The organism is Pseudoalteromonas sp. APC 3355, assembly GCF_030407615.1.
Taxonomy (GTDB): domain Bacteria; phylum Pseudomonadota; class Gammaproteobacteria; order Enterobacterales; family Alteromonadaceae; genus Pseudoalteromonas; species Pseudoalteromonas distincta.
Genome location: NZ_JASDDB010000005.1, coordinates 1 through 57,671 on the forward strand (window position 1 = coordinate 1; position 57,671 = coordinate 57,671).

Here is a 57,671-nt window from a genome sequence, read left to right on the forward strand (position 1 = left end):
ACTACATAGGCTCTGCCTTGCCTAAATACCAAACAGACTGCTGCAAATTTAACCTTGAAAGATCAACAGACCCTAGATAAAAAAATTTTTGCCTCGTTCTAGCGTAATTTTCTTAACGTTAAATAGACCCCATATATAAGCAGATTGGTATTAAATACTTGCAGGCATTTTATTACAACTGGCGTAGTAACTTACCGTAGCCGGCCAATCTGAAAAAATACCCATTACCCCCACGTCCTTTGCGAGTACGTCGACTACTGTCATCATGTCGCCATCGTTATCTATAACATCAGCAATTGATTGATAGTAATAACCTCCACCTTCATTAAGCGGGCCCGAGCGCTCAAGGCTCCATGCAATAAGCTTTAAACCTGCTGCTTTTGCGTCAATAGCGTATTGCGATGGCACAATATTACTTTCGTTATCTATTGTTAGCATCATCCAAATTGGAGGAGCTAAAATCTTCACCCCGTCAGCCACTAACTCATCCATACCCGGTTGCCATGTTTGTGGGTTACTTGGATCAAATCCGGCTTCACTGTCGCGACCATCTAGGTAAACGCTTTTATCTGCAAAGTCAGGGTTATTGTTAATCCAGTATTTTACGTCTTCAAGGTTAAATGATTGCGGATAAACTTTTGAGGCTGGCACACCCATTTGCGTGTACTCGTCTAGCATTTTTTGCGCATATTGTTCTTGTGTCATTCCATCAAATGGCATACTTACTTGTGGCGATTTTAGCTCTGGTGTCATTTTTACACCTAGCTCATTAAACAGTGCAATGCTTTGTTTATGGGTCATCAATGTGCCATTGGTGGCATATAAATCAGTGCGCCAACTTGGTGTGCCATCCATGTAATCGGCAACGGTCGTTGCATTAGTGTTTGCACCATCCATTTTACCTTCAAGGGTTAAAAACTCCGCTAAGCTTATATCGCTGGTACAACATTTTGCAGAAGCGGTAATACCATTAGCAGGGTCGGCTGGTGTAAATGGCACACTGCATTTAGCTGCAAGTTCAGGAATGGCTAAAATATTAGTTGTGGTATGTAAATCGCATTGAGAGTGGCGACAAACAAGCTCTTTGTCGTTTGTAAATGTAACATCGCATTCAACAATGCCAGCGCCCATTCTTGCTGCCGCAATGTAGGCTTCTTTAGTGTGTTCTGGGTATTGCATTGATGCACCGCGATGACCAATTGAAAAATCGGTGCGGTAAAAAGGACCTTCGCTGCATGACTCTAATTTTGTTTTTAGTGTGCTTTGCGCCATATCGTTAATTAAATAGTCAGGGCGAGTCCCTAGCTGAATATTTACTCCTTCAGCAACCTCTACAACAATGGGTGTAGGTACTTCAACAATTTCCACTTCGGTGTTGGTAACAACCACTTCTTTTTCTACTATTTCTACATCGTCGTCGCAGCCAGCAAGTGTGGCTAACAATATACAGCTTGTAAGTAAGGTAATACGTTTCATTGTTTATCCTTAAAAAGTAAAATTTGTACTACCTTAATGATTATTAATGACGATTTTGCTACAAGCTTATTAATTTACTTTTTTATTAAGCATTTGATTGACCAATAATGCACCTAACATTATAGCAGCCCCAATACTTAACCGAACTATATCGGCATCTCGGTTCCAGATCAGCACGTTAATTATAATCCCAGCTGGGATAAGCAAGTTATTCATAACTGCCAAAGCACCTACGTTGACAAGGGTTGCGCCTTTATTCCACATAAAGTAACCAAGTCCTGATGCAACCAACCCTAAATAAATTAGTATGCCCCACTGTGTGAAAGTGGTTGGTAATTTGTTTGAGTTACCAAATAATGCATAGCAAATTGTGGCAATAATAAGTGCGCCTATAAAAAACCATCCAAATACGGCTTTGTCATCAAGCTGATTGTTATTCATTAAGCGTTTGTAGGTAACTTGGCCTACAGCAAAACTTATATTCGCCCCTTGAACGATTAATAAGCCGATTATGAAATCGCTATTTAGGTTTTCGTAACGAATAGTAATTGCACCGATTACAGCAATAAGTGCGACTATAAAAAAGCGTGGGTTAAAGCGTCTGTTCAATCCATCATTTAGCAGGGTAATGTACAAAGGAGTCATTACAGTAAATAGCAGCACTTCGGGAACGGTTAAAAATAAAAATGAGTGGTAGTAAAAGCTATACATAACACCAAGTTGTATAGCGCCAATCAGCATAAGCTTTAAGGCTAAAGGTTTAGGCGTTTGTTTGAGCTTTAAAAAAGGTAAAAAAATCAGTGTTGCCAGTGCTATGCGTATTAATACGCTAAACCAAGCGTCAACTTGGCCTGCTAAATACACACCAATTAAACTAAACGAAAACGCCCAAAGCAAAGTGACTGCAAATAAGTACTGCATAACCATCATCTTTTAATAAATATTGAGCTAAGTTTATCTGTTATATGTGAGGGTATAAACAATAAAAGCCCGCAAGCGGGCTTTTATAAAAGTGAGCTTAATAAATTAAGTTATTTACTCAACTAAACCACGGCGCTTAAGTAATGCGTCGGTAGTTGGTTTTTGACCTCTAAACTCAATGTAGCTTTGCATTAAGTCGCGGCTGTTACCTTTAGATAGGATTTCTTTACGGAACTTATCACCATTTTTACGTGTTAAGCCGCCGTTGTTTTCCATGTGTGCAAAGGCATCGGCTGCAAATACTTCAGTCCAAAGGTATGCGTAGTAACCCGCAGAGTAACCACCGGCAAATGTATGGCTAAAGTAGTTTGATTTATAACGCGGTGGTACAGGGTAGTAATCAATACCGTGTGCTTTAAGCGCATCGCTTTCAAACTTTTGAACATCAGTAATTTTTTTATCTGAGCCAAACGAGTGCCATTCCATATCAAGTAAAGCAGCTGCTAAATATTCAGTGGTACCAAAACCTTGGTTGAATTTTTGCGATGCAAGTACTTTATCAAGTAAAGCTTGTGGAATTGGCTCACCTGTTTTGTAGTGTTTGGCGTAGTTAGCAAGTACCGTAGGTTCAATCATCCAATCTTCATTCGCTTGCGACGGAAACTCAACAAAGTCACGCGCTGTAGCAGTACCCGCTAAGCTTGGGTATTTAACGTCAGAGAATAAACCGTGCGCCGCATGACCAAACTCATGGAACATAGTTGACACTTCGTCGAAGGTCATTAACGTTGGCTCGCCTGCAGCAGGTTTTGGAATGTTCTGCGCATTATAAATAACTGGTTTAGTGCCTTTTAAGCCGCTTTGACTTACGTAAGCGCTCATCCATGCACCGCCACGCTTACCTTCACGTGCGTATGGGTCTAGGTAAAATAAACCGATGGCGCTGCCGTCAGCGTTAAATACTTCGTAGGCTGTAACATCTTCATGATAAACCGGTAAATCTTTACGCTCTTTAAATGTAATACCGTAAAGCTTATTCATCGCAAAGAATAAACCATCGTGAATTACAGAATCCATTTCAAAGTAAGGCTTAACAAGGGCAGGATCTAAGTCGTACTTCTCAGCACGTACTTTTTCCGCGTAAAAAGCCCAATCCCATGGTTTAAGCTCAAAGCTTTCACCTGAATCGTTAATTACTTTTTGAATAGCAGCTGCTTCAATTTTAGCTTTTTCAACTGCTTTTGGTGCTAAGTCATCTAAAATGCCATACACGTTGTCAGTTGTTTGTGCCATACGCGAAGTCATTACATACGATGCCCAATCTTTAAACCCTAGTAGCTCTGCTTTTTGAGCGCGTAGGTTTGTTTCTTCAATAATAATTGGGCCATTAGTTTTTGCTGCACGGTTAGCAGAGGCTTTAAAAATTTGCTCACGTAGGTCGCGGTTTTCAAGGCTTGATAAAATTGGCTGTTGAGTCGTATTTACTAGCGTGATCATGTAGCCGTCTTTACCTGCTTTTTTAGCAGCGGCCGCAAGACCTGCAATTTCACCTTCAGAAAGGCCAGCAAGTTTAGATTTATCGGTAACTACAATGACATCTTCTTTAAACGATTTTAAAATGTTTTGAGAAAACGCAGTAGAAAGCTCTGCAAGTTGTGAGTTGATTTCACGCATTTTTGCTTTTTCAGCGTCATTTAATTTAGCGCCTGCTTTTACAAATTGCTTATAGTAAAAATCCACCAGGCGTTGATCTTCAGCATTAAGCGAGTCTTTGTTGTCGTAAATAGTTTGTACGCGCTTGAATAATGCACCATTTAAGTAAATGTCGTCAGAGTGAGCAGATAATACCGGCGCCATTTTTTTACTTATACGTTGGTATTCGTCATCAGAAATCAAACCTGAAAGGTTATAAAAAGCAGCTGATACACGGTTTAGTAGCTCGCCAGACATTTCCATTTCAACTAATGTATTTTTAAAAGTTGCAGGAGCTGGGTTGTTAGCAATAGCTTGTATTTGCGCAGTATGCTGAGCAATACCAGCATCAAAGCCGGCTTCGTAGTCTTTTGTACCAAACTTATCAAACTCAGGTGCCATGTATTGTAATGGGCTTGGTTTGAATAAAACATTGTTTGCGTTCATGTCTTGCACTTGTGCTGCGCTCTCTTTTGCCATGTCTTGAGGTTCGTTAGAAGAACAAGCCGATAGGATTAGGGCACTAGCAATAGTAGTGGCGATCAGGGTTTTACGCATAATAACTCCATAAAAAGATTAGCCGAAATAGGCTTTGCGAGTCGAAAAACCTAGTTAACTTATCAAATTTGTGGGTTTATACAATAAAGTTTATCGGTATTAAGGGGGATTTGAACGCAAATTAGCTAATAATAAGTATTAAGGTGGGTAAAAGTAGCTCTAAAATTAAACGTTAAAGCTACTTAATTATACGATTGTGTGCTTGAGAGGGGGTTAGTTATAACCTAAAACAAATTTTTTCTCTGAGCCAAAGCTATTAGATTGCTGCCCAAACTCTTTATTAATAGTTGCTAGAGTTTGCTCTTGTTCGGCGAGCAAGCACAAAACTTTATTTCGGTAATCTAGGCTGCTTTCAAACAATTTTAAATCTACCTGCGGCTGCAAAGTAGCGAGTCTTTGATTTAGAGTAAGTTGTGTCATATGTGATCTCCAGTGCTTGTACACTATTTATATAGCACTCGGTGCAATAAAGAGTTAATAAATTGTTTATAAAATTCATATTGAACTTATTAACTTGGCGTTTTAGTTATATTATGACGTACTAAGCTTAGCGAAAACTGAACCACACTTTTTTTTAGTGAACAAATAACAATCAAAAAAGATATTGGGAACACTTATGACCCTCGAACAAATTAATCAATACTTAGCCTTTGTAATATTCACTTATAACGATGTGAATATTACGGTAGCAAAAGTAATTCAAGTGCCACTTATATTGTTTGCTATGTGGTTTGTAGTCACACGTATTGGCAAGCTTATTAAAAAAACATTACTCGCTAAAAAAATAAGCCAAGACGCAGTGCATTTGTTTACTCGAATTTACTTTATTTTAAGTATCGCAATTTTAATTTTTACATCGCTTGAAGTGCTCAGCATCCCGCTTACGGCATTTGCTTTTGTATCCGGTGCGATTGCTATTGGTGTAGGTTTTGGTGCACAAAACATTATTAATAACTTTATCAGCGGTTGGATATTGATGTGGGAGCGCCCAATTCGCATTGGTGACTTTTTAGAGGTAGGTAACGCAAAGGGCGTAGTTGAAACTATTAATACGCGTTCTACACGTATTCGCCGAAATGACGGCGTACATATGCTTATACCTAATTCTCAATTGCTCGAAAATACAGTAACAAACTGGACGCTGATAGATGGTAATGCACGCTCATCGGTCAGTGTCGGCGTTGCGTATGGTTCAGACGTTATACTGGTTAAAAAGCTTATCCAGCAAGTACTTGATGATCATGATGCAATATTGGTTAATCCAAAGTCATCAGTGTTATTTGATGACTTTGCAGATAGCTCGCTTGTATTTAATGCTATTTTTTGGGTATGCGCCGAGTCTGAAACCATGCTTAGAAAAGTGCGCAGTGATATTCGTTTTAGTATTTATGCTGTATTTGAAGAGCATGATGTAGTGATTGCGTTTCCACAGCGCGATATTCATATAGATGGTGAAATTGCTTTTAAAAGGTCGTAGTTCTAATAAAAAAAGTCGCTTGCGGGTGACTTTTTTTATGAGTAACCATAACGTTTCTATTTTGGGTTAATATGTAAAGCAATCCATTTTTCCTACTTTACTTCGCGATCTTCAATAAAGGACATATGTCCTCATTATTAGGTTTTCGCATCTAAATATTGATAAAAACACGTAATCTTGTAGTTAAATGTTGCAAAAAAGTTTCCATTTATGTTCATATTTATGCAGTAAAATTATTACACAATGGTATAATCTTAATCGTTCGTTCAGCCTTGTTACTCCGTTTTGTACTCTCGGTGATGAGGTCCGCGCGCCATATAGCAAGTCGCGAAAAATTGTACGAGCCCGCAATGAATACATTGCGCAACACAAAAAACCGTTGAACAAGAGTGCATACTAAAGGTTAATACCCGACATGAAATCATTAAAGAAATCTGCAATAGCGACAATTATTAACGCTGCACTACTATCTGCTGCTGGCACATCTATTTCAGCATTCGCCGCTGAAGAAGAAACGGCTAAAAAAAGCAATCAACTAGAAGTTATTCAAGTTACCGCCCGTAAACGCGTAGAAAATGCACAAGAAGTACCTGTAGCTGTATCTGCATTACAAGGTGATAACCTTGATGCATATAGCTCTGCAGGTATGGATATTCGCTTTTTAAATGCGAAAATTCCAAGTTTATCTATTGAGTCTTCATTTGGTCGTTCATTCCCACGCTTTTACGTTCGTGGTTTAGGTAATACCGATTTCGATTTGAATGCATCACAGCCAGTATCACTTGTTGTTGATGAAGTAGTTCAAGAAAATGCAATTTTAAAAGGTTTCCCAGTATTTGATGTTGAACGCGTAGAAGTATTACGTGGTCCTCAAGGAACGCTATTTGGCCGTAACACGCCAGCTGGCCTTGTTAAGTTTGATACTGTTAAACCAAGTCAAGAATTTGATGGTTATGGCTCTGTTTCATACGGTAGCCGTGGTGCTGTAGATACAAGTGGTGCTGTAGGTGGTGCTTTAACTGACCGTTTATCTGCTCGTGTTTCATTATTATGGCAAGACAAAGACGATTACATTGATAACCAAGCTCCAGGCTTTGAAGCTAAAGATGAGCAAGGTGGTTATACTGAAAAAGCGGCACGCGTTCAGTTTTTATATGAAGGCGATGATTTTACTGCTTTATTAAACTATCACACACGTGACTTAGATGGCTCACCAATTGCCTTTCGTGCAAATGTAATTAAAGCGGGTACTAATGAGCTAGTAGATAACTACGAAAGTGATGTTGTTTATCAAGATGCGGCATCTCGCTCTACTCAACAAGTAGAATCTGAAGGTGCAAGCTTAAAGCTTGAGTGGGAACTTAAAAACCACACAATTACTTCAATTTCTGCATGGGAAAGTGCTGAAATATATTCGCGCGCTGATATTGACGGCGGTTACGGCGGCTTCTCAATCGATGACGTTCCAGTTGCTATGGGACCTGGTTTTATTCCTTTCTCTTCAGAAAGTGCTGATGGCATTCCAGATCACGACCAGTTGACGCAAGAACTACGTTTATCTAGTAACTTTGATGGTGACTTAAATTATCAAGTAGGTGTATTTTACTTTGATGAAGAACTAACGATTGAAAACTTTAGTTATGACACTTCAAATAATGGTGTTTTAAATGGTTATGTTCGCCAACAACAAGACACAACTGCATGGGCTGTATTTGGTTCTGTAGATTATACTTTTTCAGATGATTTAAAAGTAACAGCGGGTCTTCGTTACTCTGATGATGATAAGGATTTTGTAGCTGATCGTACACTTAGCCCAATTGGCGGCGGTGCATTACTTGTAGAGCGTGATGTTAGTGACGACCATGTTAGCTGGGATTTATCTGCAAATTACAAAGTAAACGATGATGTTAACTGGTACGGCCGTGTAGCAAATAGCTTCCGCGCACCTAGTTTACAAGGTCGTATTTTATTTGGTGATGATGTAACAACAGCTGAATCAGAAACGGTAACATCGTACGAGACAGGTATTAAATCAGACGTGCTAGACGGCCAAGGTCGTGTAAATGCAACTGTGTTTTATTATACGATGGACGACCAACAGCTTACTGCTGTAGGCGGTGGTGCTAACTTTAACCGTTTAGTTAATGCTGATAAAACAACTGGCTATGGTTTTGAGTTAGATACGCAGTGGGTATTAAGCGATGAGTTTAATGCAACGTTTAACTTAAGCTACAATAAAACAGAAATTAAAGATAACGATTTAGCTGTGGCTGTTTGTGCACAATGTACGGTAACAGACCCGACTTTCCAAGTAGCAGGTGCGTTTGGTCCTGAAGATCGTGCAATACTTGATGGTAACAGCTTACCGCATGCTCCTGAGTGGATCTCTAACTTTACGCTTCGCTACACTAAAGAACTTGCCGATGGTAACTTCTTCGCAAGCGGTGATATTTCTTATCGTAGTAAAATCAATATGTTCCTTTACGAATCAGTAGAGTTTGAAGGTAAAGAGCTTATTGAAACAGGTCTTCGTACAGGTTACACATGGTCTGAAGGCGATTACGAATACGAAGTTGCTGCGTTTGTTCGTAACTTATTTGACGAGCAACAAGTTATTGGCGCTGTAGATTTCAATAACAATACAGGTATTGTTAACGAAGAGCGTTATGTTGGTGCTGAATTTAAAGTTAACTTCTTCTAAAGATAACCTTAAATTATATTAATTTTTAAAAGCCTGCCTTGTGCAGGCTTTTATGTTTTTATAAAGCTGGTAAAGTAGCGTTAATTAATTTAAAGAGATAAAAAGATGGCTGGATTTTGGAATTACCGTGTAATTTTTTGTGAAGCAACGAAAGACGAAGCAGCGCAATATCAAATACATGAAGTAGAATATAACCTAAATGGTAAAGTAACTAACTGGTCAGAAACTGGCGCAGCCCCTTTTGGAACAACCTTAGATGAGTTAAAAGATGACTCTGAGCGTTTAAAAACAGCATTTGATAAGCCAGTACTTAAAGTTGTACGTAAAACGCGTGGCTACGAGCTTGTTGATGTTGATACGGGTGAAGAAGCAACGGGTGAGCCGCCAGCAGGCTTAACGCAATAACTGTATTTATATAAAAGGTGCTTAAGGCGCCTTTTTTTATTGTCAAAATTTAGCTCAAGTTAAATAAGGAATGAGGATGACATTAGAAGCAGTATTATTTGATATGGATGGCACATTAGTTGATTCAGAAAGCATGCACTTTGTATGTTGGAGTAAACTACTTAAGCCTTATGGTGTAAGTTATTTAGAAAATGATTTTTGTCAGCGCTTTTCAGGACGACCCACTTTAGAAGCTGCAATAGAGATTAAGCAAGAGCATAACTTATCGGTAAGTGCACAGTTTTTAGCAGATGAAAAATACCGTTTATTTGGCGAATATGTATTAACACATTTACCACCACTGATGCCGTTTACTGAGCAAACGTTGAAAGCTGTAAAAGCGAGTGGCTTAAAAATGGCGCTAGTAACGGGCAGTGCTAAAAGTGAAGCCATGCCAATACTGAAAGGTTTAGGGTTTTATGAGCTGTTTGACACGGTGGTAACAAAAGACGATGTAACTAATCCTAAACCTGCAGGGGATGCATATTTACTGGCACTTAAGCAGATAAATATACAGGCAGGCAATGCAATAGCCGTTGAGGATACATTTACCGGCGTTACGGCGGCCAACAACGCGTTGTTACGTGTTGTTGCCATTGCTAATAGCCACACTAAAGATCACGATTTCAGCCAAGCTACCTATAAAATGAGTAACTTAGATGAGTTTTGGCAATGGGTGCAATCTCAACTATAGTTTAAGCCAACTTTTACGTGCTTGGATGCGCCAATGTTTACTATTAAACACCTGCTTTTAATTGTTATTGTACTTTTTACGCAATGCATAAGTGCAGCACAACCGTCTGTTTTACTGGCTAAAGTATATGACGAAACTAAGCATTATGATGTAAGTAAATATTTAGTCAGTGAAAAATATGATGGCGTAAGAGCTATCTGGACCGGCACGGAGTTTGTAACTCGTAAGGGTAATATTATCAATGCGCCAAGTTGGTTTACAGCGCCATTGCCAAATGTATGGCTTGATGGTGAGCTGTGGACTAAACGTGAGCACTTTTCTGCGCTTAGTGGCATAGTCAGAACTAAAAAACCTAATAATCATGATTGGCAAACTATTACTTATAAAGTATTTGATATGCCAAATGAAAATCTGCCTTTTAGCACTCGCTATAAAAACTATAATGAGCTTATTACTAGCCTAAACTCGCCGCACATTAGTGCTGTAGTTCAATATAGCTTTACAAATAATGAGCAACTTACAGAGTATTTTGACAACATAACTAAGCAGGGCGGCGAGGGCGTAATGCTTCATTTGGCCAGCGCTAAGCACAGCAATGGAAGAAGTAATGCATTACTAAAATTAAAACCTTATTTAGATGCAGAAGCGGTTGTAATTGCGCACTTACCAGGCAAAGGTAAATATCAAGGTATGTTAGGGGCATTAAGGGTAAAAACAGCGCAGGGGCAGGTATTTTCTATTGGTACTGGGTTTAATGATGCACAGCGCTCCATCCCACCGGAGATTGGTAGTACTGTAACGTACCGATTTCATGGCTTAACAAAAAATGGGTTACCGCGTTTTGCTAGTTTTTTACGGGTCAGAGATAGTTTATAACATTTATAAATTTTACAAAGTGTGCTAAATTGCGCGGCCTTTTTGGTAATGTGTGGTGAAGTATGTTTGTAGGTTTTGATTACGGTAGTTCTAATTGTGCTATGGGTGTAATGAGCGAGGGTAATGTTCAATTAGTACCGCTAGAGCAAGGAAAACATTACTTACCGTCTACACTTTACACTCATCACAGTGCGTTGGTTGTGGATTTTGTTGCTAAGCATTTACATGGCACAGCCCATGAGCATGACTTTTTAACGCAGCGCCAAGCATTATTAAATACCTTACCTCGTATTAAGTCAGACCTTGATTTACAACCTTCAGATGAAACCCTATTTATTGGTCGTGAAGCGATTAGCGAGTACGTGCAGTTCCCTGAAGAAGGCTATTTTGTTAAGTCCCCTAAATCATTTTTTGGTGCAACAGGTTTAAAGCAAGGTCAAATTAACTTTTTTGAAGATATCGCAACCGCGATGATCTTAAAAATTAAGCAACGCGCTGAGCTCTCTTTAGGTAAAACACTTACACAAACAGTGATTGGTCGCCCAGTAAACTTTCAAGCTGTGGGTGGTGAGCAATCAAATCAACAAGCGGTCGGTATTTTAGAGCGTGCTGCTAAACGCGCTGGTTTTAAAGACGTAGAGTTTTTATATGAGCCACTTGCTGCGGGTATCGATTACGAGAGTGATTTAACTCAGGATCAAAAAGTACTCGTTATTGATATTGGTGGTGGTACAAGTGACTGCTCATTTGTACAAATGGGCCCAAGCTTTAGAGGAAATAGTCAGCGCGATAGCGATTTTTTATCTCACAGTGGTAAACGTGTTGGCGGAAATGATTTAGATATTGCTTTGAGCTTTCATGGTTTAATGCCGTTATTGGGTTTAGGTAGTACGTTTAAATCGGGTTTGCCTTTGCCTAATCAAGCGTTTTGGCAAGCGTGTAAAATTAACGATGTAAACTTACAAAGCCAATTTTATAGTGAAAGCCATACCCGAGAGCTAAACGCACAATTACGTGATGTAAGTGCACCTGAGCTTTATAAGCGTTTAATACATTTACAGCAAAACAAGCAAGGCCATCAGTTAGTGCAACAAGGTGAAGCGGCTAAAATAGCACTTTCGTCTGCTAGTGTGTTTGATTGTGATTTAAGCTTTTTAGATAGTGGGCTGAATAAAAATGTATCTGTAAGAGATTTAGCTGTTGCCGTTGAGAGTAGTATTAGCCAAATAGTTACTTTAGCAAAACAAGCAATCAGCGACGCTGCGACCACGCCAGACATTATCTATTTAACAGGCGGTAGTGCACAATCACCATTGATTAAAGCGGCTTTAAGTGAGCACTTAGGCGATATAAAAATGGTTAACGGGGATCACTTTGGTAGTGTAACTGCTGGCCTGACTAAATGGGCCAGCATGCTTTATAAATAACCTAGATTACAATTGAGGTTTAAAGATCTATTTGTCGGGTTGCGAGATATTTTTCGTAATCTGGCAATGTACGTTCAAGCTCTATGTCCATAAGCGGTGAGCTTAATAACATATCTGCACTCACTTCATTACACGCCACCGGAATATTCCAAACAGCTGCTAAACGTAGTAGTGCTTTAACATCAGGGTCATGAGGCTGTGATGCTAATGGGTCCCAAAAAAATATTAAAACATGTATCTCATGTTCTGCTATTTTAGCGCCAAGTTGTTGATCGCCGCCCATAGGACCACTTAAAAGCTGAACTACATCAAGCCCCGTGGTTTTTTGGATTAAATGCCCCGTAGTACCTGTGCCATATAAAGTGTGCTTACTTAGTATTTCTTTGTGTTTTTCACACCATAATTTTAGTGCTGCTTTTTTACCATCGTGTGCCACTAAAGCAATATTTTTTTGTGCGGGAAGAGATTGTGTTTTTTGTTCCATGCTAATTCTTTTTATTGGTGAACCTAAACTCGGAAGAATAAACCTCTTAACCAAAGTGCAGGTTAGTTAAAATAATAGATTGATAGCAAGGGCAATAAATACAATGCCAGTGATCCTATCAATCCAAAGTTGGCTATTTGGGTTACGTCTAAAAAACTGTGCAATTTTGTCGCCAAAATAAATATACGTGCAGTCAATCGGAAAAGCAAAAAGAGGGTAAAGTAAGCCAAAAAAAGCGAGCTGAAAAGTAGCCGATGAAAGCGTTGGATCTACAAATTGCGGAATAAATGCAATAAAGAATAATGCTACTTTAGGGTTTAGTACTTCAGTCATCATGGCCTGAAACATGACATTACTTTTTTTACTGGTACTTATATGCGGTTTATCGGTTTGCTTGTCATCAGATGTCGGCTCTGGCTGATTTAGCGTGCCTTTAATCATCATAAACCCTAAATAGCATAAGTATGCTGCGCCTGCGTATTGCACTGCTGCATAGGCACTAGGGGAAGCTTTTAGGACTGCGCTTAGGCCTACAACAGCAAATAGCGTATGAACAACCCCACCTAATGCAAAACCAAAAGCACTTTGCATACCAGCGCTTCGACCATTAGCAAATGTTTGCGCCATCAAAAATGCATTTGATGGCCCAGGCGCTACTGCCATTAAAAAGCTGGCTAATAAAAATGAGACTAGAAAGTCAGGATTGATCATTGAGTACTTTTAGCAGGGTGTAAAGTATGTGCTTTTTTACTCATTAAAATAAGCCAAAGCGGAACTAGTAATAACAAGTGAAAAGCAATCAACCACGGTGTGCTTAGCCCTAAATATTGGGTTAAAACGACAAGTATACTTGCGCCACTCATTTGCATAGCACCAAGTAATGCAGAGGCTGTGCCTGCTTGTTTAGGAAAGCTAGACAGAGACATTCCTGCAGCAGAGCCTAAACTTAAAGCAAACCCTAATGCAGCAATTAAGATAGGTAGCATAAGTGCAAATGCTGTTTCTATACCGCTAAGGGCTAACATTAAAATGCCTGAGGAAACCAGTACACTCACACCGACACGCAAAGCACGTTGGCTATTTCGTTTAATGTAGGTTGGTAAAATAAAACTAGCGACAATACTTATTACGGCATTTAACGTAAACCAAAAAGTAAAGTCGGCTACGGTGCCCCCTAAATGTGTAATAAGCCAGCCTGGTGCGAGCGTTACATACACTAATATGGCTGACATTGAGACCATACAAATTAGGCTATTAAACAAAAATACCGGTGTTTTAATAATCGGAGTAAAGCGACGTAAATCTAAAATATGCCCCTGATAATGACTATCAGCAGGGCGCGTTTCTCTAAAAAAGAATAGGGTAACAATAAGGCCCAAAATGGCAAACGCGGTTAAAAACATAAAGTTCATACGCCAGCCAAACTGTACGGTAAGCCAAGCCCCTAAAATAGGTGCCATTGCCGGAATAAAGCACACAATCCCGTTAAGGTAGGTGATCATTTGTCCGCTTCGTTCACTGCCATATTTATCACGCACTATCGCAAATGCGACAACAAATGTGGCACACGCTCCAAATCCCTGAAAAGCACGTGCTATTAGTAATATCTCAAAAGAAGGCGAGTAGTATGCGAGTAATGCAGAGCTTGCATACAAACTAATGCCCACTACTGCCACTGGTTTTCGGCCAAATCGATCAGCTAAAGGGCCCGCAATTAATTGGCCTAAACCCACTGTTAGCATAAAAATAGCAACGGTTTGCTGTACTTGTTGTTCAGTAACTGCAAATTGTTCTGCAATAGTTGGAAAAGCAGGTAGGTAAATATCGATTGCCATAGGGCAAAATATAACGAGTAACGCTAAGATAAGTAACAAAGTCATATTAGGTTTAGCGGGCTGTGTTTGCATTGAGTCTCCTTTTGTCGAGTATTTTAGGTGGGCACTCATAAAAAAGAAAGGGCTTATGACCCCTGCATAGGTCGTCATTCTTACTTTTTGATTGGATTAAGCGAAAAAGCCAGCATAAATGCACTTTTTAAAACTGGTCTGATGTGTTAATTTTAAAAAAGTAACTGTTGATGGAAAATAATAATGAGTAATAAATCTGCACTTGTACAAACATGGCATAAATTTAAGCGCCTACCTTTTGGGAATTGGCTTTTTACTAAAGCTGTTTGCTTTAAAGCGCCATATTTTGGTTCGATGAAACCTTACGTACTCGATTTGAGAGAGGGCCATTGTAGTGCGGTGGTTAAAAATCGTCGCAGCGTTCATAATCATATTGGTACCATTCATGCTATTGCGCAGTGTAACTTAGCTGAATTGTGTGCAGGTGTAATGGTTGATGCAACAGTGCCAGTTAAAACGCATCGTTGGATCCCAAAAGGGATGACAGTTAGGTATTTGGCTAAAGTAGATACAGATGTACGAGCAGTCGCTGAAATTGATTTACCACACAAGTGGATTGATAAAGAAGACTTAGTAGTACCTGTTAAACTGTATAATACCCGCAATGAGCTTGTTTTCACTGCAGATATTACTATGTACATTACTGAGAAAAAGTAACTTACGTAAAGCTGATTTGACTTAGCTTTTATCCGCGGCTTGTTTATTTACAAATGATAAGTCGCTGCCATCTTCTTTCAATAATGCTTTAACTTCTTTTGCGGGTTTTAGTTCTTTCGAAATTAGTTCCGGCTCTTCTTTTTCAAAGCGTTGCTTTAAACTGCCTTCAATTACTGCGCCTGCATCAATACTCAATGTATCGTGAAATACATCGCCATGAACATGAGCGCCACTTTGTACTTTTACTTCACTGGCATTAATAGACCCAATAACTTTACCTTTAACAATAACGCTTTTAGCTTCAACAATACCTTCAACAACTCCCGCTGAGCCAATAACTAAATGCTCCACTTTTATGTCACCATCAATACGGCCATCAAGCTGTACTTCACCTTGGCTAACTAAAGTGCCTGTAAGACGTACGTCTTCAGAAATAATAGACGGTGTGTGATTCACTCTTTTTAAATTAGAGCTAACTGTTTTTTGTTTTTTTCTACCAAACACGAGAAAGCGCCTTTGTTATTTTTAGAGGATTGACTTGTTTACCATTAAGTAATACTTCGTAGTGTAAATGTGTGCCTGTGCTTCGGCCAGTGCTGCCCATTAGGCCGATTACATCATGTTTAGTGATTGATTGACCTTTCTTTACTTTAATTTTATTTAAGTGTCCAAATCGAGTCACTAAGCCATTTTTATGTTCAAGCTCAATAAAGTTACCATAACCACCATTACGACCGGCACGAAGCACTACAGCGTCTGCTGGAGCGAATATTTCGGTTTTATGCCAACCGGCTAAATCAATTCCTTTATGAAAGGCATGATTACTATTCATAGGATCTTTTCTAAGGCCAAAATTACTCGAAATATAGTATTTAGCTTTAGCTAAAGGCAGGGTGTTTGGTAGCTCAGTTAAAAAGTTTTCTAAATTATTTAATATTAATAACTTATCAACGATGGCTAAAAAGTGGCTCGGAATTTTTGTTTCGTTAAATATATCAAGTGGCCCACCTTGTGCAGTTGTCTGGGCGCTTAATATTAGGTGTTGCTCAAGCGCAGACTCAATTCCTGCGCCTTTGACCATAGCTAAAATGGCTTGGTGACGTTCACTAATTTGGTTATCTAAATAGGTAAAGCTTTGCTCATACTGATTATTTAAGTTGGCCACTCTTGTTGCGAATGTGATTGGAGCGATTAACTGTGCTTGTTTACCTTTTTGATTTTCATCGACTAATGGTTCATGAAATTCATTGCCATTTTCATTAATAGGTACATCAAGTTCTGTATCAAGCTTAATGACATCTTTGCTAATTGAAGCAGGAAGGGATTCTATCATGCTTTGCAGTAGCGCCTGCTTTTGCTCAAGTATTGCAAGCTGCTCTAACTGCGTTGCTTGAAGGGCTTGTTGCTCACTGACTTTTTGTTGCCACAGCGTTTGCTCGGTTATTTGATTTTGTTTTATGTCAGAGATTTTATTTGTTTGTGTATAAACACGAAAGCTTGAAATACTCAGCCAAGTAAAAGTGACTAAAATAAGCAACGCTACAAGAAGTTGAAACCAAGAGGCTAAAACAACATGCTTAACTTCGCCATTTTGACGAATAAGTAGCTGACGAGCAGGGAAAAATTTATGATAAAAAGACTTTATAAATACTGACATGGCATATAAACACTGGCTATTAACCGAATTAAGATAGCAATTTGAGTTAAAAAAGCTAGAAAAAAATTGTAACTGTTCAAAAATTAATAAAAAAGGGCTGCTTTTAGTAAGCAGCCCTTTTAATAAATTTTTTAATATGCGTATTATTTTGCCGGCAGTACAGTACTCTCTACAGAGCCAAAACCTATACGTGCATAGCCTTCTTTTTCACACCAGCCACGCATAATAACGTTATCGCCATCTTCTAAAAAGCTACGTTGTTCGCCATTACTTAGCGTGATTTTTTCTTTACCGCCACGAGAAAGCTCAAGTAATGAACCTGCTTCTTCGTGTGTTGGACCAGACTGAGTGCCCGAACCTAGCATGTCACCTGGCATAAAGTTACAGCCATTTACTGTGTGATGAGTAACCATTTGTGCCACAGTCCAGTAAGAGTGCTTAAAGCTAGATGTTGATACGCGCGTTGGGTTATGGCCTTCGCTACGCATTTTTTGCGTTTGAATTTTAACATCCATTTGAATATCAAAAGCACCTTGGTCGCGATTCGCTTTTGATTCTAAATAGTCCATAGGCTGTGGATCGTTTTCATCACGTGTCCAGCTTGTTCTGTAAGGCGCTAATGCTTCGGTTGTTACAATCCAAGGCGATACAGTTGAGGCAAAGTTCTTAGCTAAAAATGGACCAAGCGGTTGGTATTCCCACGCTTGCAAGTCACGTGCTGACCAATCGTTAAATACACAAAAGCCAAATACATGGTTTTCAGCATTTTCGATAGCGATTGCATCGCCCAGTGCATTGCCTTTACCTAAGTAAATACCCAGCTCTAGTTCGTAATCAAGGCGTTTACAAGGACCGAATGATGGCACTTCTGCGTCTGGCGCTTTGGTTTGACCTTTAGGGCGATGAAATGTTTGACCCGATACGTCAATAGATGAGGAGCGACCATGATAACCAATAGGTACCCATTTATAGTTAGGTAATAATGGGTTATCAGGGCGAAATAAACTACCCACAGCTGTAGCATGATAAATAGAAGTGTAAAAGTCAGTGTAATCACCGATGCGACAAGGCAAAGAAAACTCTATATCAGACTGTGCAACCAATGTATCGCTAAGCGCTTGTTGGTGCTCAGAGCCTGCTCTTAGTGCTTTTGAAAGGGCTAAACGAAGGGCTGACCAATACTGCTTCCCTAAACCCATAAATGTATTTAAGGTTGCTTCACTTGCTGCATCTGCGGCTGTTTTAGCGTCACCTGTTAAAACGTTTAATTTACTTAGTTTTGCTAAATCGATTACTTGGTCACCAATTGCAACACCACCACGAAAGGCCTCATCAGACCCTTTACGACGAAATTCTGCAAACGGTAAGTTTTGAATCGGGAAGTCGCAATTATCAACATTAGCTGATTCTACCCAGCTGGTTAAATTAATATCGTGGGTTTCGTTAATTAGGCTCATTACATTTCCTTTGGATTTTACTGTATGGCGACAAGGTATAGTTTATTTAATCATACTTGTACTTGGCGCCATACTTTTTAAATATTAAAACGACAAAAAGCAGCGAAGTTCGCTGCTTTTAATTTACTCAAATATTTTATAAAACGCCGCGACGCTCTTGGTCACGTTCGATTGATTCAAATAATGCTTGGAAGTTACCTTCACCAAAGCCACCATCATCAACGCGTTGGATCATTTCTATAAAGATTGGACCAAATAAGTTTTTAGAGAAAATTTGTAATAAATAACAATTTTCACTTTGGCTATCTACGAGTATCTGATGCTCACGAATTTTTTCTTTATCTTCAGCAACCCAAGGTACACGGTCAAAAATAGTATCGTAGTACTCTGGGATAATATCTAAAGTGGCAATTGTTGATTTATCCAGCTTATCAAGAGAGCTTACTAAGTCATCTGTTAAAAACGCTAAATGTTGAACGCCTGGGCCGTTGTACTCACCAAGGTATTCATCAATTTGGTTGTTATCGTTACCTTTACCTTCGTTTATTGGAATAGAGAAGGTGCCGCATGGCGATTTAAGTGCATACGAAATAAGCGCTGTTTTTTGACCTTTAATGTCAAAGTAGCGTACTTCAGTAAAACCAAATACGTCTTTATAAAAGTTAGCCCATTTTTCCATGGTGCCTTTATAAACGTTATTGGTTAAATGATCGATTCGGATAAAGCCTTTATCTTCTACAACATTTTGCGTTTCTAAGTCTTCAAAATCACTTTCGTAAATAGTGCCTTTGTCGCCAAATTGTTCAATAAAGTAAATTAGGCTGTCGCCAATACCATAGATTGCAGGGTAAGGCATATTTTTATGCGTTGAGTCGGTCGCTGGTTTTGCACCACGCTCTACTGCAGTTTCAAATGCTTTTTGTGCATTCTCAACACGCCAACCCATTGAACAAATAGCAGGGCCATGGCTTTTAGCAAATTCTGCAGAAAAACCTTCACGCTCGTTATTCAGTAAAAAGTGAATATCGTTTTGGTTGTAATAAACAATGTCTTTACCTTTGAATTTTTTAAGCTTAGAGAAGCCAAAATCAGTAAATACTTTATCCATATAATCAGCATCAGGTGTTGCGTACTCGGTAAATTCAATACCGACTAAACCCAAATAGTTATTTACTTCACTCATTATTATTACTCCCGCAATTAAGCACTGCGATTATGTGTTGTTGTCATATTGCAGTAGATAATCAACCAGATTTTTAATTTGGGGAAGAGGAGGGCGCTATTTAGTATGTAGCGCATGTGTAAATTTTATAGGACGGTTATTATAAAGTTACGTGTTTGTAATACAGTTAAGTAAAATGAAGTTATATGGTATAAATTCAAGTGGGAGTGCTTGTTTTTAAGTTATTGTATTTAAATACTAAAAAGGAGGTTTAACCTGCGCTAAACCTCCTTTTACAATTAATAAGCAAAAGTCTTTTTGTATGTAATTGTTTACACTTTAAGAGCCGTTACCAAAGAACTTGTTCCGTTGCTCTATCCACACGTTAGTTTTAATTGCTGGAGCTGCTTGGTAATGGCGTTCAATGGTTTGATTTAGCACTCGCGTCGGTTGCTCAAAAGACAGCTTTTGTTGTGCGCTACCCATACTTTTAATTTCATCTCTGGTCATAGCACGTCCTGCATAAAGCAGCGAATTTAAGTACCCTGGTACTGTTTCATAATTGTTATCTGTAAAAAGCAATACAGATTGATTGAGTGCCCAGCGACTATCGATTTCGCCATCCTCTTTTACGCCAGCAAGTTCTCCATCTATATAGACTTCAAATACCCCGTTGGTTGGTGCTGTATAAAATACAAAAGCTATACGATGCCAAGAGTCAGGTTGTGTATTGCCAAAATAGCCGCTATCGCTAGTTGCTTGTCCATAGCCGCCGCTTGGGTCAATAAACATATCGGCATCATCATTAAGATAATCAGTTGTATTGGCTTGCATAATTGCACGGTAAATATCTTTACCTTCTGCGGGCCAGTATAAATCCATTACCAAGGTGTAGTCAGACACCATTCCTTCATTTGCAAAGTCACCATTTGCAGGTGTGTTTAAATCAATAAGTAAGCCTTCTGTTGGAGCGTGGCGAGAAAACGCCATAACACCTGAAGGGCCATCACTTAAATCATCAATATTTAATTGAGTAGTGGTGCTATATTGTGTCTCTGCAGTGCCCCAATTTGTTTCATCTGGATCAAAGTAGCTAAGTACCGAAGGTCCAAAATCAGCTGCTAACGGGTTGTTAGTATCGTCAAAATTCCATACGGTTACATTTGCTAAGTTGTTGCATGAATAAAGTTCGGTGTCAGTGTCAAGGTGAAGGCACTGACTTGTTCTTGCACGTGCATATTTATCAAGTAGCCACCAAGCTTCAGCTATCGGTTCTACGTTTGAGAATGTAACACTATTAAAAAATAAATCAGGATTCAAAGCTGCTCCTTTAAATAGTGCAACTTCGTAATTATTAGTGGGTTGTATATCTTCAGGTTTAAGTAAAAACCAATCTGGTTGACTTGCAAACATCGTTGTTAAGTCGCTTCCCGATACTGTTACTTTATATATAGAGTTAAACCCTGGCGTATTTGATGGCTGCCTTTCTACGTAAAAAGCTTTATGGAAGTCTTCTTGAGTCAGTGTGCCGGGTGTCCAGCGCTTTTGTACTAGTTCAGGGTTAAGTAATGCTGCGTTAATTGTGCTTGAATGTTTTGCGGCTAAGGCGGTGATTTCGGCTAGCTGCGCATCAGTTGGATAGTTTTCAGAAATAGCGATTTCCGTTTCTGCATCGGGAGCATAACGCCCCATTATCTCATCTATAGCTAGTTTAGTTGTCTCATCGCGCTCATCAATTGTATCGGTTTCAATCGTTTTGTAATCAACAACTGGGGATGATTTATCAGCTAAATTAAAATTAAGCGTTAAGTCAGTAATACCCTTAGCGTAAAAGTCCGGTTGTAAAACAATAGCGCCGTTATCAAGGGTTGTGTAGCTTTCCCCACCGTGTGTATGGCCGCCAAGTACTAAGTCTATACCGGGTACGTTTGTTGCCATATCAGTATCTTGGCCGACACCTAAATGGCTCAACATAATCATGTAATCTACATCATCACTGTATTGGTTTACGATGCTTTGTGCGATTTGTTGCCATTGCCAGCTCATTTTAAATTGTTTAATAAAATCAGGGATCGGATCATCTTGAATTGGTTCATCTAACTCATTCCATGGCACTGAGGTCATGCCAAACACACCAAGTGTAATACATCCTACTTGAACTTTTGCAAATCCTACGCCTGCAAAATCTTGTCGTTGCTCTGCTTCATAACGAGTATTACTAGCAAGTACAATTGCATTCTCGTCTTGGGAATAACTTAGTAATTTTTCAGGGCCCCAAGCATAATCATGATTTCCAACGACTCGTAGGTCAAACTGCATTGCTTTTATAGCTTCTTCTGTTGCGGTACCTTGTGATAATTGCTCAGCAACGGTGCCTTTTTCATAGTCGTCACCACCGTTTGTAAATAAGGTGTGCGGGGTTTGGCTTGCTACTTGGTTGTAGTAGGCTTTGATCCGGCTGAAATATTGCTCTTCATAGCCAAAGCGAGCATGTAAATCTGCAACGTGAACAAACCTTACCGATTGCTCTGTTGCATTAGCGTCGCAAGTTGGGCCGATATTTGCGAAAGCTTCATTGCGCTGCATTTGTATTGCATATGTGCCCAGTGTTGTTACTTGAGCGCTAACAAATCTATCTAAAACTATTGAATTTGTAACAGTATCCCAGTTAGCGCCTGATAGTTTTGCGATAAACAGTTGTCCGCCTAATGCATAGTCATCAGGGATTTTTATTGTGATGGTAATAGGTTTTTCAAGAGTAAGCGTGGAGGGCGTAAGCGCATGTAAATCAGAAATTATATTTTGTTGTATATTCGTCTCATCTAATAATGTTTTCTCGTAGGTAAGCTCTACATCACTAGAAATAGCACTGGAAGGTGCATTAAATATAAAATTGCCTTCGTCTAAAGTAGCGTCTAAACCATTAGCGCTTGATAGCGTTAATTTGCTAGGTTCAGGCTCAACAGGATCGTTTGGATTAACCGTCACTTCATCACCGCTACCACAGGCAGTTAGAATAAAGCTAAGAAATATAAATATAATAACACGTGATATCGTTAACGATTGCATCTACGGATGTCCCTGAGTCTATTCAATAACCAATCAGGATATAATATCAGTTAACGGGGGCAGGGCAAAGTTGAATAAAAAATTCCCCCATAGAAGCTATGGAGGAATTGTCTTAGGTTATATTGCTACATTTGAAATAAACAATAATTAAGAGACTTTCTCTTCTAAACCTTGTTTTTCCCATACTTTAGCTTTAAAAGTCATTAGTACTAAAACAACACCAACACCAATGCTAAATAATGCAATTTGTAAGTATAAGTTAGGAATTTCATCAACATTATTCGGATCGAAATTACCAGCAAGTAAACCTGCGATGATGTTACCGATTGAGTAAGTTAATACAAACACACCCATCATTTGGCCAGTGTAACGTTTAGGCGATAACTTACTTACAGCACTTAATGCTACAGGGCTTAAACAAAGCTCACCCACTGTATGTAAAAAGTACGTAGTAACAAGCCAGTAAGGCGCAACTTTTAAGCCTTCAGCTGCGTAATGAGCCGCCATAAACATAACTAAAAAGCCTGATGCCATGATAATTAAGCCAATTGCACATTTAACGCTGTAGCTAGGTGATACTAAGCTTTTAGATAAGTTAATCCAAAGCGCTGCAAAAAATGGCGATAAAGCAATAATAAACAGTGAGTTTAATGATTGAAACCACGTTGTAGGGATTTCAAAAGTACCAATAAGACGGTCAGTATAGTCGCGAGCAAATAAGTTTAATGATGAACCAGCTTGTTCAAAGCCAGACCAAAAACATGCAGATGCAATACATACTAAAAATAGTGCCCACATTCTTTGTTTTTCGGCATCTGTTAAATTACCTGTAAAGTAAATAACTCCAAAATAAACAAAAAAGATAATAGTAAATACAATCGCTGTGTAACCTGCAACCACTGTTGGATTTATTACAATTGCGCCGGTCATTGCAGCCGTAGTAACTGCAGCAGCTGCAATTACAAATGCAGCAATACCGCCCCATGCACGTGAAGTACCTTTAGAGCCTAATGGATTAGCAGGTAAAGCACTGTGCTTTGGTAGGTTATTAAGTGTGAGTTTGTACTGCACTAAACCAATGGCCATACCTACAGCTGCCGCACCAAATGCCCAGTGCCAGCCTACGTTCTCCATAAAGTAACCACATACGTAGTAACCTATTAAAGAACCCATGTTAATACCCATGTAATAAATAGCGTAACCGCCATCACGACGCTCATCAGCATCGCTATATAATTGGCCTACCATTGCACTGATATTTGGTTTTAGTAAACCAGTACCTGTTGCTACAAATATTAAGCCAATAAAGAAAGAATAATCATGTGGAATAGCCAAAATAATATGGCCAATCATAATAATTATGCCGCCATACCAAACTGCTTTTTGACCACCAAACAATCTATCAGCTAGCCAGCCACCCGGTAAGCCTAAAAAGTATACTGCGCCTGTGTACAAACCATAGATTGCAGCAGCTGATGCAACAGTAAAGGCAAGGCCTTCTTCTTGTAAGCTTGCTGTCATGAATAATACGAGCATAGCTCGCATACCGTAATAACTCATTCGTTCCCACATTTCAGTGAAGAACAATGTCGAAAGTCCTTTAGGGTGGCCAAACCAACCACTATCTGGAGCTGAACTCATATTTACTTCCTAACTTTAAGAATTGTTGTAATGGCCTTATAATTTTTTGCTTTAGCTATCTTAGTATTTAGTCATACTAAAATGCTCGACCATCAGTTTATTATTTGTAGCTAAGATAATGATTTGCTATATGGTAGTAACACCAGAAGGTAAGAGACACACCCTTATCCTAGTTACAATTGGGCACAAGTATACATATACCTTAGTGCTAGGGGAAGTATTGCGCGGTGTATCACCTTATGCCAAGTTAGAACTCAGCATAAGGAACAATAGGGGTACCTGGGAACTCAAGCGTTCCATAAACAGGGTTAAAATAGTAACGTATGTAAAGTTGACCAAAGTTTGGTTCGTAAAAGTCAGAACGATCGATGGCTAAGTAGCCACCAAAAAACCAATTCGGCGTTATTCTATACTCAAAACTACCTTCAAGATTATATGAAACCCCAGAACTTGTTTCACCTTCAAATACAGGGTCAACACCTGTTATTGATTCTCTATCATACGCAGCTATTTGCAAATCGCTATCGTTAGGGAAGAAATCAATAGATTGAGTTTTTGTTTGCGAGTACGAAACACCGGTCTTTAATCTATAAACAAAATCATCACCCCAACGTGCGTCATAAGTGAGTGGCACGGATAGACCTACATAGTTTTGCGGACTGTAATAACCACCATGGCCCCATGTTTCTTCACTTAAATTATACTTGTATGCCCAATGTAATAAGCTAGCGCCTACGATAAATTCACGCTTTTGATTGCTTATTACACGGTAATAAGTACCGCCCATCATACGATAGCGTTGGTTGTCTTTTACATTTTGGCCTTTATAGAGGGTAAAGTCGGCGCTTGACCAAAAACCCCATTTTCCGCCTAAGTCGTGTGATACATTAGCTGTTAGGCCTGTAGAGCGTACGCCCCCCCAAACTTCACCTGTATTTACATCTTTTAAGCCTGCATAAGAAAGCACTGAATTTGTAACTGGGCGCTTTTCAAGTTCTAGGCTGTATCCAAAGTCGCCAAAACTGTCTGCGTAATTTACACCCCACACAAAGTCTTCAATTAAAAAACCAAGTGGGGTAGTGCCTACATCTACACGCCAGTTTTCGTTTTGCCAACCAATACCTATATCTACACCACTTTCCTCTGGTGTCACTTCATCGACTGAACAAGTGAAAATACATAAAGCACCTTGTCCGTAGCGACTACCAGCGAACTGCTCATCAAAGCGCGTTGTTTGTGCGCTAATAGTAGTCGGGTCTACTTTAATAAAACCTTGGCCTTGCCAAAGTGGAAAATAAGCTTCAATCGGTACTAAGCCCGCACCAAGTGTTGCTTCACTTTCGGTGCTTGTTTGTCCACTAAAGTTAACACCAATGGCAATGTATGCTTGGTTTTTGTTTTGCTCGTTTATTAGCTCACGTTTAGCACCGTTTACATACCATTGATCGTTTTCATCTATTTTTAAAAGCGCTCCGTAAAGCTCTTTTTCGTTTAAAGTACGATTAGGTGACAGGGTTTGTGCGTACCAAGATTGTGCTTGTTCGGTTTCATTAAACTTACTGGCTACTTGAGCACCTAAATAGCGTAACTCTTGATCGTTTGGTGACTTTTCAATAAGTTGCTTAGCTAAATAAAGTGCATCCCCTGAGTAATTAAACTCATTAAGAGATGACATGATTTGGCGTTGTAAATAACCCTCTTGCGATGTGGTTTGCGCTATCGCTTTTTGCGTAACTTCTTTTGCTTGAAAGTCGTCTCCAAGTTCTATGTATGCATTAGCAATAGCGAGAAGCGCTTGAGGTTCAATAGTTTGACTACTTTGTACTTTTCGCTGATATAAGATAACGGCTGCTTCATATTGTTCTAGCGCTAAGTTTGCATTAATAAGGGCAGTTGTTGTTGCTGGAATATCTTTATATTTTTGATCAAGCTGATTGAGCTTAGCAATTAAGTCACTGCCTGTATAAAACTGGTTTAGGTAGTTATTTTGTAACTGCACATATTGAGCCGTTTCGTTTTCAGAAGCGCTCTCTGGTAACACGTAATCCTCAAACCAGCGTTTTATTTCAACTTGGTTATCTTGCTCTAGTATCCACTGGCCTTGTAAAAGGTGCCAATAAGGCGACAAAGATGAGTCAGATGAAAGGGCACTTGAAAGCAATTTAAGAGCATGTCGTTTTTCATCAATTTTGTACCAACTATTAGAAAGCTCAGCTTGCATTTCAGGTGTTAGCTCTCTCGCTTCTAAGTTACTTAAATGGTAGATGGCGACAGATTTGTTTTTTAAATCAAGATATTGCTGGCTTTGTGTAAGAGACTCGTTAAGCAACAATTGCTGCTCTAAAGCAATAATATCGGTATCTCGATTTTTAAAAGGAATATATTTAAGTGTATCCAAAGCTCCTTCATAATCATTTATAGAGCGCAAAAATAAAGCATGGCTATATCTAATTTGGGGGTTTAGCGGGAACTGCCACAATACATTATTAAACAAATCACGTGCTTGTTGAGTCAGGCCTTTTTGTTGGTATATAAAAGCTAAATCGTAATATAACCAAGGTTGTTCAGGTGAAAGCTCAATAGCTTGCTTAAGTAATTCTTCTGCTTTTTCTAGCTCTCCACCATTAGTATACTGGCTTGCTTTATCCCTTAGAGTATTACTGGTAGCTAGTGCATATGAGGGGTAGATTAAATCTCGTTGCTTTGCGTTTAATGAATTATAAAAGTTGCGAATTGATTTTTGGTTTTGATCTAGTTGCGCGATATTTAATAAGCCAAGTAAGGCATTTTCATACAAAGGATTGGTTTTTAGGGCTGCTTGATAGGCGGTAGCTGCTTGTGTGTAATTTCCTTGAGCTACTAATAATAGGCCTTTGTTATAAAGAAAAGCTTCTTGGTCATGATTTAATTGCTCAGCTAGATTTAGTTTTAATTGTGCTGTTTTAAAATCAGATTGCTCTATAGCATCTTCCATTTCAGACATATACAGCCAAAACTTCGCAACTGTCGCGAGTTCTTTAAGTCCTTCACGCTCATCAAAGTTAGGTGTATATTTTTGCGCGGTAAAAAAATAGTAATATGATTTTTTGTAGTCGCTTTTCGCTAAATACAAATACCCTAAGCTGCGCATAATTTCTTTATCGGTTGGCCGCCCTTTTAAAGCATTTAATAGTAGGGGCTCAGCTTCTTTTAATTTTTTATTATTAAGTAAACGATCGCCTTTGAGCCAAAGCTGATACGCGGGATCGGCAAGTAATGCTTGTCTTACTTTAAAATCTCGTTGGAAATCTTCGTATTGTAACTTACCTTTACTACTAAATGGATACACAGAGAAGTAACGTTGGTATTGCTCAACTGTATTTTGAGTAAGATCCATACTCTTAAGAGCTGCAAGCCAAATAAACTCAACTTCATTAATAAAAGAAGGGCTAGTACCGTAATTACTTAAAATATCTATAGCTTTATTATTTGCTGGGTTTTTCCTCAGTAAATGGCGAGCATAAGGTATTTCTACTTGAGCGATATTAGAATAGCTTTTTAATAACTTTTCATAACCTTTTTTAACACTTTCCCATTGGTCGCTGTCTTGTCCATACCAGCTTAAATGCTCAAGCTCGTAATTAAGTGTAGGGTAGGTGTTTTTAAATATTTTATTGTATATTTCACGGGCTTGTTCATAACGTCCAGCTCGAGAAAGTAGCCTAGCTTCATGAATTAAAGACTTATCTTTGCCCTCAATACGAGAAAGGACTTTTAGCTTTTCAACGCACGGAGCCTGTTTGGTAAGCCCGTTATCTATTTTGCTTAATAACTGGTTGGCTTTCACTGATTCGCCATTGGCAAAATCATAACGCGCTACTGCGCACTGCGTTTCTATTCGGGCAGGGGCAATGGCGACTAGCTTTCGTAAGCTATCTTCAACTAGTTTTTTATTTTGCTGTGCTTCACCAATACCTATTTGGCTTAGTAACCAATCAACAGATTGCGTATCAATATCGTTGACTGTGTTAGCGCTTAATCCAGAGCTAAGTGCTAATGTGCAAGCGAGGGCAAACCTTAACGGCATTCAGTGCTCCATACCGGTTGTAGCGTCCCATCTGCTGTAATTGAAAAACGCTTATTTAAAGCACTTGTACCAAACAAGTTAAGCACGCTGTCGTAATAACGAGTCTGGGTAAATGATTTATCAATCATTAGTTTTTGCTGAATCGCCATTACCGTAGAATTATCGCTATTAGTCGACAGTAAAGGTAATAAAGCTGAATTAAAGCCCAAAGGGCCTCTTTTTTCAGATTTTCCAGATTTAGCAAAGGTATTTAAAGGCACGTAACCACGTTTATTAATTGTTTCTATAAAAGGGTTGAATTGCGCTAACAGCTCTTGTTTATAAGGCGCGTCGTCTGCCATCATGCTTGCCCATAAATATACTCTGATGGCGTTATAACTGCCCAAGTCGCTCGTTTTTTTATCGTAGTAAAAGCCGTTATTCGCATCAAACATTACCCAGTCAGGGCTAACACCTTGCTTTGCTGTATCTAAAATTAGCTTTGCTGAGCCTTCGTGTAATTGATGCCAAGGCGAGTGTGGGTAGAGCTTTTTAAACTGCTGGTAAATAAATAATGGTGAGTAGCTCGGGTTTAACTTAAAACGTTCATTATCAAATTCAAAACCTGTAGGAGCGGGTAGTAATGATAAACCTAGGCCCGAGATATAAGCGGTTTCTTCACGCATTATTCGCTGTGCAAGTACAGCTGCTAATATGCTGTAGCGGCGCTCATCCCAAAGAATAGCAGCTTGCGATAAGCTGTATGCTATCCATAAGTCTGAATCAGACGCAGGGTTTGAATCTAAAATTCCGCCAACATTTTGATTATTAACACCCCATTGCCATGCCGGTAAACGAGTGCTTAAATCACCTTCTGATAAATGTTCTTGCGTCCAATCAAGCACTAAGTCAAACATTGCTTTGTCATTTGCTACAACAGCAAAAAATAAGGCATAAGATTGGCCTTCAGAGGTTGTGACTTTTTGCTCACTCCCCAAATCAATAACGCGACCATCTTGGCTTATAAAGTTACTTTTAAACGTTTGCCATGCATCCCATGGTTGGCATTGTTCTATTTGTGCACTGGCATTAAAGGTAAATAATGCAATCACGGTAAAAAATACATTAATGAGTGACTTCATTACTTATCTCCTTCAGCTAAGCGCTTGTATGTTAATGCTTGCAGTAATCGCCATATAATAAATGAGATCAGCAGTAGTGTTAAAATAGACAACAGTGCCAGTACAAATGGGTGATCCGATAAATGGAACCAAATTAGGGTATGTACAGGAATGTGACCAACAAAATATTGCTCATCAGTTTTAATTGTTTTAATGCCTTGAGAGTTTATGACCGCAGCACTGCCTTTAATTTGCGCAAGCGCTTGTGAACTCATTAACGCATCATCTAGTAGAGTAAAGGCTTTTTGTGATGTTGCACTGAGCGATACTATTGATCGCTCTGAATCAAACGGTGATTGAAAGCCTGTAATAACGGCCATATCACCACTACTTTTTATACTTACTTGAACTTTATCTGTTGTTTGCTCATCGTAAGCACCATTGTATATAGCTTGTTTAATAGCGCGCTGATTGTTATCAAGCAAGATATTAGTTTGCGCATCTTCATCTAAGTTGTTAGCAATGCTATTAGGTTTGGCGATTACTAAGATGTCTTTATCATCTAAGTTGGCATCTTCATTTAAGTGAGCAACGCTTATTCTATGAGCGGGGTAACCTGTGATAGCACCAAAGTGGCCTGTTAAATTAAACAATACAGATAGCGCTTTAGGTGATGGAACTTCATCTATCAATACTAAAGTTTGTTGTAAGTCTGCGTATTTTGTAAATGGGAATCCGCTGTTTGCAAATACATTTAAATCAGGCAAAGCTATGTAATGGTCAAACCCACTTACATCAATGTTGGAGTTCCCATCAATTACGCCGTATTCGCCACCAGGTGGAGCAATGGCACACTCGCCTTTTTTAAGTACTGCAAATCTAAAGTCAAAATTTAACTCATTTCGGCTGGCAAGATTAATACCATCTAATGAAAAGTCTTCAGCGCTTTGCGTTGTGTCTGTATTAGCGATTAAAGGCAGCAAGGTTTTTGCGGTAGTTAACGATGTGTCTTTTTTATCAAGTAAAAAACCACTTATAAACTCTTGGTTTATTAACATGTTTAAACGTGAATTTAAGGTTTCGCTCTCTGGCGTATTACGGTATTGCAAAGTAATAGGAATGCCTTTTTCACGCCAAGTAAATAAATCAGGTGCAAAACGAACATTTAGTTTTATAGGACCATTGTTAAGACCCTCAGCCTGTAACTGAGTTGGATAGTCAATAAGCTCGTCAAAGTGCACGGGACGATCGTTTCTAAGCCATCTTGGCGCATCATAAGCTTTACGCAGTGGGAGTTTGTTAATTGCTTCGATACTTGCACTTCGGCCAGTCATAATCTTATGACCAAACACAAGACCAGTAACCGCTGTTTTTAAGTCTTTTTCGTCACGCCCCAAAATTAGCAGCATTTTATTGTATCTGTGAATAGGGCTTGAAATTAGCTCGACGGTTGGCTTTTCAACATCTGGATAATCTTTTAAAAAATCAGGTTTTGAGTCATTAGTAATAAACACCACACTGTGCTGCTCTGGTGCTTTATTTAAAACTACTGGAAAGTTAGCGCCACGCCAGTCTGCTTGTGCGCCAAACCAACTAGATAAAGTGGCTGCCGCTTCTATAGCTTGTGTATTAGGTGTGCTTGCAAATACAAAAGGTAAGTTTAATTTGTTGTAATCTTTAGCATCAAAAAATGGTTCTGGTAAATATTCAAGGCGGCTATCAATTGCTAACTGTTTTTGATCAAGCGTTATGTGGCTTGATTTGTTTATTTCAGTCCAAATTGAGCGGCTAAAGTAATCTTGGCATCGTAAATCATAGTAACCAACTAGTTCAAAGCGAATTTGGTTGTAGTCTTGAATGTATTTAGCATTTAGGTCAAGGCTATGACTTACCGTATTTTTTACAACACTTAGCTGTTCATTAATAGGTAATACTGTTACTAAGTTATCGTTAAAATAAACTTTTAAGTGCGATACATTAGCCAGCAATGAAGGTGAGTTAGTGTACGAAAAGTTAAGCTTTAAATTAGTGCTTAATTTATCAATTCTATTTGTGAAATCGACACGAGAATTATTATTCACGCCGTCGAGTTTATAGTCATTGAATCCTAATTTTTCAAAGCTAAGGCGTAAACTAGAAACCTGGGCACTCTCAGGGTAGCCATTTACAAACAGGGTTTTGTCGTGCATAGGCTCGATAGCGAGCACTTTATATGCGCTACTAATAAGTAACAATGTTAGAAATGTATTAAGTAACTTTTTAATCATAATTATTATGCACTATCGGTTTTTTTGGAGTAAATGAATTTATGTAAATGACAATATTAGTCATTAACTTAATAACTGGTTGTAACGCTCTTGGAGCATGAAATAATAAATTACTAAAGCCCCGTAAACTGGTTTTTTGTACTTCTTTGAAGCTATACGATGGACGGTCATGTCTAAAGTTATTTTGCCAATCTAGCCAAGCATCTGCTCTTGAGAAGGTACATTGTATAAAAGCTCTCTGTTTTTCGAGAGATAAGTCTTTAAGTGTAAGGCCAATTTGTTTTTTGCGGGTATTACATACATACGTTGTAAACGAAAATTGTTTATTACCACGACTCATTAACAATTCAATTTTATCGTTAACACGACATAAATGCGCGTGATCTGTCTCTATGCCCACGCCGTTATCTGAATAATCCGTTATTTTTACTTTCAAAGTATGACCATTTGCTAAACGAACGCCGGCAGGAAAGTTTGCCTTTATACGATGCGAGTGCCTCACTTGACGAGCTTCAGCTGCAACAGCAACGGCAGCACCTAAAATTATAATATTATAAAAAGCCCAACCCATACTTATTATAAGTACGCCAATCTGGCTTGGGTCACCTAAAAATAGACGTAATAGACCCACTAATATACCGAGTAAATTAATAAGTAACAGAATTAGATACGGTTTAGAAATACCCCAGTCGTAATGCTCTTCATCATTTAAACCGCCTTTTTCGGTTACGTTAAACTTACCCTTATTAGGATTAAATAAAGCAACGGTGGTTGGTTTTAATATGTACCAAGCAAGTACTGACTCATACACTTCACCCCAAAAGGAGTAACGGTATTTACCTTGAATACGTGAGTTAGTCGCTTTGATTTGAATTAATGTCGGCACTACATAAATAAAAATAGCTAAAAATGGGGCATAAATTATGTACGCATTAAAATATATTAGCGCTAAAGGGGCTGTTAAAAATACAATACGAGGAATACCCGATAAAAAGTGCAGCATTGCGTTTATGTAGCATAATCGTTGAGGAATGCTTAAACCCTTACCCATTAATGGGTTATCAAGCCTAAATATCTGCGCCATACCACGCGCCCAGCGAATGCGTTGACCTATATGTGCTGACAGGCTATCGGTTGCAAGACCTGCTGCCTGTGGAATATTTATATAAGCAGTTTTATAACCAGCGCGCTGCATACGAAGTGCTGTGTGAGCATCCTCCGTTACTGTTTCAAATGCAAAACCGCCAATATCATCAAGCGCAGCTCGTTTTAATACGGCGCAAGAGCCACAAAAGAAGGTCGCATCCCACATGTCGTTACCGTCTTGAATAAGCCCATAAAACAACATGTTTTCGTTAGGAATTTGACTATGGTTGTTAAGGTTTCGCTCAAACGGATCTGCAGAGAAAAAGTGATGCGGTGTTTGCACCAAGCATACTTTACTGTCTTTTAAAAACTGCCCCATCGTCATTTGTAAGAACGAGCGAGCAGGGACATGGTCACAATCAAAAATTGCGATATATTCGCCATCGGTATAACGCATAGCGCTATTCATATTGCCGGCTTTAGCATGATTGTTATCCGAACGAGCTAAATAGCCCACTCCAATTTCCTCTGCAAATTCCTTAAACTCTGGGCGCTTACCATCATCTAATATATAAACATTTAATTTATCCACAGGCCAATCGATACTTAAAGCAGCCAGAGTAGTGGGCCTTACAACGCTTAACGGCTCATTGTAAGTTGGAATATATACATCTACTGTTGGCCATAAGTCAGTGTTTTTTGGTAAAGGTACTGGTTTTCGCTCAAGCGGGTTAATTGTTTGGAAAAAACCTAAAATGAGTACAAGCCAGGCATACGTTTCAGCAAGTAATAAGCCACCACCTAGTGCAAGTGCAAGTGGATCATCCCAATTTAAAGTCTCAGTGTAACGCCACCACAAGTAACGAGAAGACGTAGTTACTGACAGGGTAATCATGACAATGGTTGCCATTTGGCCTTTTACTCGTTTAAGCGCATACGCAACTAGTAAAATAAAGCTTATAAAAACGGCTTGAGCTTCCAAGCTAAAAGGAATTGTAATAAATATTGCTAATAAAAATAGAATAAACGCGAGAATGACGTATTTGACTAGTTTATTTTGCCATACACGCGCATCCGCCATGGTTTTAAACGCACTTTTTTTAGGGCCTTTTTTGTTTTTTGATAGTAAGCGCTTTAACAATCTACCTAGCTTTAAATCAAACCAACGTAATTGCCTTAAAAGGTAGCTAACACCATCATAAAAATAATTAACAGCATCTTCTTTTACAGAACTAGATTTAAGCTGGTTTTTAAAAAACACTAAAAAAACACTTTGTATAATAAAGCGTAATATATTTGAGTAAATGTAGGTTCGGTAAGGCAACCTTAAATGAGGGTAGTAGTCATAAAGGGTATATTCAAAGCTGATTTTATGCTTTTTAATATTTATAAACAGTGAGCTTAAAAGCGTAATAAAAGGCATTAAAAAAGCTTCAATAACATTTACTTTATGTTGATTAAAGTAGCTATGAAACTTGAATAAAATGTACCGGACTAACTTATCAGTAAATAAAATGCTCAGCAGCAAGTATAAAGTGCTGTGAATAGGGCGCTGATAAAATAATGTAATGCTCATTTTATAAGGTCGCTTTACTAACTAGCCAACCAGCTAGTGTTTCAAAGTCATCGTTTGCGACACTATATGGCGCGCAATTAAGCGCTACATTTCTGTATGCGGTTGACTCTTTAATAACTTCGTCACTGTTGATAAAAAACGGAGCCATAAGGGGGAGCGTAGATTGCCAAAGAGAAAACAAGTCAAATTCTAGCGTAGATGCAGAGTTATAGCGGTTAACTAAAAAATAATGCTTCCAATCAGTATCTGAATTTTTGAGTGTTTGTAGGCGTCTATAAATTAAGCTGTGACAAATAGCGTCGCAATTAACCAGTTCAATTACAATATCGTTTTTCTCTAACGGGTAGTGGAGAAGGTTAATATGTGCAGGGCAGTCAAAAATTACCCACGCTTCTTGGCTATAATTTAGGTTTTTGCATCTATTTACCATTTTAGTGATGTTATCAATGCTAGTATCAGTGCTGTCACCATATGGTAAAAATATAATGCCATCGTCATCTTGATGAAAATGCACAAGTGCATCTTCAAAGCTCGCTTCATTACTCCAGCCTTTGGTATATTTCCATGGCAAGCCAAAATGTAAACCTAGGTCACTTTTTGCATCTAGATCGATTGCAATAACGTCAACGTCAGACTTTTTTAGCACGCACGCTAAATTTGCAACCACAGAGGTAGTGCCTAAACCGCCTTTGATACCTTTAACGAAAACTCTTTGCAACGGATGTTTTACCTATCTTTAATTGAACTAACTTATGTGTTTAGTTCGTTGTTTATTTCTTTAAGTAATGCGTACTTATTAATTGTATTATTATTTTGCTGCTTGTTTACAATTTCTATGTAGTCATCACTCTTTCCACCAAAACGTAGAGCAAGGTTTTCTATGTCACTTGATGTTAACGTTTGTGAGTTTTTAGGCGTCAAGTTATTCATTCTTACCTTTACAGTTACTTTAATTATTTTGATTAAAAGTGGACAATATTTGGCTATTATATATAGAATAACGGTTAAAACTAGTAAAAAAGTATTTTTTATAGGGCGTTTTAAGTGCATAACTTTAACATAACGGGATTAGAGCCTGCTGCAAAAGAGTTAAAATCGGCTTCAAGTTATGCTGTTTTAGCCCCTTTAGACAATTTTGTAATCGAATTGGCGTTACATTCAATTAACCAAAGCTTGGTTAATGATATATATATAGTTTCCCAAGAGGTTGAATCATTTTTTGATTCTTCTTTTTCTGCATCGTTAAATTATGCTTATAAGCATAATAGAGTACACCCTTTTTCGTTGGCCTCAGAAACACAGAATCATTCTATAGAGAAAATTAATTCAGGTATTATAAAAGAAATAAGTGCTTATAAACGCCTAAACAAAGCGCTTATTTTTGTTCATTTTAATACAGCACAGTTAAGCAGTACTGACGAGAAAAGCTTAGAGCTGATGATGAGGCAGTACAACGATTTTGTTCGTAGTACGGGAGCTACATTATTATTTTTAATTTCGGGACCTGATATTGCAAATTATCGCTTTTTATTTAGACGATTAAACAATGTATTTGATGGGCTGGTATTTGTTGATAACGACTCTGCGGTTCGAGTACTTGAATATGATTATTGGCGTCACAGCATGGGGGTTATTGCTGGTGAACATTACCAATTATTATTAAGTGGTAATCAGTTTGTTGTTCAAACTGAAGCAGTAAGCGAAAGTAAAGCACTTAAACACTCAGACTTTGCCGATGAAGACGATGTTTGGCTTGTGCAAAGTGCTGTGCCCGAAGGTACTAAGTTACCGATGCATTATAAAAGCGTAAAAGATAATAATGATTTATTTAATAAAGGCCCAAAAGTAGAAGCAGCCACCTTAATTTTTGCAGTTACGCGTTACACCGATTTGGCGCTATTGGGTAAGCAGTGTTTTGAACTTAGAAAAAACTGCGGACGATGGTTAAAGCTTGTTATTCAAAATGTTGATGGTGTTATTCGCCATCAAGACGAGTGCTTATTTTTAACCTTGGGTGTAAATCTAATTTTGTATAGCTTTTCAGAGCCTTCGCGTTTGCTTTCACAAGTGCAATCTATTCAAGGTTTTAAGTTTTCAAGGCCTTTACCTTCCTCAGTTGAGGATGTTTTAAAATACACTGAAAATACCTTTTCGAAAGGATATTTACCTTTCATCGAGTTTACGAAACAAGTAGAAATTCATAGTGACTCAGCCGTTAATTTAGGTGTTAGTGGTGTGCTAGTGAAACTAGAGCTACTACCAAGAATTGACCCTATTCATCCTTTGCATTTATTTCATATTAAGCGCGAAGGTGATGTATTTAGCATTGCAGATAATACAGTTTATTTATATTTGCATGCTTGTAGAGAAAATGACGTTGATAATGCAATCAAGCATTTGTTTAAATTAAAAACGAGTGATTTTTTTGTACAGCAAAATATAATTTCTGACCACTTTTACATTCAACAAGAATGTAAACAGTTAAGGCGATTTTATAAAGGTAAGAGTGTTGTAGATTTCTCGCAAAAACTTGCTGAGAATGATAGCTATAAATTTGCACCTGATATAGCAAACAGCGTTACTGAAAATATTAACACCCCAGAATTTTCTAGTAAAAGCCGCCCAGATGCTAAGCCTTTTATAATGAAACTAAGAGATAACTTATGAGTATGAATCAGCTTTTAATTACCGTGTTTCTTGCAATGGTGCTTGGCGCGGTGCTTTGTATGCTAGGCAAATACATTTTATCTCAAATAACAAAATATTATTATAAGCTTACTTTTAAACATGAAGTACTAGAGCCTTATACACCAAATACAGTAAAAAAGGATAAGCAGTGAAATTATCAGGTTTAGGGGTTTGGAACCTTTATTTTTTAGTTAAGTTTGCTCTGTTTTATTACGGTGCAATTGATTTTAACGTACTAACTAATGCCGCTTTTGCTGCATTACTTGCGATTAAATTTAAGCAGCCATTAATAGAGAAGGCAAAACATATAGTAGGTGCTGTGTTTGCTGTGGTATTACTTTATCAAGACTCATGGTTGCCACCAATAAACAGGTTGACTAAACAAGCAGGTAACGTTCAAGATTTTAGTTTTGGTTACTTTATCGAGCTATTAACCCGAGTTATTAGCGTTGATATGTTGTTGGCTTTGTTCGTAATTAGTGTGTGTTTTTGGTATACATCGCAATGGATACGCTTTACAACCGTGACTATTGTTGGGCTGTTAGTTGTAGGGTGGCAAGGAGATAACTCTCAATCACAATTCGTTAATAATGTGGCTAACCCTGAACCGGTTACCCAAAATCAAAGTAATCCTCAAACGCAAGTGATCACTCAGGCAGCGCAATCTCCCGATCAAAAGCTCGCTGATTTTTATCAACAACAAAGCTTACTAATGAGCCACTTTCCAAACCAAGTGAATGGTGAGCTGTTTGATGTAATTATTTTGAACATATGCTCAATGGCTGTTGCTGATTTAAATGCTATTGGTGTAAGTGTTACTGATATGTATAAAGACTTTGATGTGGTGTTTTCAGACTTTAACTCGGCTACGTCATACAGTGGACCCGCTGCGGTAAGGCTGCTGCGCGCTAGTTGTGGGCAAACGAGTCAAACAGCATTATTTAAAGAGGCACCTGAACAATGTCACTTGTTTAAAAACCTAGAGAAACTAGGTTATCAAAACAATGTTGTGATGAATCACGACGGACATTTTGATGAGTTTAAAGGTTTAATAAATAAGTACGGTGGCCTAGATAGTACGCCATTTAATATAGATTCAATGCCAGTGGCGCTACGAGGTTTTGATAATAGTCCTATTTACTCAGATGAAGCTGTGCTGGATGGTTGGTTAGAGCAAGCTGAAGATTGTAAGCCGTGTGCGATGTACTACAACACCACAAGTTTACATGATGGTAATCAGCTAGAGAATCAACCAAGGGTTAATAGTAAAGAGACATACCCAATCAGACATAAAAACTTGTTTGCTGATATTAACCAATTTGTAAAAAAACTAGAAAAACGTGGTCGCAACGTTATGTTAATGATAGTGCCTGAACACGGCGCTAATTTAAAAGGTGACAAAGTACAGTTTGCAGGTTTACGTGAAATCCCAAGCCCTGCAATTGTGTCGGTACCTGTAGCAATTAAATTTATAGGCCCAGACGTACAAAACTACTCGCAAATTGTGGTTGATGATTCAACAAGTTACTTTGCGCTTTCAGAGCTGGTAAGCAAGGCGCTGCAAACTGATGTATTTGGTGGGAATAATAGTGTTGCTAATTTGCTTGAAAACCTACCTACAGCACCTAAGGTTGCTGAAAACGAAGGCACAATAATGATGTATGTTAACCAAAGACCATTTATACAATTAGATGGTGGTGATTGGTCTGCTTACCCACAAGGTAAGTAGTCACATAATAAAATTTAACAAATAGCACTGGTATAGTTAAATATCAGTGCTACTTTTCTTCATTTAATTACATTTCAACTTATCGCTTTCGCAGTCTGTTTCGTCCAAAAATGTTTACAATAAGCTACCTTCTCAAAGCGACTTAGCGTATTATTCAGCTAATATAGTTTTTCCTTCTTTGAGGATGTATGCGTCTAGATATTCACTGTGCTGATCGAATTGGTATTGCTCAAGAAATCCTTAATATATTAGTTAACTACAGCGTTGATCTAAAAGGAATTGAAGTTGATTCTGTAAATTGTCGTATGTACGTTAGTTTTCCCGAAATAGAATTTGAACAATTTCAAAAAATTATGCCATCGATACGTTTAATCGACGGCGTACATGACGTGCGTACCACTGCGTTTTTACCATCTGAGCGTGAACACAACGAATTAAATACTTTGCTACGTGCATTGCCTGATGGCGTTATCTCTATTGATGCTAAAGGTTGGGTACGCTTATGCAACGATGCAGCATGTAAGGACCTACAGTTAATTGAAAAAGAAGTTATTGGTGCAAATATTAATAACTTACTTAAAGGGTTTAACTTTACACGTTGGCTAGAAGGTAAAGAAGTGCTCGGGCAAACCACGCGCGTTGAAGTGGCGGGTGAGGATTTTATTGCAGACATTTTACCAATTGCAGTCCCTCAAGGTAGTGAAGGTGATGTGCTTGCGGGGGCGGTTATTAACATTAAATCGCAAAGCCGCTTAGGGCAGCAGGTCAGTGCATTTAGACGCTACGGGCAAGAAAGCTTTGCTACCATTCATAACTTTAGTACGGCAATGCGCCGAGTTGTGCGCGAAGCACGCAAAATGGCGCAACTAGAAGCCCCTATTTTGATTACTGGTGAAACTGGCACAGGTAAAGAGTTATTAGCTAGAGCGTGCCATTACGCATCTAATCGCTCTGTTAAGCCTTTTATTGCGCTATCGTGTGCTTCACTTCCTGATGATGTTGCTGAGTCTGAATTATTTGGTTATGCCGGGTACGAAGAAAACGCAGCGCCAAAGCGTGGTGTATTAGAGCAAGCTGATGGTGGAACTGTATTTTTAGATGAGGTTGGCGAAATGTCGACTCAACTACAAACTAAGTTACTGCGTTTTTTACAAGATGGTACGTTTAGAAAAGTAGGCGATGAGAACGAAGTTAAGGTAAATGTTCGTATTGTTGCCGCTACTCAAAAAGATTTACCTGCAATGGTACAAGAAGGGGTTTTTAGAGAAGACTTATATTACCGTATAAACGTGCTTACTTTAGAAATAGCACCACTAAGAGATAGAAAAGCAGATGTAGGGCCACTTGCAGAGCATTTTATTCAAAAATACGCACAACAAAATGGTCATGCAATTCCTGTTTTATCACAAGAGTGTTTAAGCTTTTTACAAGAGTACCCGTGGCCTGGAAATGTACGTCAGCTGGAAAATGCAATTTACCGTGCAGTGTCGTTACTAGATGATAGCGAGCTTCGCGTAGAGCATTTGCAGTTACCAACTTTTACTCATGATTTAGGGTATTTAGAGTCTGATTTTGAAGGCTCACTAGATCAAGCTGTTAAACGTTTTGAAGCGACTTTACTTCGCAAACTCTACCCTGCTTACCCAAGCTCACGTCAGTTAGCTAAGCGATTGGGCCTAAGTCACACCGCTGTAGCTAATAAGTTACGTGATTACGGGATTAATCGAAAAACAGTAAAAGTGTAATTGACTTAAAGAAATTAAAATATGGGGACTAATTTTTAGTGCCCATATTTTTTGTTACCCCATCAATTGCAATCGTCTCAATACCTTCTTCGTTAAAGTTCATTACGATACTGGCGTTATTACGAGTGAAAAAATAGCTACGGCCATTTAGCTCAATAACATAGTCACCTTTTACCGGGTCGCTAAACTGCTGCTTTTCTAGAGTGACTGTATGTTCGCCAATTTGCCATTCAAACTCCTCAATAAACCCGTTATTAAATTCTTGAACCCATACTTGGCTGTCATCTTTTGAAAGCGTGATGGCGACAGAATAAGAGCTAGGAATTTGCTCCATATTGTAACTTTTAGATCCAATAGTGAATTTCTCAGCTTTTTGCTGCCATTTAAAACCAAATTTAAATTCTTTAACTATACCAGTAGGGTAAGTTACTGAGCCTTTACCTGGTAACGAAAAATCGGCAAAAGCATTGTAGCTAGGGACTAATAGGGCCAGTGCAGCGATGATTTTTAGTTTTGATTTCATTAGTTATCTTTTTTATTGTAATAATGATTTAAGATTAAAGTAGAATATTCGTCTTCGCAAGGGGCTATGCTACACTCGAATAAATTAAACTGGTAAGACCTTTTTTGTGAACTTATATATTCGACTTTTATTATTATTTTTCAAAATTAAACGCAATAAGCAATATCAAAATCTACTTGATACAGTAGATATTGATTACAAAGCTTTGCCGACTGATTGTGATATTAATCTACATTTAACGAACTCACGCTATCTTGCGATGATGGATTTATCTCGCACGTGGATGACGGAGCGTGTTGGCTTACTAAAGCAAATAATGAAGCGTCGTTGGTTTCCGATTGTTAACGCAACTGCTATTACTTATATCCGCGATATTAAACCTATGCAGCGATATACAATAAGTACTAAGTTAGTTGGCTGGGATCATAAATACTTTTATATTGAGCAAAAGTTTCACTCAGAGCGAGGCTTACATGCTATTGCTTATGTACGCGGTGTATTTAAAAGTAAAAAGGGTATTATAAGTATTGAAGAAATGCTTGAAGTTGCTGGTTTTGACGGGCAAACACCTATATTGCCAAGTGAAGTAATGCACTGGAAAGAAATGTTAGAGCAGAAAAAGTTAAGTAACCTGCCCTAATCTCTACAAATGAAAAAAAAGGCCTTTCGGCCTTTTAACACACATTGTAATTGGGCAACTATGTACTACTTTATATATGCTTTAAAAGCTGTACCTAACACCAAACATAGCCACAACAGGGTCAAGCTCAACAGTTGATGTAAGCGCTTTTGCACCATTAGCATAAACAGTGGCATCGGTATCAATATCCATAATTGATACCATGGCGTGTAAACCCCAGTTTTTATCAATTTTATAGTTAGCACCTACCTGAGCCATAAAGCCAAACGAATCATCTAACTTTACTTCTACATCATCTGTTCCTAGCGTCGCTTTAAGTGCTTGAGAGGGTTGCTCATCAAAAAATGCAGTGTAGTTTATGCCTACGCCTATAAAAGGTCTTAGCGCATAGCTTGTATCTAAAAAGTGGTACTGTGCAACCAATGACGGTGGAAGTTGTTTTATATCTGCAATTTTGTTGCCTGCTAAGCCGCCTGCGCCATTTACATCGTGTGAAAACGGTGTTGCTGCTATCAGCTCTAACACCCATTGATCGTTAAATGCATAATCTACGGTGATACCTAGTTGAGTATCTGAATCACCTTTGAGGCCTAGCGTAGGTGCTTCATTAATCGCTGAGCTACTGTTATCAGGGTTTACGTTAATAGCGCCAACATTTACGCTAAAGTTAGCGTGTGCAGCTGGAGAGAGTGCTAATAAAGAGGTTAATAATGCGATGCTAATTTGAGTTTTCATGTTGTTCTCCAAGAACTACTATTTAATTAGCGCTATTATTACCGAGCAATAAATATGAAAACCTGTTCTAGATCAAAGTTTAAAAAGCATTTGAAGCTTATAAAATGTTTTATTGATTTAGATTAATTTTAGTGTCGTTATGCTTTTGTAAAGATTGACATATTTATTTAATTAACAGTCACATGAATATATTAAGGCAGGCACTGCCTTGCCATAATCACGTGTTTAAACAAGGGTCTTAATAAACAAGAAAATATGTTTTTAGCAGGGTTCAAAAAATAATTTAAACAACCGACACTTAAAAAGTATTGGAAGACTTAAACGCGATTGAGTCGGTTTGTATAATGAAATATAAACCGAGTACTTTATAAGGCATAAAATACTCGGTGCACTGACTTTACTTATCAATAGTTATTCCAAATAACGTTTAGCTTTGTTTTCTTTCACACTTTTAAGATCGACTAATACCAATCCATCAATACAATTATTAAAATCGGGATCAATGCTAAAGCTTAAAAATTGTACACCGCCAGGGTTGCAAAGCTCAGTATATTGTTTAAATAAAGTAGGGACTTGAGCGCTCATATTAGCTAACACATGCTTTAACTCTACAAAATCTTCTTTAACATCGTTTCCATTAAAAAGAATATTGCATTGAGTTAGCTGTTGCTCAGTTAATTTAAGCTCATTATTAGGTGTAGCTAGTTCTATGCTGCTTTTATAGTAATGTTGATAGTAATAAACGAGCATGGCTTTGGCTTGCTCAGGTAGAGCGTTGGACACGCTTACGGCCCCAAATAAATACCTATACTGTGGGTAGTTTTTTATAAAAGCACCAATACCGTACCATAAATAGTCAAGACTCTTACGTCCCCAATACTTAGGTTGTACAAAACTTCGACCAAGCTCAATTCCTTGGTGTAGATAGGGCGTCATAGCGTCGGTGTAAGAAAATAAACTATCGGTATATAAACCTTCACGTCCATGTTTTTGTATTATCTGTTGTGCGCAGGCTAATCGATAAGCACCTACTAGCTCTAGTTGCATAGGGTCCCACAGTACAAGGTGTTGGTAATCCATATCGTATTTATCTATATCACGACGCTTACCGCTTCCTTCACCTACAGCTCTAAATGCGATTTCTCTGAGGCGTCCCAGCTCTCTAAAAATAGGTGAACTACCTACATATTGATATAGATGAATATGCATGCCATCGTGTGTTTTACCCAGAAGCTGACATTGCTCAATTGCTCTTTTTAGTTCTTTTCTACACTCGGGCACAGCAATAGGTGTTTGTGTTTTTAGTGGCAGTGTTTTTTTAGTTGTAAGCCTATAAAGCTGCTTACGTATGAGGTTTACAATTTCTTTATCTTTAAGGTTTTCTATTAAGTAGGACTCAGGAGGGATAGAAGCACCAATCTCAAACTCTAAAGATTTTTTGCGCTGCTTAAACATTTCTGTCACTAATAATAAACTTGCCAGAGGCTTATAAATCATTGATGTACCATAAAAAAGTGGACTATTTTTGGCTTTAATAAAAATAGGTAAAATGGGGCAGTTGGCTTTTTTTGCCATACGTAAAAAACCGCTATTCCATTTGCAATCCTTAATGCCGGTTGGTCCTAGGCGCGACACTTCCCCTGCAGGAAATATAAGTAAGGCACCTCCACCTTTTAAATGGTTTTGTATATTACTAAGCTCTTGCTTTTTACTCATACCAGATAAGTTATCAACAGGGAGTAAAAGAGAATGCATTGCGCTGACCGACATTAACATGCGGTTTGCGACTACTTTTAAATCTTGCCTTACTGTAGAGAGTACTTTGATAAGTGCTAAAGCATCTAATGAACCAATAGGGTGGTTAGCAACAATAACAAGTTTACCCTCGTTAGGAATATGTTCTATCTGCTTAGGTTTATAGCGCGTATCAAAATTGAGTTCATCAAGTACTTGCTCAACAAATTCTAACCCTTGTAGGTGAGGGTAGGTATTACCAAAGGTGATAAACTCTTGTTCATGCAATAAGTAACCTAAGCCCTTTTTTACTAAACCTTTTACTTTTGGAGAGTTCTCTAGTTGTGGTAAGTTTGCTGCAATTACTTTATCAACACTTATCATATTAACCTCATATTCCGTTTGGTCTATTCGCCATACATGTAAGATTAAAAAAAGGGTGTGACAGTTACTTTGCAGTAGTGTGACTTTTTAAAGTACTAAATTATAAACTGTGAATTGCTAGGAGAATTTATGTCGGTATTGGTGGCTATAACGGGGCGCAATAACGAAAAGCTAATAACGAAGTTACAAGAGCGATTACCAAATACATTGATAGAGCAATGGCCTGATTGCAAAAACGCAAATAATGTGGATTTTGTACTTGCGTGGAATGCTCCTGAGTCTCTGTGGCCGCAGCTGCCTAACTTAAAAGCTGTGTCGTCATTTGGTGCAGGCGTAGACAGTATCGATTTAACATTATTACCTGAACATGTCGAAGTAGTACGTATTGTTGACATGCAACTAGCTGAAGATATGGCGGAATATGTACTTACACATGTCTTAGCTCAAAAATTACGCTTAAAAGAGTATTACACTAAACAAACACAGCAAACATGGAAGCCAAAACGAGCTTTTAGTAATAAACATGTTGGTATACTTGGATTTGGCGAATTAGGTAAAGCATGTGCGCAAAAACTTGTAACTAATGGTTTTAAAGTAAGTGCCTGGGCGCAAAGTAATAAAAGCACGACTAGTGTCGAGGTTTATTATGGCGATGAAGGACTTAGCGATATGCTTTGCAAGATTGATTATCTTGTGTGCTTATTACCTCTTACGCAGGCAACGAAGGGTATTATTAATCACTCAATGCTCGCTAAGCTACCTTCACATGCTGTTGTTATTAATGTGGCACGTGGTGCTCATGTGGTTGAGCAAGATTTATTAAATGCATTAAATAACGATAGCTTACGCGCTGCTACCTTGGATGTTTTTGACCAAGAACCTTTAACGCAGAACCACCCTTACTGGGGAAATCCCAAAATAACACTTACACCACATTGTGCAGCGCTATCTGATTTAAATAGCGTTATAGACCAAATAGCCGATAATATTGAACGTTTGAATAAGGGCTTAGCACTCAATAATTCAGTGGATAGAACAAAAGGTTATTAGCTGATAGCTAATTAGTTTAAAAAACAGCTTGTTAACATTTGTAATTTTCATTAGTGTAAAAGATATTCTCACTAATAAAAATATAAAGAGGGTGTTATGAAATCCAGTCAAAGTGGGGCTAAATTAAGCCTCGTTGTTATTTCAATTATCGTGCTAGGTGTTTCAGCTTGGTTTAATCAGGCTAACGCTGAAGATAGCCCATCTAAAACACAAACCCAAAGTGAATTAACAATAGCAGATTAACCTAGCTTATTAGGTATTTTCAGTTTTCGTCTTTTTTCTCGTTTCACTCAACAGTACATGCACAGCACCATTATTGCAGTGGTGCTTTAGTGGCGTTTAATACTGTCCTGATCTAACGTGTTTCTAATATTTTAAAAATTAGCAATAAAAAAGCCCAGCAATGCTGGGCTATTAAATATTCTAAGGAAAAGTTGTTAACTTTGGGTTACATTAAATTGCCCAAATGTATAAACTTTAAACAAGTAAAAAGTGTTAATCAACACTAAACTCATATTTGAAATAACGCTCGACGACATAAGATCTAGGCTAAATGATAAGAACAATAAACCACATGCACTAATGGCGGCAACGCGCAGCAGTGTTATCTGGTTAATAAAGAATGCACCTAAACCTAGTGCAAGTAGTGTAGTATTTAAAAGCCAATCTAGCTCGTTTAGCATGGTCGTTTCAATAGTTCAGTTGTTGAAAAAAGGAGCGCCATTATGTTGATCTTTTGCACACCTTTCAACCAAGTAATTTTAAATTTTCAGATTAGTTTTTTTAAGGCTAAAAGTAACTGCCAATTGCCGAAAACAAACCATTGTCAGCAATTACTTGATACTTTTGACAGCTCTGTGGTTTTTGTAAATCACTGCATAAATAAAGGGATTCACGGCTAGAATCATAGTTGGGGTGCAAGTTGGAATCAATTAAAGTAGCTCCGTAACCCAAAAGTCCAGGCCAGTAAACACTCTCACTTACCATCCCTAATTTTTTATAGGTGAGCAAGGTTGGTTTTGGAAAAGCTATAATTATTACAATAACAATGGCCAGAGATATAAATAGCCCCTTTTTTGACTTTGTTTTTTGGCTAGTGCCATTGTTTATGTTTGTTTTTTCCTCTGCGGGTATAGAGCGCTGAGTAGGGCGTTGCGGCTTTCTTTTTTGCGCTGTTTTTTTTCTTGTTGGTGCTTTACCTAGCAACGACTGTTTATTTGGGGTTTTAGACATAAAGCAAATCTGGCCTTTTTTCCGTAGGTCTCTATAATTAAATGAGCAAATTTATATACTAAGCTAATTATTATGATAACTTAAAGTTAGCTTATAGCCTACGAGGAATAAAGATGAATACGCAGCTATCAATTTTAATTGTAGATGACGTTAGCACAGTGCGTAGTTTTTTGAGTCAAACGCTCATGCACTTAGGGATAGATAACGTAAAGGAAGCATCTACTGCCTCACAATGTATTAGTGAGTGCCAGGCTGCAAATTATAATATCATTTTTTTAGACATAGAACTGCCGGACGGCGATGGCAAAGATTTGATTGCACAAATCAATGAATTAAGCCCTGAGACAAATGTAGTAATGGTATCTGCGCATTCAGGTATTGAAAATGTTAAGGATGCAATTGATAAAGGCGCTAAAGGATTTGTAGTGAAGCCGTTTACACCTAAAAAAATAGCGGCAATGCTTAAGAAATTTTATCCAGACTTGGAAAATGTATGACACCAATCTGTTTAAATATTTATGTCGACTGTTATTAAAGTACGAGATTAAATCTTAGATAAAAAAAAACCGGCAAAAGCCGGTTTTTTATATTCTATCAAAAACAAATTATAGAGCTTTAATCTTAGCTGCTATACGGCTCTTATGACGAGCTGCTTTGTTTTTGTGAATTAGACCCTTAGTTGCGTAACGGTCTAGGATAGGTGTAGCAACAGAAAAAGCTTGCTGTGCAGCTTCTTTATCGCCCGCTTCAATAGCAACAATTACTTTTTTGAAGTAAGTGCGCATCATTGAACGACGGCTTGCGTTGTGCTGACGGTTTTTTTCGCTTGTGATAGCGCGTTTTTTTGCAGACTTGATGTTAGCCAAGGTTTGCTCCTAACAATCTTAAAATAAAGCTTAAATTAAAGGCCGTGGAATATGCCTGTTTCTATCATGGATGTCAATTTAAATTTAACAATCCAAGAAAAACTGCACCATATAACGAGCATCAATTTGCCGCTTTAGCAGTTAATATAGACATTGTAACAAAGCACAGACCCCCAGCCTAGTGCTTTAAAGCGATTTATAAAAAAGACTGTGGCATAATCGCCTATCTTGAGGATTTTTGAGTAGGTTTAAGGTGTCAAAAGGTTTATTTCGCTCTGGTATGATTGTTAGTTGTATGACTATGATATCGCGTATTTTAGGGCTCGTTCGAGATGCTGTCGTTGCCAATTTATTAGGCGCAAGTGCAGCGGCTGATGTTTTTTTATTTGCTAACCGTATTCCTAATTTTTTACGCCGTTTATTTGCAGAAGGTGCCTTCGCACAAGCATTCGTACCTGTGCTAAGTGAAATTAAAGAACAGCAAGGAGACGACAAAGTCAGACTTTTTGTTGCACAAGCCGCAGGCACATTAGGAACCATTTTACTAATTGTCACTATTATAGGTGTTGTTGCTTCTCCTGTTATTGCAGCATTATTTGGTACCGGTTGGTTTATAGATTGGTGGCAAGGCGGACCTAATGCCGAAAAATTTGAACTTGCAAGTTCACTACTTAAACTTACATTCCCTTATTTATTTTTTGTAAGCTTAGTTGCACTTAGTGGTGCGGTAATGAATGTGTATAACCGTTTCGCTGTTGCTGCATTTACACCAGTTTTACTTAATGTTTCTATTATTACGTGTGCAATTTTTTTACATGATAAATTTTCGGTAGGTGCTTATTCACTTGCCATAGGTGTATTTGTTGGTGGTGTAGTGCAGCTACTATTTCAATTACCGTTCTTGTATCGCGCTAAAATGTTGGCGCGTCCGCGCTGGGCATGGCAAGACGAAAACGTAAAAAAAGTACGAAAACTTATGCTACCGGCTTTGTTTGGTGTCTCTATTAGTCAAATTAATCTGTTGCTCGATACCATGATTGCGTCATTACTGATGACGGGTTCAATTGCGTGGCTTTATTATTCTGACCGCTTAATTGAATTTCCGCTGGGATTATTTGGTATTGGTATTGCGACAGTTATTTTACCTGCGCTTTCTAAACTACATAGCAGTAAAAAAAGTAGCGACTTTCAGCATACTCTCGATTGGGGAGTTCGTTTTGTTATATTTTTAGGCCTACCAGCAATGGTAGGTTTAATGATCATCAGTCCACTTATTATTACCGTGTTGTTCGACCACGGTGCATTTAAAGAAGACAGTATTGATCATGTCAAAGCTGTAAGCTTAGGCGTAGTCGCATATTCGGTCGGTCTTGTAAGCTTTATGCTAATAAAAGTACTCGCTCCTGGCTTTTATGCTCGTCAAGATACAAAAACACCGGTGCGTATTGGTATTATTACCTTAGTACTTAATATGGTGTTTAACATTATGCTGGCTCCTTTCATTGGTTATTTAGGGTTGGCACTTGCTACTTCGTTATCGGCTAGCTGCAATGCATTTTTATTATACAGACAGCTTAAAAAAGAAAATGTATACCAGTTCTCATCAATGAGTATGCGTTTTACACTTAAATGTGTTGTTGCAAGTATTGTTATGGGAACTGTCACATGGTTTGTGAGCAGTTACTATTATTGGGCTACATGGGCCTTTACACAGCAAGTAATATTATTAGTAGCGCTAGTGGCTTTGGCAGGTATTAGCTACTTTGCAATGCTATTTGTGATGGGCGTTAGACTAAATACGATAAAAAGTGTAGCAATTACTGAATCAAACTAAAAAAAAGATTATAATCGGCAACTCTGCGGCTTTAATCATTTTTTAGCCGTAATTAATAGCTCGCTAAACAAGGCATTAGGTGGCATGGAGTTAATTAGAGGTATACACAATATTCGCCCACACCATTTTGGTTGTGTGTTAACTATTGGTAATTTTGACGGCGTTCATTTAGGCCACGCAGAAGTATTAAAAGGTTTACTTAGCGATGCTAAAGCGCATAGTTTGCCTAGCACTGTAATGCTGTTTGAACCCCAGCCACAAGAGTTTTTTGCTAAAAACAATGCCCCTGCACGGTTAACGCGCTTACGAGATAAGTTACGTTTATTGAGTGATTTAGGTATTGAGCGAGTTATTTGCATTAGCTTTAATCAGCAATTTGCAAACATGCATGCTGAGCAATTCGTTAATGAGATTTTGATTAAAAAGTTAGGTGTTAAAGCACTTACTGTTGGTGATGATTTTAAGTTTGGAAAGCAACGCCAAGGTAACTTTCACTTACTTGCTAGCATGGGTAAGCAAGCAGGCATGGATGTAAAAAGCACCGCGAGCTTTCGTCAATTAAATGCTAGAGTAAGCAGCACTTTAATACGAGATGCTTTAGCATCCGGTGACTTAGCGAGTGCTAAAATAATGCTTGGTCACGATTATGCTATTTCTGGGCGTGTTATACATGGCTGGAAAAGAGGACGTGAACTCGGTTTTAGAACGGCAAATATAGCCCTAAAACGCCAAGTGTGTCCTGTCAACGGAGTGTTTGCAGTGCAAGCAACGATTGCAGGAAAACAGATTTTTGGAGTTGCAAATGTAGGTAATAAGCCGACATTTAATGGAACTCGTGCATTATTAGAAGTTCACCTTTTTGATTTTGCACAGGATATTTACGGACAATTTATGCATGTGGAGTTAATAAAAAAACTTCGCGATGAGAAAAAATTCGAGACATTAACACAATTAACGGCGCAAATAGCAACTGATGTTGCTGCCGCTAAGCAGTGTTTTGGTTTAAATCAGGTAGCCGATAGAGACGGAATGTAGGATAAATGAGCGACTATAAACATACTTTGAACTTACCGGAAACACCGTTTCCAATGCGTGGCAATTTGGCACAACGTGAACCAAAAATGCTTAAAGCATGGTATGAGGACGACCTTTATGGTCAAATTCGCAGCGCTAAGAAAGGTAAAAAAACCTTTATTTTGCATGACGGCCCTCCGTATGCAAATGGCGATATCCATTTAGGCCACTCAGTTAATAAAATATTAAAAGATATTATTGTTAAGTCTAAAACATTATCTGACTTTGATTCACCATTAGTTCCAGGTTGGGATTGTCATGGTTTACCAATCGAGTTAATGGTTGAGAAAAAAGTAGGCAAGCCGGGTGTAAAAGTTACTGCGAGTGAGTTTCGTGAAAAATGCCGTGCATACGCTAAAAAACAAGTTGAAGGTCAAAAAGTTGATTTTAAACGTTTAGGCGTATTTGCAGATTGGGATAAGCCATATTTAACAATGAACTTTGACTTTGAAGCAAATGCAATTCGAGTACTTGGTCGAATTATTGAAAAAGGTCATTTGCATAAAGGCGCCAAGCCTGTGCATTGGTGTACAGACTGTGGCTCTGCATTAGCAGAAGCAGAAGTTGAATACCAAGATAAGCAGTCACCAGCAATCGATGTGCGTTTTACATTTGTTGATCAAGATGCTGTTGTTAGTGCATTTGATTTGGCTGATGGTCATAAAGGCGAAGGCAGTGTTGGTACTGTTATTTGGACAACAACACCGTGGACGCTTCCTGCAAACCGCGCTGTGGCTGTGCATGCCGATTTAGAGTATGCGTTAGTACAGGTTGAAGATGAAGGCGTACAACAACGTCTAATTTTAGGTTCTGAGCTTGTTAAAGATGCTATGGACCGTTTTGGTTTTAATCACTTTCACGTACTAGGGTATATAAAAGGTGCAGCGCTTGAAAACTTGCAAGTAGCCCATCCTTTTTATGATTTTAATGTACCAGTGATTGTTGCAGAACACGTAACTACTGATTCAGGTACTGGTGTTGTACATACCGCTCCAGGCCATGGTCAAGAAGATTTCGTGGCTGGTTTAAATTACAACCTTGAAGTGGCTAACCCTGTTGGTGCAAATGGTGTTTATTTACCAGATACCGAACTTTTTGCAGGTCAGCACGTATTTAAGGCAAATGCGAGCGTAATTGAAGTATTAAAAGAGCGTGGTGCGCTTATGCATCACCATGCGCTTACGCATAGTTACCCGCATTGTTGGCGCCATAAAACACCAATCATTTTCCGTGCTACACCACAATGGTTTGTAAGTATGGATCAGGCTAACTTACGTCAAGATTCTCTTGCTGAGATTAAAAACACGCAGTGGTTACCAGAGTGGGGCGAAAGCCGTATTTCTAACATGGTTGAAAGCCGCCCAGATTGGTGTATTTCGCGTCAGCGTACTTGGGGCGTTCCTATTGCATTGTTCGTTGATAAAGACACCGGTGCACTTCACCCAAATACACAAGAGCTAATTGCTCAAGCAGCAGAGCTTGTTGAAAAGTCTGGTATACAAGCATGGTACGATTTAGAACCAGCTACTTTACTTGGTGAAGAAGACGCCAAGCAATACATGAAAGTGCAAGATACGCTAGATGTATGGTTTGACTCAGGTGTGTCACACGCTTGTGTAGTAGATGCACGTGAAGACTTGGTTGGTCCAGCTGACTTATATCTTGAAGGTTCTGATCAGCACCGTGGTTGGTTTATGTCGTCAATGATGACATCAGTTGCGATTAATGGACATGCACCATATAAGCAAGTGCTTACGCATGGTTTTACCGTTGATGAAAACGGCCGTAAAATGTCTAAGTCGTTAGGCAATGTTATTTCACCACAAAATGTGATGAATAAACTAGGTGCTGACATTCTACGTTTGTGGGTGGCTTCTACCGATTACACGGCAGAAATGACTGTGTCGGATGAAATATTTAAACGCTCAGCCGATCGTTACCGCCGTATTCGTAACACTAGCCGTTACTTGCTTGCTAACCTAAATGGTTTTAACCCAGAAACAGATCAAGTAGCTGTTGATGATATGGTTGAGCTTGATAAGTGGATTGTTGGCCGCGCAGCTCAGTTGCAAGACGAGATTTTAGCCGCATACGACAGCTACCAAATGCTATTAGTAACTCAAAAGCTAATGAACTTCTGTACGGGTGAGCTTGGCTCGTTCTATTTAGATGTTATTAAAGATCGTCAATATACAGCTAAAAGTGATAGCCATGCACGTCGTTCTTGTCAAACTGCGCTTTATCATATTGCAGAAGCAATGACGCGTTGGATGGCACCTATCATGAGCTTTACCGCACAAGAAATTTGGGAAGCGTTACCGGGTGAGCGTAGTGACTACGTATTTACATCAGTTTGGTACGATGGCTTACAAGCGCCAACAAATAGCCAATTTAGTAACGATGATTGGTTAGAGATTTTAACTGTACGTGACGAAGTAAACCGCTTATTAGAAGCTGCACGTAAAGAAGAAGTCATTGGTGCAACACTTCAAGCAACGGTAAATTTATTTACGGGTAAAGAGCTTGCCGCTAAATTAAACGCGCTTGGTGATGAACTGCGTTTTGTATTGTTAACATCAGCCGTGAATGTTACTGAAGTTGATAGCCAGCCTGCAGATACACAAGCTACCGAGATTGAAGGTTTGTTTATTAGCGTTGCTGCAACAGATGCTGCTAAATGTGAGCGTTGTTGGCATTACAGCGAAGATGTAGGTGTTGAGCCTGCTCATCCTGAAATTTGTGGTCGTTGTGTAAGTAATGTTGACGGCGAAGGTGAAAAGCGTCAATTCGCTTAGGAGTTATTCTTAGTGAGCAAACTAGCCCAAAAAAGTGGTTTAGTGTGGCTTTGGTTGAGTCTATTACTTTTAGTAATAGACTTTGCTAGTAAAACACTTGTTGTAGGGACTATGGCTTATCAAGAGTCTATAAACTTACTCCCTGTTTTTAGTATTACTTATGTACATAACTATGGTGCTGCTTATAGCTTTTTAAGTGAAGCGGGTGGTTGGCAGCGTTGGTTTTTAAGTGCAATTGCCGTTGCTATTAGTGCTTTGCTTGTATGGTGGCTAAAACGCTTACCTGCTACAAATAAAGTACTATGCGGTGCTTATGCATTGGTACTTGCTGGCGCTATTGGTAATTTATACGATCGTATTGCGTATGGTTATGTAATCGACTTTATTCACGTTTTTTATAAAGACTCACATTTTCCTGTATTCAATATTGCCGATTGCGCTATTTGTATTGGCGCAGCATTATTGTTATTTGACGCCTTCACCGGCGAGAGTCCAAAGGAGCATAAAGCATGAGCCAAGCTGTAATTGGTGAAAACTCGCAAGTTATTTTCCATTTTTCTATTAAATTAGAAGATGGCTCTGCCGCTGATTCTACCAAGGTGCACAACAAACCTGCTAAATTAACAATGGGTGATGGCAGCTTAACGGCAAACTTCGAAAAGTGTTTATTAGGTTTAACTGCAGGCGAAAGTAAAACGTTTGAATTAGAACCTGAAGATGCTTTTGGTCAACCAAACCCAGATAATATTTACTACGTTGACCGTAGTAAGTTTGGTCCAGAAACACCAGCTAAGGTAGGTGCAATTATTGCGTTTACTCAACCTGATGGCACTGAGCTTCCTGGTTTAGTTCGCGAAGTGCAAGGTGAGTCGGTAACGATTGATTTTAATCACCCTTTATCTGGCCAGCGTTTAACCTTTGAAGTTGATATTATTGAGGTGAAAGGTTAATGGAAATATTACTAGCTAATCCTCGCGGCTTTTGCGCTGGTGTTGACCGTGCTATTAGTATTGTTGAGCGCGCTTTAGATATTTTTGAAAAGCCAATTTATGTTCGCCACGAAGTAGTACATAACCGCTATGTGGTTGATGGACTAAAAAGCCGTGGTGCGGTATTTGTTGAAGAGCTTGATCAAGTACCTGACGACAGTATTGTTATTTTTAGCGCACATGGCGTATCGCAAGCGGTTCGCAGCGAGGCTAAACGTCGTGATTTAAAAGTATTTGATGCAACGTGTCCGCTTGTAACTAAAGTGCATATGGAAGTTACACGTGCGAGTCGCAAAGGTATTGAGTGTATTTTAATTGGACATCATGGTCACCCTGAAGTAGAGGGAACAATGGGACAATATGATAACTCAGACGGTGGTATTTATCTTGTTGAAACCGTTGATGATGTTGTTGCGCTTAATGTAAAAAATGCTGAAAATCTTTTTTATTGCAGCCAAACAACACTCTCAGTTGATGACACAGCAGATGTTATTGACGCACTACGCAATAAGTTTCCATCAATTGACGGACCTCGTAAAGATGACATTTGTTATGCAACGCAAAATCGTCAGGATGCTGTTCGTGACCTAGCTGACAAAGTTGATGTGCTATTAGTTGTTGGCGCTAAAAACAGCTCTAACTCTAATCGCTTACGTGAACTTGCAGATAAAATGGGCACTGTTGCTTATTTAATTGATGACGCAACTGATGTGCAAGAGCAGTGGGTTTCAGGTTCTAAATCAGTGGGTGTAACTGCGGGTGCATCTGCGCCAGAAGTGCTTGTACAACAAGTTATAAGCCGATTAAAAGATCTTGGTGGTACGCAGGTTGTTGAAAACCCAGGCGAAGAAGAGAATATTGTATTTGCTGTTCCTGTAGAGCTACGTTAATTTAAAATTTAGATTATAGGAGAGTCGTTATGAGCAAGTCACTAAAAAATGATGGTTTGCTTTTTTCGGCTCTTTTTAATGAGCGAGGCGTATTAGCTTCGCTTATTGTTTCTCAAGTTATTGCTATTGTTTTAGCCTTTGCACCCAATGTAGAAGGCGATATTTGGCTTCGACTTGGGATCATTAGTTTATTTTTACATTTAATTGTTTTAGTCGGCACTTCTTCTTTATATTTTTGTCGTTTTTTTTTACAGAACCGTGCTCAAGCTTTTCAGTTAAGTCTGTTTTTTATCTTTTTTTTATTATCTACATGCATTTTTAGTATCTTATTTTCCCATTTTGCTTTTGATATAGATGATACAAAGAGCCTAATTTATTTTACACTTCGCAATTGCATTATAGTGGCTTTGCTGGCGGCTTTATTCGTCCAATTTTTATTAATTCATTTTGAAAAAGAGCAGCAAACTAAAGCGCTTTCTCGAGCTGAGCTTGATGCCTTGCAAGCTAGAATACGTCCTCATTTTTTATATAATAGTTTAAACACTGCTGCAGAGCTTACTCATCATGATGCCGATGCGGCAGAGCAGGCTATTTTAGCATTAGCCGCCTTATCGCAGGCTGCAATGCACTCAGGAAAAAATGTATCTCTTGACGATGAAATAACGCTGAGTAAGCAATATATAGCACTTGAAACATGGCGTTTCGGTAATCGCTTAAGCGTTGATTGGCAAATACCCAATGAACTACCTGCATTGAGCATTCCTTGTTTAACCCTGCAGCCATTAATTGAAAATGCAGTATGCCACGGTGTTGAAACAAGTGAGCATGGTGCAGAAATAAAAGTAGAGCTACATATTACTACCGGCTATATAACTATGATTGTTTCTAACCCAATAACAATTTCTAATGCTCAAACTAGGCCTAATAACGGCATGGCGCTTGAAAATATTCGCCAGCGATTAAATATTTATTTTAAAAATAAAGCGCAGCTAACAATTACTAATAAAAATGATGTGTTTAGGGTCAAGGTCGTGATCCCTAAGCTTATTGAGGGTAGTGTATGAACGTACTCATTGTTGATGATGAACCTCTTGCGAGATCGCGCTTAATTCGTTTGTTGGCACATGATAAAAGTATAGTTGTACAAGGCGAGGCTAGTAATGGTAATGAAGCTCTGGTACTTGCTAAAAAGCAAACGCCGGATTTGATTTTTTTAGATGTTGATATGCCTGGTATGAATGGTTTGCAAGTTGCTAATGAGCTCAATAGTTTAACTCTACCTCCTGCTATTGTTTTTATAACTGCTCACCCTGAGCATGCCTTCGAGGCTTTACAATTAAGCGCTGCAGGTTATTTAGTTAAACCTATTTCAGAGCAATCATTGCAAAAGGTGCTTAAGCAAGTCGGGCGTTTAAATAAAGTACATATTCAAAAACAACAAAATGTAAAAATCTCTTATCAGCTAGCTGGTACTCTACGCAGTGTTGATATAAATGATGTTTTGTATTTTAGTGCCGAAGAAAAGTATACCAAAATGATATTCTGTGGTGGAGAAGCTTTACTTGAACAAAGTCTAAAACAATTAGAGTTACAATATCCTACACATATTTTGCGAATTCATCGCAATACATTGGTTAATAAACAAAAAGTAATTGCTTTGCATTCAAAAGCGAATGGCAATCATATGATTGAGCTACAAGGGGGCAGTGAGCTATTGCCAGTGAGCCGCCGTGAGCTTAAATTAGTAAAAAATTCGCTTTAGGCTTACCTTGCAATTAGCTCCCCCTGATTTAAATATATTTGAGTCTTAATTATCAACGGTGTTATTGAATAAACAGGTTTAATTAACCGTTTATCAACAAATATAACCGCTTGTCTTAGTCCTCATTGATTCCTCAAATAAATAGCATAAACTTATAATCAGATAATTTTTATTTGGTTCTACTATGCAGTCATCTCAAACAAAAGTGCAAAGAGGCTTCACTCTAATTGAAGTGTTAATTGCATTTATTATTCTTAGTTTTGGCCTTTTAGGCGCAGTTGCTTTGCAAGCAAAAGCAAAGCAAGCAAGCTTTGATTCTATGCAGCGTGCTGCTGCAGTTGCACTTGGTAATGATATTGTGCAGCGTATCCGTGCTAACGATACCCCGCAAATAGCCGGACTGTACACACAGACATTTGATAGTGAAACTGCTACTACAACCTCGCAGGCGTGCTTTACAAACACTTGTAGCGCAGCGCAAGTTGCGGCGTTAGATCTTGAGCAGTGGAAAAGAGCTATAAGAGCTCGAGAAAATACGGGAACTTTAGATGGTGCTACCGTATGTATTGCACCTACCGCAGTTGCTGGATCGGGTGGTAAAGCAT

Annotated in this window: 48 protein-coding genes (1 of these 48 running past the window's edge); 23 read left to right on the forward strand and 25 right to left on the reverse strand. The window is 38.5% G+C overall.

Annotation, left to right across the window (positions count from 1 at the left end):
• Positions 1–150: 150 nt before the first annotated feature.
• From QMA08_RS09775 to QMA08_RS09790, 4 genes are all read right to left on the reverse strand, one after another.
• Positions 151–1,476, reverse strand: coding sequence for a glycerophosphodiester phosphodiesterase family protein (locus QMA08_RS09775; RefSeq protein ID WP_138489475.1), 1,326 nt, complete (start codon positions 1,474–1,476; stop codon positions 151–153).
• 69 nt (positions 1,477–1,545) lie between these two features.
• Positions 1,546–2,397: a carboxylate/amino acid/amine transporter gene (locus QMA08_RS09780; RefSeq protein ID WP_175413904.1), complete on the reverse strand. Its 852-nt coding sequence runs from the start codon at positions 2,395–2,397 to the stop codon at positions 1,546–1,548.
• Between the two features lie 114 nt (positions 2,398–2,511).
• A complete protein-coding gene (locus tag QMA08_RS09785; protein WP_024598247.1) occupies positions 2,512–4,647 on the reverse strand; it encodes a M3 family metallopeptidase in 2,136 nt (711 codons plus the stop codon).
• Between the two features lie 213 nt (positions 4,648–4,860).
• A complete protein-coding gene (locus tag QMA08_RS09790) occupies positions 4,861–5,067 on the reverse strand; it encodes a hypothetical protein (protein ID WP_002958182.1) in 207 nt (68 codons plus the stop codon).
• Between the two features lie 196 nt (positions 5,068–5,263).
• Here QMA08_RS09790 and QMA08_RS09795 point away from each other — a divergent pair, with 196 nt between their 5' ends.
• The 6 genes from QMA08_RS09795 (at position 5,264) to yegD (ending at position 12,266) form a co-directional block, all read left to right on the forward strand.
• Complete coding sequence (locus QMA08_RS09795) at positions 5,264–6,124, forward strand: mechanosensitive ion channel domain-containing protein (protein WP_002958183.1); 861 nt, start codon at positions 5,264–5,266, stop codon at positions 6,122–6,124.
• A 415-nt stretch (positions 6,125–6,539) separates the two neighbouring features.
• Positions 6,540–8,825 (forward strand): TonB-dependent receptor, encoded by a 2,286-nt coding sequence (locus tag QMA08_RS09800; RefSeq protein WP_290174403.1) that lies wholly within the window; start codon positions 6,540–6,542, stop codon positions 8,823–8,825.
• Between the two features lie 105 nt (positions 8,826–8,930).
• On the forward strand, positions 8,931–9,230 hold the full coding sequence (locus tag QMA08_RS09805) for a hypothetical protein (protein ID WP_193226140.1): 300 nt from the start codon (positions 8,931–8,933) through the stop codon (positions 9,228–9,230).
• A gap of 76 nt (positions 9,231–9,306) precedes the next feature.
• Positions 9,307–9,963: an HAD family phosphatase gene (locus QMA08_RS09810; RefSeq protein ID WP_290174406.1), complete on the forward strand. Its 657-nt coding sequence runs from the start codon at positions 9,307–9,309 to the stop codon at positions 9,961–9,963.
• Positions 9,964–9,996: 33 nt separating this feature from the next.
• Positions 9,997–10,839 carry a DNA ligase gene (locus tag QMA08_RS09815; protein WP_200219377.1) on the forward strand — a complete coding sequence of 281 codons (843 nt, stop codon included), beginning with the start codon at positions 9,997–9,999 and terminating at the stop codon, positions 10,837–10,839.
• A 62-nt stretch (positions 10,840–10,901) separates the two neighbouring features.
• A complete protein-coding gene (gene yegD / locus QMA08_RS09820; protein WP_024595669.1) occupies positions 10,902–12,266 on the forward strand; it encodes a molecular chaperone in 1,365 nt (454 codons plus the stop codon).
• A 19-nt stretch (positions 12,267–12,285) separates the two neighbouring features.
• On the opposite strand, the gene QMA08_RS09825 is transcribed toward yegD, so the two are convergent.
• From QMA08_RS09825 to QMA08_RS09835, 3 genes are all read right to left on the reverse strand, one after another.
• Positions 12,286–12,750, reverse strand: a complete 465-nt coding sequence (locus QMA08_RS09825; RefSeq protein ID WP_200219376.1) for a methylglyoxal synthase — start codon at positions 12,748–12,750, stop codon at positions 12,286–12,288.
• A gap of 66 nt (positions 12,751–12,816) precedes the next feature.
• Positions 12,817–13,461: a LysE family translocator gene (locus tag QMA08_RS09830; protein ID WP_182695997.1), complete on the reverse strand. Its 645-nt coding sequence runs from the start codon at positions 13,459–13,461 to the stop codon at positions 12,817–12,819.
• Positions 13,458–14,657, reverse strand: a complete 1,200-nt coding sequence (locus QMA08_RS09835) for a multidrug effflux MFS transporter (protein WP_024605847.1) — start codon at positions 14,655–14,657, stop codon at positions 13,458–13,460. Before QMA08_RS09835 ends, QMA08_RS09830 begins: the two co-directional genes overlap by 4 nt.
• A gap of 183 nt (positions 14,658–14,840) precedes the next feature.
• On the opposite strand from QMA08_RS09835, the gene QMA08_RS09840 reads away from it, so the two are divergent.
• Positions 14,841–15,314: a hotdog fold domain-containing protein gene (locus QMA08_RS09840; protein WP_193226136.1), complete on the forward strand. Its 474-nt coding sequence runs from the start codon at positions 14,841–14,843 to the stop codon at positions 15,312–15,314.
• A gap of 21 nt (positions 15,315–15,335) precedes the next feature.
• On the opposite strand, the gene QMA08_RS09845 is transcribed toward QMA08_RS09840, so the two are convergent.
• The 12 genes from QMA08_RS09845 to bcsR form a co-directional block, all read right to left on the reverse strand.
• Complete coding sequence (locus tag QMA08_RS09845; RefSeq protein WP_002958196.1) at positions 15,336–15,818, reverse strand: polymer-forming cytoskeletal protein; 483 nt, start codon at positions 15,816–15,818, stop codon at positions 15,336–15,338.
• Positions 15,808–16,971 carry a M23 family metallopeptidase gene (locus QMA08_RS09850; protein ID WP_024605844.1) on the reverse strand — a complete coding sequence of 388 codons (1,164 nt, stop codon included), beginning with the start codon at positions 16,969–16,971 and terminating at the stop codon, positions 15,808–15,810. Before QMA08_RS09850 ends, QMA08_RS09845 begins: the two co-directional genes overlap by 11 nt.
• 143 nt (positions 16,972–17,114) lie before the next feature.
• Entirely contained in the window at positions 17,115–18,428 is a 1,314-nt protein-coding gene (gene fahA / locus QMA08_RS09855) for a fumarylacetoacetase (protein WP_002958201.1), read from the reverse strand.
• A 136-nt stretch (positions 18,429–18,564) separates the two neighbouring features.
• The gene (gene hppD / locus QMA08_RS09860) at positions 18,565–19,611 is read right to left on the reverse strand and encodes a 4-hydroxyphenylpyruvate dioxygenase (RefSeq protein ID WP_002958202.1); all 1,047 of its coding nucleotides are present in this window, start codon (positions 19,609–19,611) and stop codon (positions 18,565–18,567) included.
• 318 nt (positions 19,612–19,929) lie between these two features.
• Positions 19,930–22,659, reverse strand: a complete 2,730-nt coding sequence (locus QMA08_RS09865; RefSeq protein WP_290174417.1) for a metallophosphoesterase — start codon at positions 22,657–22,659, stop codon at positions 19,930–19,932.
• Between the two features lie 147 nt (positions 22,660–22,806).
• A complete protein-coding gene (locus tag QMA08_RS09870; RefSeq protein WP_039487117.1) occupies positions 22,807–24,300 on the reverse strand; it encodes a peptide MFS transporter in 1,494 nt (497 codons plus the stop codon).
• Positions 24,301–24,547: 247 nt separating this feature from the next.
• A complete protein-coding gene (locus tag QMA08_RS09875; RefSeq protein WP_290174418.1) occupies positions 24,548–28,366 on the reverse strand; it encodes a cellulose synthase subunit BcsC-related outer membrane protein in 3,819 nt (1,272 codons plus the stop codon).
• On the reverse strand, positions 28,357–29,487 hold the full coding sequence (gene bcsZ / locus QMA08_RS09880; protein WP_200219372.1) for a cellulose synthase complex periplasmic endoglucanase BcsZ: 1,131 nt from the start codon (positions 29,485–29,487) through the stop codon (positions 28,357–28,359). The genes QMA08_RS09875 and bcsZ overlap by 10 nt, the downstream gene beginning before the upstream one ends.
• Positions 29,487–31,733: a cellulose biosynthesis cyclic di-GMP-binding regulatory protein BcsB gene (gene bcsB, locus QMA08_RS09885; RefSeq protein ID WP_200219371.1), complete on the reverse strand. Its 2,247-nt coding sequence runs from the start codon at positions 31,731–31,733 to the stop codon at positions 29,487–29,489. The genes bcsZ and bcsB overlap by 1 nt, the downstream gene beginning before the upstream one ends.
• Complete coding sequence (gene bcsA / locus QMA08_RS09890) at positions 31,726–34,395, reverse strand: UDP-forming cellulose synthase catalytic subunit (protein ID WP_193226131.1); 2,670 nt, start codon at positions 34,393–34,395, stop codon at positions 31,726–31,728. The genes bcsB and bcsA overlap by 8 nt, the downstream gene beginning before the upstream one ends.
• A 1-nt stretch (position 34,396) precedes the next feature.
• Entirely contained in the window at positions 34,397–35,113 is a 717-nt protein-coding gene (gene bcsQ, locus QMA08_RS09895; protein ID WP_149603017.1) for a cellulose biosynthesis protein BcsQ, read from the reverse strand.
• Between the two features lie 32 nt (positions 35,114–35,145).
• The gene (gene bcsR, locus QMA08_RS09900) at positions 35,146–35,325 is read right to left on the reverse strand and encodes a BcsR/BcsP family cellulose biosynthesis protein (RefSeq protein ID WP_002958211.1); all 180 of its coding nucleotides are present in this window, start codon (positions 35,323–35,325) and stop codon (positions 35,146–35,148) included.
• A gap of 114 nt (positions 35,326–35,439) precedes the next feature.
• On the opposite strand from bcsR, the gene bcsE reads away from it, so the two are divergent.
• From bcsE to tyrR, 3 genes are all read left to right on the forward strand, one after another.
• Positions 35,440–37,062, forward strand: coding sequence for a cellulose biosynthesis protein BcsE (gene bcsE / locus QMA08_RS09905; protein ID WP_149603016.1), 1,623 nt, complete (start codon positions 35,440–35,442; stop codon positions 37,060–37,062).
• A 169-nt stretch (positions 37,063–37,231) separates the two neighbouring features.
• Entirely contained in the window at positions 37,232–38,812 is a 1,581-nt protein-coding gene (gene bcsG / locus QMA08_RS09910) for a cellulose biosynthesis protein BcsG (protein ID WP_149603015.1), read from the forward strand.
• 188 nt (positions 38,813–39,000) lie between these two features.
• Entirely contained in the window at positions 39,001–40,557 is a 1,557-nt protein-coding gene (gene tyrR / locus QMA08_RS09915; protein ID WP_002958215.1) for a transcriptional regulator TyrR, read from the forward strand.
• Positions 40,558–40,585: 28 nt separating this feature from the next.
• Here the strand turns inward: tyrR and QMA08_RS09920 are convergent, their stop codons facing one another.
• Complete coding sequence (locus QMA08_RS09920) at positions 40,586–41,080, reverse strand: hypothetical protein (RefSeq protein ID WP_290174422.1); 495 nt, start codon at positions 41,078–41,080, stop codon at positions 40,586–40,588.
• 106 nt (positions 41,081–41,186) lie between these two features.
• Between QMA08_RS09920 and QMA08_RS09925 the strand changes: the two genes are divergently transcribed.
• The gene (locus QMA08_RS09925) at positions 41,187–41,720 is read left to right on the forward strand and encodes a thioesterase family protein (RefSeq protein WP_002958217.1); all 534 of its coding nucleotides are present in this window, start codon (positions 41,187–41,189) and stop codon (positions 41,718–41,720) included.
• An 81-nt stretch (positions 41,721–41,801) separates the two neighbouring features.
• Here QMA08_RS09925 and QMA08_RS09930 read toward each other — a convergent pair whose 3' ends face one another.
• Positions 41,802–42,455, reverse strand: a complete 654-nt coding sequence (locus QMA08_RS09930; protein WP_039487096.1) for an OmpW family outer membrane protein — start codon at positions 42,453–42,455, stop codon at positions 41,802–41,804.
• Positions 42,456–42,866: 411 nt separating this feature from the next.
• Entirely contained in the window at positions 42,867–44,573 is a 1,707-nt protein-coding gene (locus QMA08_RS09935) for a lysophospholipid acyltransferase family protein (RefSeq protein ID WP_290174424.1), read from the reverse strand.
• A gap of 129 nt (positions 44,574–44,702) precedes the next feature.
• Between QMA08_RS09935 and QMA08_RS09940 the strand changes: the two genes are divergently transcribed.
• Both QMA08_RS09940 and QMA08_RS09945 read left to right on the forward strand, forming a co-directional pair.
• Complete coding sequence (locus QMA08_RS09940) at positions 44,703–45,623, forward strand: glyoxylate/hydroxypyruvate reductase A (protein WP_290174425.1); 921 nt, start codon at positions 44,703–44,705, stop codon at positions 45,621–45,623.
• Positions 45,624–45,719: 96 nt separating this feature from the next.
• Complete coding sequence (locus tag QMA08_RS09945) at positions 45,720–45,866, forward strand: hypothetical protein (protein WP_002958221.1); 147 nt, start codon at positions 45,720–45,722, stop codon at positions 45,864–45,866.
• A 194-nt stretch (positions 45,867–46,060) separates the two neighbouring features.
• On the opposite strand, the gene QMA08_RS09950 is transcribed toward QMA08_RS09945, so the two are convergent.
• Entirely contained in the window at positions 46,061–46,306 is a 246-nt protein-coding gene (locus QMA08_RS09950; protein WP_002958222.1) for a hypothetical protein, read from the reverse strand.
• Positions 46,307–46,412: 106 nt separating this feature from the next.
• Positions 46,413–46,856 (reverse strand): hypothetical protein, encoded by a 444-nt coding sequence (locus QMA08_RS09955; RefSeq protein ID WP_290174429.1) that lies wholly within the window; start codon positions 46,854–46,856, stop codon positions 46,413–46,415.
• A gap of 113 nt (positions 46,857–46,969) precedes the next feature.
• Between QMA08_RS09955 and QMA08_RS09960 the strand changes: the two genes are divergently transcribed.
• The gene (locus QMA08_RS09960) at positions 46,970–47,353 is read left to right on the forward strand and encodes a response regulator (protein ID WP_002958224.1); all 384 of its coding nucleotides are present in this window, start codon (positions 46,970–46,972) and stop codon (positions 47,351–47,353) included.
• A 108-nt stretch (positions 47,354–47,461) separates the two neighbouring features.
• On the opposite strand, the gene rpsT is transcribed toward QMA08_RS09960, so the two are convergent.
• The gene (rpsT, locus tag QMA08_RS09965) at positions 47,462–47,722 is read right to left on the reverse strand and encodes a 30S ribosomal protein S20 (RefSeq protein ID WP_002958225.1); all 261 of its coding nucleotides are present in this window, start codon (positions 47,720–47,722) and stop codon (positions 47,462–47,464) included.
• Between the two features lie 253 nt (positions 47,723–47,975).
• Between rpsT and murJ the strand changes: the two genes are divergently transcribed.
• The 9 genes from murJ to pilV all read left to right on the forward strand — a co-directional run.
• Positions 47,976–49,556: a murein biosynthesis integral membrane protein MurJ gene (murJ, locus tag QMA08_RS09970; protein ID WP_290174432.1), complete on the forward strand. Its 1,581-nt coding sequence runs from the start codon at positions 47,976–47,978 to the stop codon at positions 49,554–49,556.
• Positions 49,557–49,640: 84 nt separating this feature from the next.
• A complete protein-coding gene (gene ribF, locus QMA08_RS09975) occupies positions 49,641–50,591 on the forward strand; it encodes a bifunctional riboflavin kinase/FAD synthetase (RefSeq protein ID WP_096793492.1) in 951 nt (316 codons plus the stop codon).
• Positions 50,592–50,596: 5 nt separating this feature from the next.
• On the forward strand, positions 50,597–53,425 hold the full coding sequence (ileS, locus tag QMA08_RS09980; RefSeq protein WP_290174435.1) for an isoleucine--tRNA ligase: 2,829 nt from the start codon (positions 50,597–50,599) through the stop codon (positions 53,423–53,425).
• 12 nt (positions 53,426–53,437) lie between these two features.
• Entirely contained in the window at positions 53,438–53,938 is a 501-nt protein-coding gene (gene lspA / locus QMA08_RS09985) for a signal peptidase II (protein ID WP_002958230.1), read from the forward strand.
• Positions 53,935–54,375 (forward strand): FKBP-type peptidyl-prolyl cis-trans isomerase, encoded by a 441-nt coding sequence (fkpB, locus tag QMA08_RS09990; protein ID WP_149603010.1) that lies wholly within the window; start codon positions 53,935–53,937, stop codon positions 54,373–54,375. The genes lspA and fkpB overlap by 4 nt, the downstream gene beginning before the upstream one ends.
• The gene (gene ispH / locus QMA08_RS09995; RefSeq protein ID WP_002958232.1) at positions 54,375–55,304 is read left to right on the forward strand and encodes a 4-hydroxy-3-methylbut-2-enyl diphosphate reductase; all 930 of its coding nucleotides are present in this window, start codon (positions 54,375–54,377) and stop codon (positions 55,302–55,304) included. Before fkpB ends, ispH begins: the two co-directional genes overlap by 1 nt.
• A gap of 29 nt (positions 55,305–55,333) precedes the next feature.
• The gene (locus QMA08_RS10000; RefSeq protein WP_290174437.1) at positions 55,334–56,368 is read left to right on the forward strand and encodes a histidine kinase; all 1,035 of its coding nucleotides are present in this window, start codon (positions 55,334–55,336) and stop codon (positions 56,366–56,368) included.
• Positions 56,365–57,066, forward strand: coding sequence for a LytTR family DNA-binding domain-containing protein (locus tag QMA08_RS10005; protein WP_290174439.1), 702 nt, complete (start codon positions 56,365–56,367; stop codon positions 57,064–57,066). The genes QMA08_RS10000 and QMA08_RS10005 overlap by 4 nt, the downstream gene beginning before the upstream one ends.
• A gap of 184 nt (positions 57,067–57,250) precedes the next feature.
• Positions 57,251–57,671: the 5' portion of a type IV pilus modification protein PilV gene (pilV, locus tag QMA08_RS10010; protein WP_290174441.1), read on the forward strand. The gene runs 140 nt beyond the window's last position; the window shows 421 of its 561 coding nt (coding positions 1–421); its start codon is at positions 57,251–57,253; its stop codon lies beyond the right edge, outside the window.

What these genes read in the sequence shown, in the direction of transcription:
- QMA08_RS09955 (WP_290174429.1), bottom strand. Translation starts at nt 46,856, where the DNA reads ATGTCTAAAACCCCAAATAAACAGTCGTTGCTAGGTAAAGCACCAACA.
- QMA08_RS09870 (WP_039487117.1), bottom strand. Translation starts at nt 24,300, where the DNA reads ATGAGTTCAGCTCCAGATAGTGGTTGGTTTGGCCACCCTAAAGGACTT.
- QMA08_RS09865 (WP_290174417.1), bottom strand. Translation starts at nt 22,659, where the DNA reads ATGCAATCGTTAACGATATCACGTGTTATTATATTTATATTTCTTAGC.
- QMA08_RS09810 (WP_290174406.1), top strand. Translation starts at nt 9,307, where the DNA reads ATGACATTAGAAGCAGTATTATTTGATATGGATGGCACATTAGTTGAT.
- ribF (WP_096793492.1), top strand. Translation starts at nt 49,641, where the DNA reads ATGGAGTTAATTAGAGGTATACACAATATTCGCCCACACCATTTTGGT.
- QMA08_RS09785 (WP_024598247.1), bottom strand. Translation starts at nt 4,647, where the DNA reads ATGCGTAAAACCCTGATCGCCACTACTATTGCTAGTGCCCTAATCCTA.
- QMA08_RS09790 (WP_002958182.1), bottom strand. Translation starts at nt 5,067, where the DNA reads ATGACACAACTTACTCTAAATCAAAGACTCGCTACTTTGCAGCCGCAG.
- QMA08_RS09850 (WP_024605844.1), bottom strand. Translation starts at nt 16,971, where the DNA reads ATGTCAGTATTTATAAAGTCTTTTTATCATAAATTTTTCCCTGCTCGT.
- QMA08_RS09930 (WP_039487096.1), bottom strand. Translation starts at nt 42,455, where the DNA reads ATGAAAACTCAAATTAGCATCGCATTATTAACCTCTTTATTAGCACTC.
- bcsR (WP_002958211.1), bottom strand. Translation starts at nt 35,325, where the DNA reads ATGAATAACTTGACGCCTAAAAACTCACAAACGTTAACATCAAGTGAC.
- QMA08_RS09945 (WP_002958221.1), top strand. Translation starts at nt 45,720, where the DNA reads ATGAAATCCAGTCAAAGTGGGGCTAAATTAAGCCTCGTTGTTATTTCA.
- QMA08_RS09840 (WP_193226136.1), top strand. Translation starts at nt 14,841, where the DNA reads ATGAGTAATAAATCTGCACTTGTACAAACATGGCATAAATTTAAGCGC.
- tyrR (WP_002958215.1), top strand. Translation starts at nt 39,001, where the DNA reads ATGCGTCTAGATATTCACTGTGCTGATCGAATTGGTATTGCTCAAGAA.
- QMA08_RS09780 (WP_175413904.1), bottom strand. Translation starts at nt 2,397, where the DNA reads ATGCAGTACTTATTTGCAGTCACTTTGCTTTGGGCGTTTTCGTTTAGT.
- QMA08_RS09775 (WP_138489475.1), bottom strand. Translation starts at nt 1,476, where the DNA reads ATGAAACGTATTACCTTACTTACAAGCTGTATATTGTTAGCCACACTT.
- QMA08_RS10005 (WP_290174439.1), top strand. Translation starts at nt 56,365, where the DNA reads ATGAACGTACTCATTGTTGATGATGAACCTCTTGCGAGATCGCGCTTA.
- QMA08_RS09795 (WP_002958183.1), top strand. Translation starts at nt 5,264, where the DNA reads ATGACCCTCGAACAAATTAATCAATACTTAGCCTTTGTAATATTCACT.
- bcsA (WP_193226131.1), bottom strand. Translation starts at nt 34,395, where the DNA reads ATGAGCATTACATTATTTTATCAGCGCCCTATTCACAGCACTTTATAC.
- QMA08_RS09950 (WP_002958222.1), bottom strand. Translation starts at nt 46,306, where the DNA reads ATGCTAAACGAGCTAGATTGGCTTTTAAATACTACACTACTTGCACTA.
- QMA08_RS09815 (WP_200219377.1), top strand. Translation starts at nt 9,997, where the DNA reads ATGTTTACTATTAAACACCTGCTTTTAATTGTTATTGTACTTTTTACG.
- fkpB (WP_149603010.1), top strand. Translation starts at nt 53,935, where the DNA reads ATGAGCCAAGCTGTAATTGGTGAAAACTCGCAAGTTATTTTCCATTTT.
- QMA08_RS09835 (WP_024605847.1), bottom strand. Translation starts at nt 14,657, where the DNA reads ATGCAAACACAGCCCGCTAAACCTAATATGACTTTGTTACTTATCTTA.
- ileS (WP_290174435.1), top strand. Translation starts at nt 50,597, where the DNA reads ATGAGCGACTATAAACATACTTTGAACTTACCGGAAACACCGTTTCCA.
- QMA08_RS09920 (WP_290174422.1), bottom strand. Translation starts at nt 41,080, where the DNA reads ATGAAATCAAAACTAAAAATCATCGCTGCACTGGCCCTATTAGTCCCT.
- QMA08_RS10000 (WP_290174437.1), top strand. Translation starts at nt 55,334, where the DNA reads ATGAGCAAGTCACTAAAAAATGATGGTTTGCTTTTTTCGGCTCTTTTT.
- QMA08_RS09940 (WP_290174425.1), top strand. Translation starts at nt 44,703, where the DNA reads ATGTCGGTATTGGTGGCTATAACGGGGCGCAATAACGAAAAGCTAATA.
- QMA08_RS09800 (WP_290174403.1), top strand. Translation starts at nt 6,540, where the DNA reads ATGAAATCATTAAAGAAATCTGCAATAGCGACAATTATTAACGCTGCA.
- yegD (WP_024595669.1), top strand. Translation starts at nt 10,902, where the DNA reads ATGTTTGTAGGTTTTGATTACGGTAGTTCTAATTGTGCTATGGGTGTA.
- QMA08_RS09805 (WP_193226140.1), top strand. Translation starts at nt 8,931, where the DNA reads ATGGCTGGATTTTGGAATTACCGTGTAATTTTTTGTGAAGCAACGAAA.
- fahA (WP_002958201.1), bottom strand. Translation starts at nt 18,428, where the DNA reads ATGAGCCTAATTAACGAAACCCACGATATTAATTTAACCAGCTGGGTA.
- QMA08_RS09875 (WP_290174418.1), bottom strand. Translation starts at nt 28,366, where the DNA reads ATGCCGTTAAGGTTTGCCCTCGCTTGCACATTAGCACTTAGCTCTGGA.
- bcsZ (WP_200219372.1), bottom strand. Translation starts at nt 29,487, where the DNA reads ATGAAGTCACTCATTAATGTATTTTTTACCGTGATTGCATTATTTACC.
- QMA08_RS09960 (WP_002958224.1), top strand. Translation starts at nt 46,970, where the DNA reads ATGAATACGCAGCTATCAATTTTAATTGTAGATGACGTTAGCACAGTG.
- hppD (WP_002958202.1), bottom strand. Translation starts at nt 19,611, where the DNA reads ATGAGTGAAGTAAATAACTATTTGGGTTTAGTCGGTATTGAATTTACC.
- bcsB (WP_200219371.1), bottom strand. Translation starts at nt 31,733, where the DNA reads ATGATTAAAAAGTTACTTAATACATTTCTAACATTGTTACTTATTAGT.
- ispH (WP_002958232.1), top strand. Translation starts at nt 54,375, where the DNA reads ATGGAAATATTACTAGCTAATCCTCGCGGCTTTTGCGCTGGTGTTGAC.
- QMA08_RS09935 (WP_290174424.1), bottom strand. Translation starts at nt 44,573, where the DNA reads ATGATAAGTGTTGATAAAGTAATTGCAGCAAACTTACCACAACTAGAG.
- QMA08_RS09830 (WP_182695997.1), bottom strand. Translation starts at nt 13,461, where the DNA reads ATGATCAATCCTGACTTTCTAGTCTCATTTTTATTAGCCAGCTTTTTA.
- QMA08_RS09825 (WP_200219376.1), bottom strand. Translation starts at nt 12,750, where the DNA reads ATGGAACAAAAAACACAATCTCTTCCCGCACAAAAAAATATTGCTTTA.